Genomic DNA, 57,671 nt, shown 5'->3' with positions numbered 1-57,671 from the left:
ATGCCAATATTTAATGGCCTTCAAACAACCAATACAAGTCGGTTACGCCAAAGCGACTATACGGCAAGCAAGCATGATTTAGAGAATGCACGTAACAATTTAAAATTAAATGTAGCTAATAACTATTTGCGTGTAATGCAGCAAAATGAAACAGTAGCAGCAGCAAAAGAACAAGTTCAGTCAACAGCCAAACAATTAGAGCGTCAGCAAAGACTATATGATTTAGGTGGTCTCAATAGAAGCAGGTTATTACAAATAAAAGCACAATTATCGTCAGAAGAATTATCGTTAATTACCCAACAAAATCTACTAGAGTCTGCGTATTTAGATTTATGGCAATTAATTGATATTGCACCGGACACCGCCAACAAAGTAGCGAGTTTAAATATAGATAAAGTTTTGGTTGAGGATGAAATACGCACACCTGCAGCTATTTATACTGATTTTGAGAAAAAAAGCCCCGATGTTTTAGCCGCTAAGCAACGTTTGCGTAGTGCTAATTTACAGCATTTTGTTGCCCTTGGCGGCAGGAGCCCGCGTATTTCATTAAATGCAAGCTTAAGTTCATTTTATACCACCTTAAATACACAGGGAATAGGCTCCCCAACCTTTATAAATGTTCCGGTTGGTTTTGTAGACGGAACCAATCAGGTGGTAAATACCATTAGACCAGTTTATGGAAGTACAGAAACCGTATCTTTTGGTAGTCAGTTTAGCAAAAACTTTGGTACTAGTATTGGCTTTACCTTATCACTACCTATTTTTAATAATTGGTCTGTTAATACCAACGTGCAAAAAGCCAATATACAAATGGAAACGGCTAAGTTAACAGAAAGGCAAACCCAACAGAATTTATTTAAAAATATCAATACCGCTTATTTGAACTTTAAAAACGCACAACAACGTTATGTTGCAGCTCAAAAAACATTCGAATCAAATAAAGAAGCGTTGGATATAAGTGAGAAACAGTTTGAGTTAGGAGGTTTAAATACTGCTGATTACCTGGCTTCTAAAAATGCTTTTGTAAAAGCAGAAAGCGACTATTTACAAGCTAAATACGAATTGGTTTTTCGTAAAAAAGTATTAGATTTTTATAGTGGCAAGCCGTTGAATTAATAATTGTAAAAGGAATCGAAATGAAAAAGAATAGAACTTTAAAAATATTAGGTATTGCTGTTTTGGCACTTATTATATTGGCTGTAGCTGGTAAAAACGCAGGTTGGTTTGGTGCTAAAGATGAAATAAAAGTGAGTATGGCCAAAGTAGAATTGCGCACTATAGTGGAAACCGTAAGTGCCAATGGAAAAATACAACCTGAAACAGAAGTAAAAATAAGTTCAGATGTAAGTGGAGAGATTCGTGAGCTATATGTAAAAGAAGGTGATTCAGTGCGTGCCGGACAATTATTAGCAAGGATTGACCCTGAATTGTATATGTCAGCCTTGGATAGAACCAACGCTTCTTTAAGTAACGCCAAGGCTAATTTGGCAGGAAGTAAAGCTCGTTTAATGCAAGCTGAAGCTCGTTTTGCGGAAGTAGAAAAGCAATTTTCACGCAATAAAAAAATGTCCGATCAAAAATTAATCAGTGAGGCCGAATTAGAAACCGCTACATCAACCTATAAAAACTCGAAGGCAGAAGTAGAAGCAGCAAAACAAACAGTTACTGGAGCCGATTTTAATGTAAGAAGCTTTGAGGCTTCATTAAAAGAAAGCCAGAAAAACCTAACCCGTACAGAAATATTTGCACCAGTAAACGGAACCGTTTCATCGTTAAAAGTAGAGAAGGGAGAAAGGGTAGTAGGTACATCGCAAATGGCGGGAACTGAAATGATGCGTATAGCCAATTTAAACGAAATGGAAGTAAGTGTGGATGTAAACGAAAACGATATTATAAAAGTTGGTTTAGGCGATACTACCTTAATTCAGGTAGATGCTTATGGAACCAGAAAATTTAAAGGTATTGTATCAGAAATTGCCAATAGTGCAAGCACCACTACCGCTACCACCAGCGATCAGGTAACAAATTTTGTAGTAAAAATTAGAATTTTGCGCAGTAGCTATGCCGATTTAACAGCCAAGTTTGGCAAACGTAAAGCAGTGTTCCGCCCCGGAATGAGTGCCAGTGTAGAAATACAAACTGAAACAGCCACCAATGCATTGGCTATACCTATTGAAGCTGTTACTGTACGTAACATAAATGATTTAGATACAACGGCAAAGGATAAAGAAAAAGAGGAAAACTTTAATACTAGTGTGGCAGAAAGCAAAAAAGACGAAATAGAAGTGGTGTTTTGTAATGTAAATGGCAAAGCCAGCATCAGAAAAATTACTACCGGTATTCAGGATGATAAATACATTGAAATTACAAGCGGTCTAACTAAAATAGACGAAGTGGTAAGTGGGCCTTATGCCACTATTTCAAAAACATTGAAACATGGCGATGCAGTTAAAAAAGTAAGCAAAGAAGCGTTGTTTGAAGTTAAGAAATAAACACTCTTAAATTAGTATCTTGTTTTTTTATATTTAATTTCTGGTAGTATGATGCAAATGCATCTAAAGCCCAGCCAAGATTTTGGGCCTAAATATTTTACATTTTTTGAAATAGAATAACCATTTTCATAAAGAGGCTGTCCTGTTAAATACGTTTGATAATTTAAGCCCATGATTAAGCTATCACTGACCATTTCGGATACGTTGCCTAATATATTGAAATAACCATATTTATTGCGTTTACCAAAAATAACATTTTCAGTTGGAGCTAATATTTTAAAGTAGGTTGAATCTTTAAGTTTTTTGTTTAATTTAGTTAGATTATAGTACTCTTTAGTATTGGCTGCGGGGATATTATTTTTTGTAAATAGACTGACAAATCCCAATGGGTACTCTTTTTCGTCTAATCCTGCTTTAGCAGCATATTCCCATTCCTCTTTTGTAGGTAAACGGTACTCAACATAAATAGGAATATTGTATAAACTATCAAAATCCCATTTGAAGTTTTTATGGTCTCTAATAAAAAACATAAGATTTACCATGTCTGTTCTCCATGCACAATAATTAGCAGCTTGTTCATAACTAATTCCAACTATGGGGTAATCCCTATAAGCAGGATATCTGAAGTAAACATCTGAAAAATTAATATCTGTAGTGTAGTTGTCTTTTAGCCAGCAGCTTGTGTCGGGTAAGGTTTTTAAATATTCTTTATATCCGTTTGTTCTATAAATCCAAAAGCAATATTCTAGGTATTGTAAGTTTGTAACTTCTGTTTCATCTATTAATGAACTATCTTTCATCCAAATTACTCCTGGTGCTGCAATTTTAAATTCTTTGTGTTTTCTCACTTTATCAGTTAGAATTTTGGATTCGGAACAACTAAATATTAGGAGGATTGTAAAAATAAGAAAGGCTTTGCTCATTAGTAAAAAAATATTTGTATCACGATAATAAATTAGAAGGGGGTTATTTCAAATGTAAACTTATTTCCCGTAAGGAATTCTACTCACAATACTGCGGCCTAAAGTAATTTCATCAGCATATTCTAATTCGCCACCAATAGCAATACCACGACTAATGGTTGAAATATGAACGGGTAAATGCGCTAATTTTTTCGATAAATAGAAAGTGGTGGTATCACCTTCGGGAGTGGCGCTTAAGGCTATTATCAATTCTGTCGGTACATCATTGTCCACGCGGGTTATTAATGAGTCAATATGCAAATCGTCAGGGCCAATACCATTAATGGGCGATATAACACCACCTAAAACATGGTATAAACCATTGAATTGCGATGTGTTTTCAATAGCCATTACATCGCGTAAATCCTCCACTACACAAATAATTTGCTTGTTTCTTTTATGATTGGCACATATCGCACATATATCGCCATCGCTTACGTTGTGGCATTGTTTGCAGTATTTTATTTGCGTACGCACTAATTCAATAGCCTGTGCCAGTTTAATAACATCCTGAGGTTGTTGTTTCAGTATATGTAAAACCATACGCAAAGCCGATTTTTTTCCTACACCCGGAAACTTCGATAATTGATTAACGGCTTCTTCTAATAATGCTGACGAAAAATTCATGTGTAAAGGCTGTTTTTATACAGCTACATCTCCTTTAATAGCTGGGTGCGGGTTATAATTTTCTAATTGAAAATCATCGTATGTAAAATCAAAAATAGATTTTACTGCCGGATTAATTTTCATGGTAGGGTAGGGTCTTAAGTCTCTTGTTAATTGTAACGCTACTTGTTCAAAATGGTTATTGTAAATATGGGCATCACCAAAAGTGTGTATAAAATCACCCGGTTCTAAATCACATACTTGCGCTATCATTAAAGTTAACAAAGCATAGCTGGCTATGTTAAAAGGAACACCTAAAAACATATCAGCACTACGTTGGTATAGCTGGCAACTTAACTTACCATTGGCAACGTAAAATTGAAAAAAAGCATGGCAAGGCATTAAAGCCATTTTGGGTAAGTCTGCTACATTCCAGGCACTTACTATAATTCTTCGGCTATCAGGATTTTTTTTAAGTGTTTCAATTACTTCACTTAACTGGTCTATGTGCCCACCGTCAGGTTTAGGCCAGTTACGCCATTGATGTCCATAAACAGGGCCTAAGTTACCATCTTTATCAGCCCATTCGTCCCAAATACGCACACCGTTATCCGTTAAATATTTAGTATTGGTTTCGCCTTTTATAAACCAAAGCAATTCGTGAATGATTGATTTTAAATGTACTTTTTTCGAACTGATTAAAGGAAATCCCTCACTTAAGTTAAAGCGTAACTGAGCACCAAAAATACTGCGTGTGCCCGTGCCTGTTCTGTCGCTTTTATCAGCACCTGTTGTGTACACATGCTTAAGTAAGGTTTCGTATTGGTTCATATACTTAAAATATAATGTACAAATAACAACCAATATTGTATTTTGTTATTAGGTTATTTTCAACAGGCAGCTAAAAGTATTTAACTCAATAAAAAGCATTTTCCAATCTTCAAATCATTCTTATCTTCGTGCCATCAATTATGACAGAAAGAAAAGTAAGAGTAAGATTTGCCCCTAGTCCAACAGGGCCATTACACATTGGTGGTGTACGCACGGCTTTATACAATTATTTATTTGCAAAAAAACATGGCGGAGATTTTATTCTGCGCATAGAAGATACGGACCAAGGCCGTTTTGTACCGGGTGCTGAAAACTATATTATAGAAAGCTTAAAATGGGTGGGAATTGAGCCCAACGAAGGTGTTGGTTTTGGAGAAGGTCCACATGCACCTTACCGCCAAAGCGAGCGTAAAGCCATGTATAAGCAATATGTTGACCAATTAATTAACGATGGTTTTGCTTATTATGCTTTTGATACTGCAGAAGAATTAGACGGAATGCGCGAGCGTTTAAAGGCCAGTAATGTAGATGCGAAATACGATACCATAACACGCAGCACCATGAAAAACAGTTTAACGCTATCAGAAGATGAAACCAAACGTAAATTAGACAATGGTGATGCTTATGTGGTGCGTATTAAATTACCCAGAAAAGAAGAAGTTAAGTTTCATGATGAAATAAGAGGTTGGGTTACTGTAAATACCTCTACCATGGACGATAAAGTTTTATACAAGTCAGATGGAATGCCCACTTATCACATGGCAAATATTGTTGATGATTATACCATGCAGATAACCCATGTAATTAGGGGTGAAGAATGGTTGCCATCAGCACCGCTGCACGTATTGTTATATAAATATTTAGGTTGGGAAAGTGTAATGCCTAAGTTTGCCCACTTACCGCTATTGTTAAAACCAGACGGTAATGGTAAATTAAGCAAGCGCGATGGAGATAAATTAGGTTTTCCTGTTTTTCCAATAGAGTGGCAAGATCCATTTACCAATGAAATTTCAAGCGGATATAAACAAAGTGGTTATTTACCCGAAGCAGTAGTTAATTTATTGGCATTTTTAGGTTGGAATCCTGGTACTACACAAGAGCTTTTTACCATGCAAGAGTTAATAGATGCTTTTACCATTGAACGTATTAGTAAACATGGTGCGAAGTTTGATCAGAATAAAGCCAAATGGTATAACCAACAGTATGTACGTAAAGTTGATAATAAAATATTAGCAGCTGAATTAACTAAACAGTTGGCAGAAAGAAATATAAAGGCATCTGATGAATTTATAGAGCGTGTGTGTGGTTTGGTAAAAGAAAAAATAAGCTTTGTAAAAGAGTTGTGGGATTACAGTAGTTACTTTTTTGTAGAGCCAACAACATACGATGAAACCGTTATAAAAAAACGCTGGAACGAAAAATCTAGCATTGTGTTAAATGATTTATTAGCAGGATTCAATGCTTTAAACGATTTTAATGCAGCAGCCATAGAACAAGTGTACAATGAAGTGCTGGCTAAAAACGAAGTAGCCAGCAAAGACTTTTTACAATTGTTCAGGGTAAGTTTAACAGGTGTGGCGGGTGGACCACCTTTGTTTGAAATGGCTTCCTTATTTGGAAAGCAATCAACCACCAACAGATTACAAAATGCTATAAATAATATTAAATTATGAAACTGATTAAACCAATATTGATAGCTGCTCTTTTTATTATTGTTTCGTGTGGAAGCAATAATACGTTTGATAAGTGGCCCGGACTAAAACTACATTCATTTCCAAAAGAAATGCAAGGCAATTATAAACTGAATACCGGTTTTTTTAATGAGTTGCTGGGTGGTAAAAAAATGGATAGTATTTTATATTTAACCATAGATGGAAACAGTATACATGAAGTAAATAAAACAGCTGAATTAGATAATGTTTTGTCAGATAGTTTAGTGCTTTCAAAGCTGGGTAATTACTATGTGTTAAGCTCAAAAAAGAAAGCGAATAATGGCTATTGGACTTTAGGCTATTTTAAAATATTAAAAGCTGGGTTACATTATATGCCTTATATGGGTGTTGACAAACTCAGCGATGATAAGCTTTCTAAATACTTAAATTTTATTGCCAAGTATAAACAGCATAAAACTACTATCAATACATTACCCACGGCTGAACGCGAAACCTTTTATACATTTAATGGTGATACCTTAAAATATTATGAAATGAACGACACCAAGTTTTTGACATATATAGAAAAAGAAAAGCCACAAATAGTTATTAAGTTCGATAAAATTATTACCAAAAAGAAGAAATAGATATGCAACAACGCCCCATTAGAGTTTTAGTAGCAAAGGTCGGTTTAGATGGTCATGACAGAGGCGCAAAAGTAATTGCAACGGCCTTACGCGATGCTGGTATGGAAGTAATATATACAGGCTTGCGTCAAACACCCGAAATGGTAGTACAGGCAGCTTTACAGGAAGATGTGGATGCAATAGGAGTAAGTATACTTTCAGGTGCACACAATACCGTTTTCCCCAAGCTTTTAACCCTGATGGAAAAAGAAGGCATGAACGATGTGTTGCTAACAGGGGGTGGTATTATTCCCGATGAAGATATTGTGGAACTAACAAAACAAGGAGTAGGCAAATTATTTACTCCGGGCACTAACACTCACGATATAGCCGACTATATAAAAAAGTGGGTGGCTGAAAACAGAAGTTTTTAAAAGTTAATTAGTAGCCAATTTTATTTCTACCCTTTTCTACAATAGCCGCTTTTTTCTCCACTTCCACTTTCATTTTATCCTTATAGTCTTGCAACTGCTTCGCTATATCATCATTGAAAGTGCCAATTATTTGAGCTGCTAAAATACCGGCATTTTTTGCATTGTTAATGGCTACAGTAGCTACAGGCACACCTCCGGGCATTTGCACAATAGATAATAAAGAATCTAAGCCATCCATTGTTTTAAGTTTAACAGGAACGCCTATAACAGGTAATGTGGTAATACTGGCTACCATACCTGGTAAATGCGCTGCTCCGCCTGCCCCTGCTATAATTACTTTAATACCTCTATCTCTGGCCTCTTTTGCATAAGTAAACATGCGTTCAGGGGTTCTGTGAGCCGACACTACAGTTATTTCGTAAGCTATATTAAATTCATCCAAAATATTAGCAGCCTCTTTCATTACCTCTAAGTCGCTATCACTGCCCATTATAATTCCTACCTGTTTCATAAATTATTTATTTTAAACCTACAATTAACTGTATCTTTTTTATTAAACAAACATAAAAAAAGCTGCTTAAAAAGCAGCTTTCTATTTATATTATTTTCCTTTGAAATTAGCAGGACGTCTTTCTAAGAAAGCTTTAGTTCCTTCAATAAAATCTTCGCTACCAAAGAAATTACCAAATTCGTTAATCTCTACATTATTTCCATCTGCACGTTTTTCGTAATAAGCATTTACACAACGTATAACGCTGGCAATAGCCAAAGGCGATTTACCTTTTACTTTTTCTAATATTTCTTCACATTTAGCTATTAACGAATCAGCAGGTACTACATGGTTTACTAAGCCTAATTGCAATGCTGTTTGTGCATCAATCATGTCAGCAGTCATTAAAAATTCCAATGCTCTTCCACGGCCTATTAATTGAGCTAAACGTTGCGTTCCGGCATAACCCGGAGTAATACCTAAGTTAACCTCCGGTTGACCAAATTTAGCATTTTCAGCAGCTATACGAATATGACAACTCATAGCCAATTCATTTCCACCACCTAAAGCAAAACCATTAATGGCAGCAATAACCGGTTTAGGACAGTTTTCAATAGCGCGTAAAACAGCATGCCCTTCAGCGCTCATTTTAGTTCCTTCGTCAATGTTAAATTCAGCAAATTCAGCAATGTCAGCTCCGGCTGCAAATGCTTTTTTGCCACTACCTGTAATAATTACACCCCTAACTTCTGCTTCATCATAAATGCTTAATACCGCATTTTTAATATCAGTTAGTGTTTGAATATTTAAAGCATTTAATTTTGCTTCACGGTTAATGGTTATGTAAAAAATATTGTTTTTTACCTCAGTTAAAATGGTTTGATACATGGTTTGAGTGGTCATTCTATCTTTATATTTTTAAAAATTGCGTGCAACAATAATGTTTTTGATTAAATAGACACTATTTTTTTTAGTAAAATAATGCACACCTTTTATATTTTACTTTTTCCTGCTTAAAAAGTTATTTATTCGGTTTTTTAAATCCTTATCGGTTATACGTTTAAAGCTATTTTATGAAACTTTTATAGGCTACTAAATAGTGTTGATAATTTAAAAGAGGGAGCATTGACAGCACAAATAAAGAGACAAAAAATAATGCACTACCATAACACCCCCTCTTGATAAATTTTAAACGATAAATGAAGTAAAATGTTTTAAAACTATGCGGTATCCAAAGCCACTTTAAACAATAGCAGATTTTATATAGCGTTTGTATCAGTAATATTTCAAAATTGTAAAGTTTAGGTTTTGCCTTTTTAGTGTTTTACCTTACGTTTGCCTATAAGCCAAAGTAAAAGGCAAAAGCCAAAACAAATAATATAAAATGAGTAATAGTCAATATTTTTTTAATGCCAATTGCCTGCACTATAAAGGACATATACCCTGTAAGCCGCACAAACAGTATGGCTACCATTGCGCTGATTGTCCATCAACTACTACTATTTCAAAACGTATATTAATTATAAAATTAGGTGCCATTGGTGATGTTATTCGTACTACACCACTGGTAGTAAAATACAAAACACTTTATCCTAATTGTAAAATTACTTGGCTTACCTGGACACCTGATATTTTACCGGCAAGTCAGGTAGATGAAATATTGAAATGGGATGTAAATTCCATTATGTATGCACAACACAGTACTTGGGACATCGCTATTAACCTTGATAAAGAAAAAGAAGCAGGAGCTTTGTTAAAAGTACTCGATGCCAAAGAAAAATACGGATATGTTTTAAAAGACAATGAAATACAACCGTGTAACGATTTAGCAAATCATAAATTCAGTACCGGTATGTTTGATGATGTGAGCAAGGCCAACACTAAAAGTTACTTACAGGAAATATTTGAAATATGTGGTTTTACCCATAGTGGTGAGCCCTATTTAATGGATAACCATGCCGACAAAGGTTATATCTGGAATTTACCCAAAGGTAAACAAATAATAGGTATGAATACAGGCTGCGGAGGTAGGTGGACAACACGTTTGTGGAGTATAGATAAATGGGTAGAGCTGGTTGGAATACTTAAAAGTAAATACCCTGAAGCCGAAATACTCTTGTTAGGTGGCGAAGCCGAAGATGCACGCAACAAAGAAATACAACAACGTTCAGGAGCTTTGTATTTGGGTTATTTTGGCTTAAACGAGTTTATTAATTTAGTAGATCATTGTCATGCTGTAATTACACAGGTAACAATGGGTATGCATATTACATTGGCTTTGGGCAAACGTATTGTTTTAATGAACAATATATTTAATCCTTATGAGTTTGATTTATTTGGCAAAGGACAAATAGTAATGCCGGATAAAACATGTAAGTGTTTTTATCGAGGCTCTTGTTTAGACGGAGTAAGTTGTATGGAACAATTACCGGCTGCTAAAATAGCGAATGCTTTAGCAGAAATTATTTAAAGTTAAGATTATCCCCAACCATTAATAATTATAAATAGTATGGTGAAGAAAAGACTAAAGCGGGGTTTAAGGCTTACAAAATATATTGTTTATAAAGAAACGCTGATTAATTATAAGGAACAATTTTGGTCCTTTATAGGTTCCTTTATCGGTATAGGCATTATTGCTTTTGTACAAAGCAAAAGTTTAGCAGCCAGCGATAATATTTTTCTAATAGGTTCATTTGGGGCATCAAGTGTTTTAATTTATGGAGCCATACAAAGCCCATTAGCACAACCACGTAATTTAGTCGGTGGGCATTTAATTTCAGCATTTCTTGGCGTTTGTGTTTTTCAATTATTACCTAATGTAATTTGGTTAACAGCACCTTTAGCAGTTTCCTTATCTATTGTGGCTATGCAAATAACAAAAACCCTTCATCCTCCCGGAGGTGCTACTGCTTTAATTGCAGTAATAGGCTCTGATAAAATTAAGCAAATGGGCTTTTTATATGTTGTTTCACCTGTATTAACTGGTGTTATTATTTTGTTGTTGGTTGCCTTTATTTTTAACAACTTAACCAAAGACAGAAAATACCCGACAGACGAAAGATATACGCGTTTTTTAAAAAGAACATTTTTAAAAAAAACACATCACCATTAATTTATTCAACAAGACTTAGTCTGTTATTTTAACTCAACCCAAACAGGGCAATGGTCAGAGTGTATTATTTGGGGTAAAATACCCGCATCCAACAAATTACCTTTTAGTTGTTCGGCCACCATACAATAGTCAATGCGCCAACCCTTATTGTTAGCACGTGCACCCGCTCTGTAAGTCCACCAGCTATATTGATGCGGTGCTTTATTGAATTCCCTGAAAGTATCAATAAAACCGCTGTCAATGAACTTGCTTAACCATTCACGTTCTTCAGGTAAAAAGCCACTACTGTTTTTATTGCTTACGGGGTCATGTATATCAATAGGTTTATGCACTATGTTATAATCACCACAAATAACAAGTTCTTTTTTGGTGGCTTTTAATTCATTGATATAATCTTGAAAAAAATCCAGCCACTTCATTTTAAAAGCTTGTCTCTCCTCTCCACTTGAGCCGGAAGGAATATATACACTGATGATACTTTTTGATCCAAAATCAGCACGGATAATGCGCCCTTCATTATCATATTCAGGATTGTTAAACCCATATTCTACATAATCAGGTTCATTTTTACAAAATAAAGCAACGCCACTGTATCCTTTTTTTTGAGCGCTGAGCCAATAGTTGTTTTTATATCCGGCAGCTTCAAATATAAAGGGTTCATTTATTTGTTCTTTCAACGCTTTTGTTTCCTGCAAACAATATACATCGGCATCATAGCTTTGCATGAAATTAATCAAACCTTTACTCATTGCAGAGCGAATGCCATTTACATTATAAGATACTATTTTCATAAATTTCGATTTCAATAATACTGCATAAAAACAAAAGCCACCAATTTAATAATTGATGGCTTTCCGTTATAATAATATAAGTTTAGATTACGATTCTCTCGTTATATCCCATTGTTCCATATAGTCAGCAACCCTGCGTAAAAAGCTTCCACCTAATGAGCCATCCACTACCCTGTGATCATAACTTAATGAAAGGAACATCATATGACGGATAGCAATTACATCACCATATTCGGTTTCCATAACGGCAGGTTTTTTCTTTACTACACCGGTAGCCATAATTGCTACCTGAGGTTGGTTAATAATAGGAGTACCCATTACATTACCAAATCCACCTACGTTAGTTAAAGTAAAAGTTCCACCTTGAATTTCGTCAGGTTTTAATTGGTTTGCTCTGGCTCTGTTAGCTAAATCATTTACCTGTTTGGTTATACCAATTAGGTTCATGGTATCAGCGTTTTTAATAACCGGAACTATTAAGTTGCCACTCGGTAAAGCAGCAGCCATACCAATATTAATAGCTTTTTTCTTAATAATACTAGTGCCATCTACGCTGCAATTAATCATAGGGTAATCTTTGATAGCACGAGCTACACACTCTATAAATAAAGGAGTAAAAGTAATTTTTTCTCCTTCGCGTTTTTCAAAAGCTTTTTTGTTTTTTTCGCGCCATAAAACCATATTGGTTACATCGGCTTCAACAAAACTTGTTACATGCGGACTTGTATGCTTACTCATTACCATGTGGTCGGCAATTAGTTTACGCATTCGGTCCATTTCAATTATTTCATCACCACCACTAGTGCTTACTGCCGGTTTTGGTGCACTGGCTATCGGTTGTTGAACAGGAGCTTTCACTTCTACTACCGGTGTTGGAGTAGCTGCAGGAGCACTGGTTGTAACTGGTACCGGATTTCCATTACTTCTACCTGCTACGTAATTAAGAATATCGCGTTTAGTTACACGTCCTTCATTACCGCTACCGGGTATGGTTTCTAGTTCAGCCATGCTTACGTTTTCTTCACGGGCAATATTTAGTACCAATGGACTATAAAATCTGTTGGCATTAACACTATTTGTGGTATTTACTGCATGTGTAACCGTTTGTTCAATATGTGTTACAGCTTGCTTAACCGGTTCGGCAACAGGAGCAGCCGGAGTGCTTGGTGCAGCAGTTGCAGTGCCACCTATTTCCATAATAGCTATAGGCATATTTACGGCAACCACATCACCATCATTATATAGTTTTTTTACCAATATACCTGCTTTAGGGCTGGGTACTTCGCTGTCAACTTTATCAGTAGCAATTTCTAATACAGTCTCATCGGCTGCAATAGCATCACCCTCATTTTTAAGCCATTTAATAATAGTTGCTTCAGCAATACTTTCGCCCATTTTAGGCATTATTAGTTGAAATTCGGCCATGTTTTTTGAATGTTTTTGAGTTGTTAATCTAGTAAAATCGAACAAAAATAATTTTTTGTTGCAGTATTGCTAATGTAAATTTATCAGTTTGCCATTAACAAAAATACTAATACTGTTTAATTGCTTGAATAATTGGCTGTAAGGAATAAATGAAAGGTGCTTTTATCAGCTGTAAATTTAGAAAATTAATTATACATTTTAAGGTACAGGATCAATTCCGTGTCCACCCCAAGGGTGGCATCGGCCAATTCTTTTAATAGCTAAGTAAGTTCCTTTAAAAATTCCGTGTTTACGAATAGCTTCTTCAGCATATTGACTGCAAGTAGGAGTATATCTGCAGGCATTAGGCAGGTAAGGCGATACCAAGTGTTTATATATTCTAATTAAAACAATAAACGGAGCTTCAACTATTCTTTTCAATTTCATTGCGTAATTGTTCAAGCATTTTTTGCAAGCTTACCTGTGCTTCGTTAAAAGCCACTTCTTTTTTAGCTACAAAGGTTATTGCAAGGGCTATATTCTTTTGTTTGCTAACCAGCGCACCAATTAAATCATTTTTGTTTAGTCTGTAAACTTCGCGTATCTGGCGTTTAATATTATTACGGCTAACCGCATTTTTGAAATTACGTTTTGGTACGGTTATAAGTACTTGGCAAGGAACGTCTACCTCATTTGTAAAAACAAAAACTAGCTTAAATGGAAAGGTATATAAACTAAAATTGCCCTTTGAGTAAAGGGCATTAATTATTTTCAAAGAAGTTACCTTCTCTTTTTTAGGAAATTTAAAATTCATATAAAAAACAAATCCTGAGTTTTTTAAACATAAAAAACTACGTAAGTAAAAACTCAGGATTTAGGTTCTTTATTTTTTATGACGACCTTCGTCAGATACTGTTAATTTTTTACGGCCTTTAGCTCTGCGTGATGCTAAAACTTTTCTTCCAGAAACTGATTCCATTCTTTTACGGAATCCGTGTTTGTTTCTTCTTTTTCTTACCGATGGTTGATATGTACGTTGTGCCATGAGCTTTACTTTTTTAGGACTGCGAATGTACTCGTTTTTTGCAAAAACAAAAAAGTTATTCGCAAATAATTAACTTTTTATTGTACTGAATTACAGTGCGGTGTAAAATAAAAATGCCATCCGATGAGGGATGGCATTTTTTTAAGTTTCTGTTCTAAAACAAAAGCCTTACTAATTTAAAAATTAGTGAGCAGCTTCAGTTGTAGTTGCAGCAGCTGAAGAATCAGTTGCAGTTGAATCAGCAGGAACCATTTGGTTTTCTAAAGCAGCTAATGAATCAGCAGCGCGAGTAGCAGCAGCGATTGAATCAGCTTGTCTTTGAGCTTCGATTTTTGCTTTTTCTTCAGCAGAAGGACCACAAGCTACGATAGCTAACATAGCAGAAGCGGCAACGATTGATAATACTTTTTTCATTTTGTTTGATTAATTAAATTTTCTAATTCGGGGGCAAATGTATGATTAATTTGTTAATAACAAAATTATTTTTAATTATTTTTTTCTCATGTAAATAACTATAGGTACTCCTTCAAAATCGTATTCATCGCGTAACTTATTTTCGATAAAACGTTTGTATGAGTCACTTACGTATTGTGGGTGATTACAGAAAAACGCAAATTTTGGACTACGTCCCGGTAATTGCGTAGCGTATTTTATTTTAACAAATTTTCCTTTAATTGGAGGAGGAGGATAAGTTTCTATTTTATCCAAAATGTATTCGTTCAGTTTTGAAGTAGAAATTTTTCTATTTCTATTTTCAGCCACATGTAGTGCAACTTCAACCGCTTTAAAAATACGTTGTTTAGTAACTGCCGAAGTAAATATAATAGGTACATCGCTAAAAGGTTTTAACTTTTCTCTGATTACTTTTTCATATTCAATGGCTGTTTTGGTATCCTTTTCTATTAAATCCCATTTGTTAACCAAAATGATTAAGCCTTTGTTGTTTTTTACGGCTAGGGTCACCAAATTCATGTCTTGCGAGTCCAAGCCAACAGTTGCATCAATAACCAATACAGTTACATCACAATCTTCTAAAGCTTTAATACTACGCATTACGGAGTAAAATTCTAAATCCTCTGAAACTCTGTTTTTTCGTCTAATACCAGCGGTGTCAATTAGCACAAACTCTTTTTCAAATAGCTTGTAATGTGAGTTTATAGAATCTCTGGTTGTCCCGGCTATATCAGTTACAATATTTCTTTCTACACCTAATAAAGCATTGATTAAACTTGATTTACCTACGTTTGGCCTGCCAATAATGGCAATTTTAGGTAAATCTTCTGCTTCTGCATCAACATCTTCATCAGTAAAAGTTAAATGCTTCATGGCTTCATCCAGTAAATCACCTGTTCCGGATCCACTGGCAGATGAAATATTATACATGGCATCAAAGCCTAATGACCAGAACTCCGCGGCATCTAATTGACGGTTGTTGTTATCAACCTTATTTACCACCAATAAAACCGGTTTTTTGCTTTTGCGTAAAATCAGTGATAATTCTGTATCTAAATCAGTTATACCTACTGCTACATCCACCATAAATAAAATAACGTCCGCTTCCTGAACGGCTACTTTTACCTGGTTACGAATGGCAGCTTCAAATACGTCAGCACTATTTGGAACATAGCCTCCCGTATCAATTACATTAAATTCTTTATCTAACCATTCTCCTTTTCCGTAGTGTCTATCACGTGTTACACCACTAAAATCGTCAACAATGGCGTGTCTATTGCCTGTTAATCGGTTAAAAAGTGTTGATTTACCTACGTTTGGTCTTCCTACTATTGCTACTATATTTCCCATTAAGGCCGCAAAGGTAGTTTAATTTTAGTGGTTTTGGTTAAAATTTGTTGATAAGTCATTAGTCTATAGAGATTATATGAGTGATAATGGCTCTTGTAAATAGCTAATCAACTTTGCTTATTGCTTAATAAACGTATTTTCGCACCCATTATGACATCGGACCAATTAAAAAATCTACAAGAAAGAGTGCTTGCACTGAGGAGGTATCTTTGACGTTGCTATTAAATTAGAACAAATTAAAGAAGAAGAAAACCTGACGCACGAACCAGGTTTTTGGGATAATCCTAAAAAAGCCGAAATTATATTAAAGGCTATTAAACAAAAAAAAATATGGACTGATGCTTATGCAGCAACTTATTCAGCCGTTGAAGATTTAGTAGTATTGTATGAATTCTACCAAGCGGATGATGTAAGTGAAGAAGAATTGCAATCAGCTTATATGAATACTTTAAGCCAAGTGGAAGAGCTTGAGTTTAAAAATATGCTTAGTGGCGAAGAAGATCAATTCAATTGTATCATAAACATAAATTCAGGGGCAGGGGGTACAGAAAGCCAAGATTGGGCAGAAATGCTTATGCGTATGTATATAATGTATGCAGATAGAAAAGGGTTTAAAGCAGCAGTTGTTGATGAACAGGCGGGAGATGGAGCAGGTATTAAATCGTGTTCAATTGAAGTAACAGGCGATTTTGCTTATGGCTTTTTAAAAGGGGAGAACGGAGTACACCGATTGGTAAGAATTTCACCTTTTGACAGCAATGCCCGCAGGCATACCAGTTTTGCTTCTGTTTATTGTTATCCAATGATAGATGATACCATTGAAATAGAAATTAAGGACGCTGATATAGAAATTCAAACATCTCGTTCAGGTGGAGCGGGTGGTCAAAATGTAAATAAAGTAGAGACAAAAGTACAACTTACCCATAAACCAACAGGTATTGTTATTGTTTGCCAGGTGGAGCGTTCGCAAAGCGCTAATAAAGAAAGAGCCATGAAAATGTTAAAATCGCAACTCTATGAAATAGAATTGCGTAAACGTAATGAGGCTAAAGATAAGGTAGAAGCGGGTAAACGTAAAATAGAGTGGGGTAGCCAAATCAGAAATTATGTAATGCATCCCTATAAATTAGTAAAAGATTTACGTACCGACACGGAGACAAGCAATGTACAGGCTGTAATGGACGGAGATTTGGATGCTTTTGTAAAGGCCTATCTAATGGAATACTCTGGTAATTAGTTGTTTTGTTCTGAAAATAATTTGCTTTAAAGAAAATTAAAATTATTTGTAAAATAATAGAATTGATTTTCAGTTAATTGTGTTTTTATGGCAGGGTGAAAGCATAAAAAACCTATTCGAATGGTTGTTTTTTTGATTTCAGTTTATACATTTGTATCGGCTACTAACTAATAAAATAGTTTTTCATAGGCTTAAATTTTGTTCAATTAAACCGCTCTTTGGCCAAGAGCGGTTTTTTTATTGCTTAAAATTTTAATACTAAATTTCCCATTAGGTTTGTACCCGCTTGTGGGTAATAATAATTGTAATCTGTTCTTACTCCTGTATTACTAATACCTCCGGGGTACGTAGCACCATTTGATTCATACTTTACATCAAAAATATTGTTTACCTGAAGGCCAAGTCCTATTGATTTGCAAATATTTTTCCATTCGAATCCGTAAGTAAAACGTACATCGTTTAGAAAAAAGGCATTCAATTTTCTATCATCACTTTCTGTATTATCTAAATATTGTTTGCCTACATATTTAGAAATAAAATCAACATCGAAATTCTTGATTACATTATAAGTAAAAATAGAAGAACCAATATAATTGGGAGAGAAAGCAATACTTACATCACTATGTTTAACTTGAATTTGTGGAGCGTTGAAATCATCGCTATTACTCAAGTATTCAGTAAATTCTTTTATTTTATTTTGGCTATAAGTAAATGTAGCCTGCCATTTCAACTTTTCTATTAATTGAATACCTGTTGTAATTTCAATACCTGTGCGGTAGCTATTTGGAACATTTACCCTATTGGCTGCGCCAACATCATTTAACTGGCCTGTATTAATTAATTGGTCCTTATAATCCATATAGTATAAATTGATACTGAAAGCAGATCTCTTCCAATTTTTTCTATAACCAAACTCGTAATTAATTAGCTGCTCAGGGTTGGGTATACTTTTATTGCTTGCTTGAATAATATCGTTGCGAACAGGTTCTTTATTGGCAATTCCAACATATGCATAAACGTTGGCGTTGTTTTCTATTTGATAAGTAAGACCGGCTTTTGGGTTAAAAAAGTTGTAGCTAAGGTTAACATCATAAGGTATGTAAACACCGCTGTTTAAATCTTCTCCTTTTGTTTTGTAGTCAATTTTTCGTTGTTGTAAATCAACAAAACCTTCTAATTGAGTAGTTATTTTATAACTGGCTTTTGCATAAATATTAAAATCTGTTTTGGTTGATTTTCCATCATAAAAATGATCGTTAATATTTCCGCCCATTGCATATTGACTCCATATTAATTCACCATAATGACGCCCGTCATATTGATTTAAGCCACCACCAATTGTGAGGTTTAATTTATTTTTTTCGTATATGAACGAGAACACTGTTCCGTAAAAATCATTTTCCAGCCAACGTCTGCGTATAAAATTGCCTTTGGTTACGGTATCAACTACGTTATTGTTAAGTATGAATAAAGTATCTTTTAGCTTGTAGGTTTTAAATTCTTCCTCTTCTTTAAACTCTTCATAATAACCGCGTCCGTATGTATAATGAACGCCTACATTACCTTTTATATTCTTAGTAAATTGATAAGTATAAAATAGCTGGTAATAATCCTGTTGGTAATTATCAGTTTGATTAGGGTATGTAAAATCATTGTGGGTTCTATTACCTGTTTTAAGAATATCTTCGGAGATACCATTCCAAGCCTGATATGTTTTTTCCTTACCCGAAAACACATTTATTTTTAGAACACTTTTTTCGCCATAACGGGCAGCAGAAACAAAAAAAGATTTTAAGTCAGAACTTGCTCTGTCAATAAAACCATCGCTTGTTATTTTTGATAATCGGGCATCAAAAGCCCATTTGTTTTCCAATAAACCGGTACCCGCTTTTATTGTATGTTTCCAAGTGTTAAATGAACCATAACTATTGGCTATTTCTGTATAGGCTTTTTGATTTAATCCATCTGTTTGAATATTGATACTCGCCCCAAATGCACCTGCACCATTACTTGATGTACCAACGCCTCTTTGCACCTGGATGTTTTGAGAAGACGAAGCTAAATCGGGCATATTTACCCAAAAGGTTCCGTGAGATTCTGCATCATTAATAGGTACTCCATTTACAGTAACATTGGTTCTGCTCGGGTCTGTACCTCTGATGCGAATACCTGTGTAACCTACTCCTGCACCCGCATCGGAACTAACCACTGTTGACGGTGTCAGGTTTAATAAGAAAGGTAAATCTTGACCGAAATTTTGTTTGTCGATTTCTTTTTTGTTAAGATTTGAAAAGGTGATGGGGTTGTTGTTTTGTGCTTTTGTTCCTAAAATAACTACTTCCTGTAAGTCAGATTTGGTTTTTAAGCTGTCTGTTTGTGCGTGGGTTAGCTGACTAAAAAAAATCAGACTACCTGCGGCAATAAATTGTTTTAACATTTGTTGTTGTTGAATAAGATTAAACAAAACCAGTAACGGGGCTGCTAAAGGTTATAAAATTGTTTATCTAACTCTGAGTGAAAAACCCAAGATATGTTTTGTGGCTAGCTAAATAATAAAAACATACCGGTGGTCTATTCCCTTCGCGAGCATTACCTCGATCAGGTTCAGAGGGTGTAATCTCAGGCTATCGGTTAAAATAGCCACCCCTAAAGACATTGCAATATTAAATGATTAGTTGATAGTTGTTAATTGATAGTTGTTAGCTTTTGAATTTAACCTGTATGATTTTAAAGACTATCAAGCAAGGCAGCTAATTGTTTATCTTTATTGGTAACAGTATTACCCGCATCATGTGTGCTTAAATTAACATGAACTTTATTGTAAACATTAATCCATTCCGGATGATGGTCCATTTTTTCAATATGATAAGATGCTTTAACCATCCAAGCCATAGCATCGCCAAAAGTTTTAAAAGTAAAAGTTTTACTTAGTTTATTGTTTTCTTCTATCCAGCTATTCATAAAATTTCTATTAAATAAGTTTATACAAAATGGGTTTACTCGGACTTGCATCACTTTCAAATGAAGCTATTTGAATATTGAGTAAATAAATGTCGTCTGCAATGGTATCATCTACATAAATGAATTCGGTAATAGTAGCCTCTGTTCTGGTATTAAACGGATATTGCCAAAATGCATGGTGCGTGGCCAAAGCACCTTCATCTTCTTCTCTATCAACCGAAGGTAAATCAACCAATAAATGTTTAATGTTTTGTTGTGCTAATAATTCACCTAAGCTTACTTCTAAGTAGGTTGGATTATTACCAGAATAATTTGTTTGTTTCTTATTGTCAAGATTAGGCAGGGTGCGTATAATTAAAGCTTCTGCTAAAGGATTTAATTGTGCTTCGATACTGCTTCTGGTAACAATATAATCGCCATTTGTTACTTGTTGTGGAGTAACTGAAATAACCTGTGCTATGGCGAAGAAATGTTTTAAAGTTTGGTTTATAGTTACCCGTTCTTTGCTAATATGTCCAACACATTCTGTATGCGTTCCATTGCCATGCGCATTTAAGTGAAGGTTTTCGCAATTGCAGGCACCCCCTTCTTGCACTGAACCTATAAAACTACCAACTCTTACGGGTTCAAATAAGGGTTGATTGATATGAAATGCATTTGGATTATTTGCCCCGGAAAATAAAGGAATAGAAATATCCAAGGGTTTTGATAAATCAGCTTGGTATTGTTTCTGTTTGTGTTCAAATTGAATAATCATAGCAACGCAATATACTTGTTAGGTCTTGAATACAAATGTATATAAAAGAAAAGCCTGTCAGATAACTCTGACAGGCTTTTTATAATAGGGTAAAGTAAATTTATTCTACTGTTACAGATTTTGCTAAGTTTCTTGGTTGATCAACATTACACTCTCTTAAAACAGCAATATGGTAGCTAAGTAATTGTAATGGAATAGTAGCTATTAAAGGCAACATAGACTCTTCGCAAGCCGGAATATAAATAACATGGTCGGCCATGTCAGCTACATGTTTATCGCCTTCCGTTGCAATGGCTATTACTTTACCTTTACGGGCTTTTACTTCCTGTATATTGCTTATTACTTTTTCGTAATTGGTATTTTGGGTAGCAATTACTACTACCGGCATTTCCTCATCAATTAATGCAATTGGGCCATGCTTCATTTCTGCAGCAGGGTATCCTTCAGCATGTATGTATGAAATTTCTTTTAGTTTCAATGCGCCCTCTAAAGCAACCGGGAATCCATAACCACGGCCCAGGTATAAGAAGTTTCTTGAATCTTTAAATTCTTTAGCCAGCTCTTTTATAAAATCGTTGGTTTTTAAAACCTTTTCAATTTTTGCAGGAACAGTTTCAATTTCGGCAATCATTTCACGCAAACGCTGGGTAGTAATAGTACCTCTTTTTTGTGCAATAGATAAAGCCATTAAAGTTAATGCTGTTACTTGTGCTGTAAATGCTTTGGTTGAAGCTACACCAATTTCAGGTCCTGCATGAGTATATGCTCCGGCATCTGTTAAACGAGGAATAGATGAGCCTACTACATTACATACACCAAATATGGTAGCACCTTTACTTTTTGCCAACTCTAGTGCTGCTAACGTATCGGCTGTTTCACCACTTTGTGAAATGGCTATAACAAAATCATTTTCGTCAATAATGGGATTTCTATACCTGAATTCTGAAGCATATTCTACTTCAACCGGTATACGGGCAAAATCTTCAAATAAATATTCGCCAACTAAACCGGCATGCCATGAAGTACCGCAGCCTATGATAATAATGCGTTTTAAGTTTTTAAACTTATCTTCAAATTTATCAATTCCGGCCATAGTAATAATACCATCGTTCAAGTGGATTCGGCCACGGTATGAATCAAGAATAGAGCGCGGTTGCTCAAAAATTTCTTTCATCATAAAATGTTCGTAGCCGCCTTTTTCAATACTTTCCAAGTTAATTTCTAACTCGTGTATATAAGGTGTTTTTATAGTGTTGTCAATGGTTTTGATGGTTAAGTCCGTCCCTTTGATTATGGCAATTTCACCATCGTTTAAATACACTACATTGCGGGTGTATTCTACAATAGGAGTTGCATCACTTGCTATAAAATGTTCGCCTTCGCCAATTCCTAAAACCATCGGACTTCCTTTACGGGCTCCGATTAAATAGTTAGGATCTTTTTTACTTAAAATAACTATTGCATAAGCACCAATTACTTGGGTTAAACTCATACGAACAGCTTCTTCAAAACTTACCTCATTGTTTTTATATACCTCTTCTATCAGGTGAATTAAAACTTCGGTATCCGTTTCTGATTTAAATTGATGCCCACGTTTTTCGAGCATTTCTTTTAACGAAGCATAGTTTTCAATAATACCATTGTGAATAATGGCAAACTCGCCATTTCCACTTAAATGTGGATGTGCGTTTATATCGTTAGGAACACCATGGGTTGCCCAACGAGTGTGGCCCATACCTGTATGTGCACTGGTATTTTGATCGCCAATGGAGTTTTCTAAATCGGCAACCTTACCTGTTTTTTTATAAACTTTAAATTCTTTGCTATCGTCTAGTAATGCAACACCAGCACTATCGTAACCGCGGTATTCTAATCTTTTTAGCCCTTTTAATATAATAGGACAAGCCTCTCTATGGCCAATGTAAGCAACTATTCCACACATAATTATAACGAATATATTATAAACTTTCTAATTTCAAAAAATTGTTTGTTTCACTAAAGTCAGCAGCTTTATCAATAGCATTTAATAGCGGTTTAGCTGCCGTTAAAAATGATTCAAACTCTGTAAAGTTTAATGCTTGTTCTCCATCACTTAATGCTTTTTCAGGATTGGGGTGTATTTCTATCATTAAACCATTGGCACCGGCTGCAATGGCTGCTAAGCCCATTTTATTTACAAATGCTGCTTTACCTACACCATGACTAGGGTCGGCAAAAACTGGCAGGTGTGAAAGGGATTGCATTAACGGAATAACGCCAAGGTCAAAAACATTCCTGCTTTGTATATCAAAACTTCTGATACCTCGTTCGCATAAAATAATGTTTTCATTACCTCCACAAAGTAAGTAATCGGCTGCTAAAAGCCACTCAGTAGCTTTGGCACTCATACCACGTTTAAGCATTACGGGTTTATTTATTTTCCCCAATTCGGCAAGCAATGAAAAGTTACTCATATTTCTTGCCCCTACCTGAATAATATCTGTATGGTTATATACTTGCTCCAAGTTACTCAAATCCATTAATTCAGTAACTACTCTTAAATCATATTTGTCGGCTGCTGCCCTTATATGTTTTAAGCCCTCGTTTCCTAAACCTCTGAAACTATAAGGCGAGGTACGAGGCTTAAAAGCTCCGCCACGTATAAACTTTATTTTGTTTTTGTTTAAAAATTGGGCAACATCAAAAATCTGTTCTTCACTTTCTACTGAGCAAGGCCCGGCAATCAAATTTAAATTGTCGCCCCCAATTTCAATACCATTTACTAAAAAGCGTGTTTGCTTTTTGTATTGATTAGATGATAACTGGTAGGGTGTAGAAATATTGATTATATTTTCAATAAAAGAAAAATCGTTAAATAATTCGGTTTGGTTTGCTTGGGGAACAATAAACTGGTTTTTGGCCGCTTGAAAAAAGTACTCTAATCCCAGCCTGTTTAAATGTTTTTGTAGGCTATCAATCTGAGCAGTGCTGCTTTGTTTAGTAAGTTGAATAATCACAATTAATAATGACGTTTGCTTATTTTACAACAGTATAGTTAACGTTAAGTTTTAAATTTTTAGTGTTTAAAACGGCTCTTCTAGCTGATGTTTGAAAAACGGAACCACTGGTACTGTTGGGAACTATAATGTTGAATCCAAAGTGTGAGTTGCCTCCTTTTTTACGTGTTGAGATAATTTTATTTAACTCCCGGGCGATATTGAATCTATATTGGTTATTGTAAATATTTCCTCCAAGATATAAACTGCCTTCTGAAAACATATCTTGTATTAAAATGCTATTTCCTGCAGAGTCGGTACCCAGTAATGTAAGCTGATTAGGCAGCTTAAAAGTATTGTTGTCAAGACCGTTATAAGCATCTATAACAAGCTCTGCTTTTTGTATAGCTAATTGTGTACCCAATGTTGAGGCCAACGAGTCTATAATACTCGGTGGTATAAACACACGTATTTTTGTTCCTGCCATTGCTTGCAGATAGCCGGTATCTTTAGGTGTTCCGTTAAACATAGGTTGGTTAAAGCCTGTGCTGTTGGTTTGGTAATGATTGTATTTCGGATTACTTGTGTAAATAGGGAACTCAGCTCTTAAATTGGTCGTATCGTTTTTATAATAAACCACCATATTGGTATAAATAGAGTTTAAGTTTATATAAGCTATACTTCCCTGATTTGTGGCGAAATTACTTTCATCAACCAACGCAAACCCTTTAAAATTATCGTAAAACGTACTTGAGTTTAAAGTACCTGCATTTTGTAATTTATTTTTAAAATCGTCAGACAGTTTTATTCTTATACAAGGCGGAATAACGGCAGTCGTATTTACGTATGTACTATAAATACTGTCTGTTGGTCTGAATCTATCATTGAACTCACCTACTACTATTGTTGAAGCAGCATAAGGCCTGTTTGAATAGTAGATTGAATCACCTATTAAACGCGAACTTAACTCGTATACTTTAATAGTATGGGGGCTATTGATATCGCCAGCATAGGTAGTATCATTTCCAATTCTTAATTGTAATACTACTGAATCAATTTGCAAGCCTACGCTTCCAAAACTAAATGACGCAGCATTATTTGGAATGGAATAAGATGTTAGAATGGTGGCTTTTGATATACCAAAAACAGGATCGTTGATACTTCCTAACATATATAACGATTGGTTATATGTTGGTAAGGAATCCATTTTAGTGGTATACCCAGTTAGCAAAAAACTTTTATAAGAGGTACCAAAAGTACTGTCGGGGTTAATAAAATCAACTCCTAAAGTATTAGTATCTTTTTTACAAGCAGAGAAGGTGGCTATAATAATAAAGCACCCAATGAAAATAAGATTTTTGATAGCGCTGTTTAGTTTAATTTTGCCTTTCAAGTAAATTCTCATATAGTTGGTCATAAGCTTCGCCATAAGCACCTTCAACATGATTTAACATTAATTTACCTTTTTGTTTTTTAATAAATTTAGCTACTTCAGCATTTATTTCGTCACTGGCGGTTACTACTGCATCAGCATGAGTAATACCTGTTATATATAAAGCAGTGCTATCAGAGTTAACTAATGAGGCAACTTGTTTGGTATCAATTTCGTTTAATCCGGCTTTACGGGCAAAATCTTTACCTAAATTTTCTTCAAATTGATTTTCGAAAACAGAATAAACAACTTTAGCATTTCTAAATACAGGTTCGTCTTTGTAAATAGTTTTTAGGTAAAGCGGAATTAAACTGGTCATCCAGCCTTGGCAGTGAATAATGTCGGGCTGCCAGCCTAATTTTTTTACTGTTTCAAGTGCACCTTTACAGAAAAAAATGGTACGCTCGTCATTGTCATCAAAAAATACGTTTTTATCGTTGGTATAAACAAATTTACGGTGGAAATAGTCTTCGTTGTCTAAGAAATAAACTTGCATTTTAGCTTCTTGTAACGAAGCAACTTTAATGGTAAGTGGATTATCGTTATCGTCAATAGTTATATTGATACCTGATAAACGAACAACTTCGTGTAATTTGTTGCGTCTTTCGTTTATGCAGCCAAAACGAGGCATAAGCACGCGGATTTCATTGTTTTTTTCTTGAATTGCTTGTGGCAATCTTCTTGCTAATTCACCAACATTGGTTACTTGCAAGTAAGGGGTCATTTCTGACGAGATAAAAAGAACTTTTTTCTTAGACATACTAAATAACTTTCTTTTTAAAAAAGTAGGCAAATTTACGATAATGTTAATATATTGTTTAATATTGACCACAAAAAAGTTCGTAAAAATAAACAAACGGCTGTAAATCAAACTAAAGTGATTGTATTTAAAACTGTTCAGGCGGTACAAAACTATGTAAATGAGCAAAAAGCGAAGGGATTAAGTATAGGATTTGTACCTACAATGGGTGCTTTGCATGCCGGACATATATCATTAATTAATAAAAGTGTACAAGAAACAGATATATGTATTTGTAGCATTTTTGTAAACCCTACTCAATTTAACAATATTACTGATTTAGAAAAATATCCGAAAACGGCAGATGCGGATATTAAACTATTGCTGGAGGCTGGTTGCCATGTTCTTTTTATGCCTCCTGTAGATGAAATGTATCCTGATGGCTTGCTAAAAAACACAGAAGATTTTGGCCTAATTACTACCGTTTTGGAAGGGGAGAAAAGACCCGGCCATTTTGATGGGGTAAAAACCATTGTGGCTAAGTTGTTTGATATTGTTAAACCTGATAAAACATTTTTCGGACAAAAGGATTACCAGCAGGTAATGGTTGTGGGTGAGCTTATTAAAAGGCATTATTCAACCATTCAGTTATGTATTGAGCCAACTGTTAGGCATGAAGACGGCCTAGCTATGAGTAGTAGAAATGTACGCTTGAATAAAATACAACGGGAAGAAGCAACGGCTATTTCAAAGGCCCTATTTTATATACAGGAAAACTGGGGTTTGCATACCATTGAACAATTGGTGCAAAATGCACTTATTATTATTGGTGCCAATAAAAGCCTTCAAGTAGAGTATTTTAACATTTATAATAGTGAAACACTTGAGTTATTAAGTGGTAATAGTTCAGCCCATTTAAAGGCAGTTATATTGGCTGCTGTGTTTTGTGGAGAAGTAAGGTTAATTGATAATTGGGTAATTAAGCCTTAATTTTGTGAATAAACTGGAAGTCACTTTCCTTATTTTCGTACCTATTATTTTAATGTAAATGAAAAAAATTACCCATTATATTATTGCTTTTGTTGTTACCATTTTTGTTTCGTGTGGAAATGAAGCACCCAAAGAACAAGCAAAAACAGTTGAATCACCTCAAATTTACGGACATTGGTTATTAGAGTCAGTATTAAACCATGTATATAAAACAAAAAACATTCATGGTTTTGATCAGTTTTTATGTAGTGAAATTATTATTGATAAAAATGCGGATAGTATTATACTGGTAAATGGTGATGTAGAGTTTTGGAAATCAGGATTTGATAGTATTTCTTTAACGGAAGTAGCGGTTGAAGGTTTATCACACATGCCTCACAGTAATTTATTTGTAAGCAAGGACGATAAATTATTTTACTATGACTCAGCGGCTAAAAAAACTTTTACTTATGTAAGGGCCATTAATAACCCCATAGTAAAAGTAAATAGTGATTTACCGGCTTTAAAATATGCTATTAATAAACACCTTTTTGAAGGGGAGTTTACCGATTTAGCTAATAATTATGGGGTAAAGTTTACTGCCATGAACGAAATAAATGGTATTGATGGTTATCAAAGTTACCAAACGTTTATCAATAACGATAAGGCTTCTATGAGTGAAAATGATTTGATGGAAATAAGTAATATTACAACCAAAGAATCGAAATTACTGATTTGGGAAGCGAAAGGCGATACCATTCAATTATATGAAGCCATGAATACAGAATGTAAAACATGTAAGCCTTTTTACGAAAAAGGAAAACAATGGAAAACTTTTCTACGTAAAGTAGAGTCGTAAACTATGATTGAGGAAACACACAATCCCTGGCAAACCAAAAGCATTACCACTGCTTATGAAAATAACTGGATAGAGGTGCAGCACCACGAAGTGATCAATCCGAGTGGCAATGATGGTATATACGGAAAAGTACATTTTAAAAATTTAGCCATTGGTGTTATTCCTTTGGATGAAAATAACAATACCTGGATAGTTGGCCAATATAGATACCCTTTAAATATTTACAGTTGGGAAATACCCGAAGGTGGCGGCATTATTGGCGTAGAACCTATTGAAAGTGCCAAGCGTGAGCTGTTGGAAGAATGCGGTTTGGTGGCTGAGCATTGGACAGAGTTATTGCGTATGCATTTAAGTAATTCTGTGAGCGATGAATTGGCAATTATTTATGTAGCAAAGGGTTTGGTGCAAAAAGAGGCGGAACCGGAAGATACGGAGCAATTGCAAATAAAAAAATTACCATTTAAAGAGGTGTATCAAATGGTAATGAATGGCACTATTACGGATAGTATGAGTGTGGCAGCTATTATGAAGCTGGCTTTACTGCAAAAAGAAGAATTGTTATAGTGCTAAATTGAGCATGTAGTCATCGCAGATACGCTCACCTAATGTAAATTTACGGGTATCAAAGGTTACAAAGCCTTCTTTGGCGTAAAACTGCAAAGCTTTTTCGTTTTCCTGCCATACGCCTAAAAACAGGTTTTTATAATTATGCTCTTTGCAAAAATTAATGGTGTGCTGTAATAATTGGTGTGCTATACCTTGTCGTTGAAACGACTGCTTTACATATATTTTTTCTAACTCGGCACAAGAACCATTTAGTTTTGGGTTGAATTGATTGAGTAATAGTTTAACATATCCTGCTTCACCGTCTTGCGTGTAAGCTAAAAAATAAATGACATTGGTATTGTTTAGGTTCTCTTGTATTTTATCAATGGTGTACGTATTTTCAATATACAACTGCATATCGTGTTCCGTGTTCTCATCCTTGTATGATTCGTAAAATGTACTTGCGCCTAATTCAGCTAAAACAGCCCTATGTTTTAAGGTACAGTTTACAATTTTTATATCCATTACGGTCATTCGTTTATTTTTATGCAAATAATCAAATCAAAAACTAATATCAAAATAGGTTATGCTAATGTGTTATTGCCAATAGTCCAATAAAATTGAACAATCAAAAATACCAATGTTTGTGTAAATATTATATAGTCAGGTAAATAGTGTTTATTTTTGGTTTGAATGCCTACTCAATTAATTGCAAAGGGACTTCGTTTTTTAGCGCCCATGGCAATTGCTAATTTATTTGTGAAACATTTGAACTAATATTGCGGGCATGGCATTTTACCCTAAACATCAAAGTAAACCTATAGATAATAGTCAGTTAATATACGGACAACATGCAGTATTGGAGGCATTGGTTGCAGCCAAGGATATTAATAAAATAATTATTCAGCAAGCAACAAAAAGCGATTTATTAAACGAGATTATCAGTAAATGTAAAGAGTTTGATGTTCCTTTCCAATATGCGCCTAAAGAGAAATTCTTTTTTTTACAGCAAAAAAATCATCAGGGCGTAATTGCCTATTTATCGCCTATTACATTTCAAAAAATTGAGGACATTATACCGCAATTGTTTGAAGCGGGAAAAACGCCATTTATTTTGGTGTTGGATAGAATTACCGATGTAAGAAATTTAGGAGCCATAGCCCGTTCTGCTTATTGTGCAGGAGTAAATGCCATAGTAATTCCAACCAATGACAATGCACCTATTAATGAAGATGCAGTTAAAACATCGGCAGGTGCGCTGATGCATATTCCTATTTGCAGGGAAAAAAATTATAAAACGGTTATGGAGTTGCTTAACCAAAGTGGCATTTTAACCATAGCCTGTACTGAAAAGGCAAGCCAAAATTTTCATCAACTTGATTTAACCGGCCCTGTTGCTATTATTATGGGTAACGAGGAAACCGGCATTAGCCCTGAGGTTATAAAAAAATGTACTGAAATGGCCAAAATACCTTTGGAGTTTGGAGTACAATCGTTAAATGTAAGTGTGGCTGCAGGCATTGCTTTGTACGAAACGGTACGCCAACGTATAACCAATTAGTTTTTTATACCGTATTTATTCTGGAACTTTTTGGCTAGAGCTTTTTGTTCATTGTCAATGGTTAATGCTTCGCCATTAATAAATGCCTGAACAATATTGTTTGATTTCATGTCCAATACATCGCCATCGCTGATAATCAGGCTGGCTTTTTTACCTTTTTCTAGGCTTCCATACAAACTATCCAAGCCAACTATTTTTGCTGCGTTTAAGGTAATGGTTTGTAATGCTTGTTCCGGGTTTATACCATAAGCGGCTATTGTACCGGCATTAAACATTACGTTACGGGCTTCCCAACTTCCATTGCGTGCTACGGCAACTGTTATTCCTGCATTGAATAATTGAGCCACCGTTTTATAAGGTTGGTCAACGTCTTTACTGGCATTGCTTGGCAGGCTGTGTATATTACTAATGACTACTTTTATATTGTTCTCTTTGATGATATCAATGCAGTAGTTTGCTTCTGCTGCATCAAAAAGTACCACATCTATTTCAGGAAATTGCTGTTTAAAAAACTGAATACAATTAATAATGCCTTTGGCCGTATTCACATGCACAAATAGTTTGCTTGATTTATTGAAAATGTTGCGCATAGCTTCATAACGAATGTTTGAAACTACAGGCGTGTTAAGGCAATAATGTTTTGCTTCGGTTAAAAAGGTTTTGAGCGATTGGGTATGTTTTTCAATTTGCTCTTTTTGTTTTTCCAGATTACCCCAAGGGTTTTGTTCCGGCCAGTTAATATGTATACCATCATCCTTTTTTATGGTAGCATCTTCCCAGTTCCATGCTTCGGTTTTCATAACACTTGAAGAGCCACTTATTAAACCTCCTTGTGGAGTTACCTGTGTAAATAAAATACCATTAAATTTTAGAGTAGGCAGAATTTTCGAATCGGTATTGTAGGCAATCTGTGCACGTACATTGGGATTTATACTTCCATTTTCATTAAAATCGTGGGTAGCCCTTACAGCATCTATTTCATTTAATCCAACTACATTGTTTAAAGCAAATAAGCCCGGATAAACGTGTTTTCCTTCTGCATTGATAATGGTAGCTGTTTTATAAAAGGTGTTGTTGTCAGTTCCTACATATTCAATAATTCCATTGCTGAATACAAGGGTGCCTTTTTCTATAATTTGTCCGTTACCAATATGAATTTTTGCATTGGTAATAACGGTAGGTGTATTTTGTGATTTTGCTTGTATAAAAATTACCAGAGCAAAAAGTAAAGCAATTGGTTTTTGTATCATTAAAAACAAATGTAGCAGATTACCTTAAAAATAGAAATACCGTTGGTAAATTGCTGCTACAATTTGTATTTTTGGTTTATGTCAAAGTTAAAACAAGGTTTTATTATTGGGTGCTTATTGCTTGCGCAATGGGGTATGGCACAAACGAATATTGCTTTGTGCGATACAAATAGTTTTGTTTTAAACGGAGGCGTTGTATTGCATAAAACTTCGTTTAGGGGTTTAAGTGTAGTGAATGATAGTGTTATTTGGGCTAGTGGAAATAATGGCACCATTGCAAAAAGTACAGATGGGGGAAAAACATTTTACTTTGATAAACTGGCAGGTTACGAAACCTGTGATTTTAGAGATATAGAAGCATTTGATGCTAAGAACGCTATCGTAATGAGTACGAGAGCACCTGCCTATATTTTAAAAACAACTGATGGCGGACAAACATGGAAAGAAGTTTATAAAAATACAGATACCGCTGTTTTTTTAGATGCCATGGATTTTTGGAATGATAAAAAAGGAGTACTGGTTGGCGACCCCATTCAAAAACATTTTTTTATGTTATATACTTTGGATGGCGGCAATACTTGGCAAAACATAGATGAAAAATATACACCCATAGCCAATGATGGAGAGGCTGTGTTTGCAGCCAGTGGAACCAGCTTGCGGTGTTGGGGAAATAAAGAGTTCGGTTTTGTAACGGGTGGTATGAAATCTAGCTTTTATCATTTTAAATCGTTACAAAAGGCTAGCGACAAAACTAATTTATTAATACAACAAGGAGCCAGTGCGAAAGGAGCGTTTTCATTTGCTGTTACCAATAAAGCTAAAATTGCAGTGGGTGGTAATTACCTACAAGACAGTGTGAGGTATAAAAACTTTGATGAAATAGGAGTTAATCTTTACTATGAAGATGCGGGAGAGCAACCTTTTGGCTATAGGTCGTGTATTGAAAAGTTAAGTATCAATAACTTTTTAGCTTGCGGTACCAATGGTGTAGATGCTTTTAACTATCAGGAAAGAACCTGGAAAAGCATTTCTAAAGTATCGTTCAATACAGTGCGCAAAGCAAAAAAAGGAAATGCGGTTTTTCTTGTCGGTAGTAAAGGTAAAATAGCTAAAATGATATATTAATAATCGAGCGGTCTATCTTAAAACAAAGTTTTGTCCTAAGTAAACTTTACGCACCATTTCATCATCTGCCAACTCTTGTCCTGTACCTGATTTCAATATTTTTCCTTCAAACAAAAGATAAGCCCTATCTACTATAGAAAGGGTTTCGTGTACATTGTGGTCGGTAATTAAAATACCAATGTTTCTGTGTTTTAGCTTAGCTACAATTACCTGAATATCTTCAACAGCTATGGGGTCAATACCTGCAAAAGGCTCGTCTAATAAAATAAATTTTGGATTAACAGCTAACGCGCGGGCTATCTCCGTTCTGCGTCTTTCGCCACCACTCAATACATTGCCCGGGCTTTTGCGTACTTTGTGTAAAGTAAATTCATCAATTAACGATTCCAGTCTGTCACGTTGTTCTTCTTTGCTCATGTCCGTTAATTCCATCACCGCTTTTAAGTTGTCTTCCACACTCAGTGTTCTGAAAATACTGGCTTCCTGTGGTAAATAACCCAAGCCTTTTTGGGCTCTTTTGTACATGGGTAAAGCGGTTAAATCTTCTCCATCAAGCGTTACACGACCTTCATCAGGTTTTATTAAGCCAACTGTCATGTAAAAGGTAGTTGTTTTTCCTGCTCCGTTGGGGCCTAATAAACCAACACATTCGCCCTGATTTACCTCAATAGAAACATTGTTTACTACGGTTCTCTTTTTATAACGTTTAACTAAATTATGGCTTTCTAATTTCATGTTTAATGGTATGCTTTGAGCAGACTTGTGTTTGCAATTATAATGCCATTTTAGTAGTATCAATACTCTTTTTTATAGGAAAAATACTCTTTTCAAGGTTTTGGGTATTGTTGCTTTTGTTTTCCGCTTATCTTTTGTTACAGTAGGTAAAAATTATTTTTCATTAAGCAATAAAAAAAATAGCATATTTGCCCACCTGAGATTAAGCAATGAACGGCTACTTAAAATTTTTACGCTTTACTTTTAAATATAAATACTATGCTTTAATGAACATTCTTTGTAATGTTCTATCAAGTATTTTTGGTTTGTTTTCTATTGCTTCTATTATTCCTATGTTAGATGTTTTGTTTAGTGCTAAAGAAGTAAGCACGGTAAAACCAACGGCTGATGTAGGTTTCAGTTTCAAACAAAATTTTGATGTTTTAAAAAACTTTATAGTTGAGTATAAAGCCATGTACGGGGCGGAAGTAGTGCTGTTGTATATATGTGGTTTTGTAGTAGTGATGATTACTTTAAAAAACCTGTTCAGATATCTGGCTTTGTTTTTTATGGTTCCTATGCGCAACTATATTATCAGCGATTTTAGAAAGGCTGCATACCAACGTATATTAATATTACCTCTATCTTATTTCAGTAAAGAAAAAAAGGGTGATTTGTTAAGCCGTATGACGAGTGATATGCACCAGATAGAGGTGGCTATTATGAGTTCGCTGGAGGCATTTACCAAAGAACCTATTACCATTCTTATATTTTTAAGCTCGTTAATTTGGGTGAGTCCTAAGCTTACTTTAATTGTGTTTTGTGCTTTGCCTGTTAGTGCTTTGTTTATGGCCTTAATAGGTAAGCTGCTTAAAAAACAAACATCGCGCGGACAAGCTAAATTTGGTTCATTGGTTTCGCATGTGGAAGAAACTTTAACAGGCGTGCGCGTAATCAAAGCATTTAATGCGCAAGACTTTTTGTTTAAACGCTTTTTGGTGCAAAACCAGGAGTATACGCAATTGAATATTAAGGCCAATAGAACAGCCGATGGTTCATCGCCCATTAGCGAAACCATTAGCGTATCAGTATTTGCTATTATTTTATGGATTGGTGGTAAAATGGTTTTGCATAACGATGATAGTCTGAGTGCCTCTGTTTTCTTGGGTTACTTAGGGGTGTTTTCGCAATTGCTTTCACCTGCCAAAGCTTTTAGTACGGCTTATAATTCTATGAATAAAGGTTTGGCTTCTATTGAAAGAGTAGAAGAAATTATTAATAGCGAAGAAATAATTATTGAAAAACCGAATGCTATTCCTATCAAAGCATTTAACCAAACCATTGAGTTTAAAAATGTAAGTTTTAAATATCAGGATGAGTGGGTATTTGAAAATTTAAACCTGACTATTCAAAAGGGGCAAACCGTTGCTTTGGTGGGCCCTTCGGGCGGAGGGAAGTCAACTTTAACCGATTTAATACCTCGTTTTTATGACCCAACAAAAGGACAAATTTTAATTGATGGTGTAGATATACGCGATTATAAAATTTTAGATTTACGTGGTTTAATGGGTATAGTTACGCAAGAGAGTATTTTGTTTAACGATACGATAGCCAATAATATCAGCTTTGCCAAAGAATCGGTTACCAAAGATCAAGTAGAACAGGCGGCTAAAATTGCCAATGCGCATAGCTTTATTGTTGAAACAGAAAGCGGCTATGAAACCAATATTGGTGATAGAGGCAGCAAATTAAGCGGTGGACAAAAACAACGCTTAAGTATAGCAAGAGCGGTAAATACCAATCCTGATATATTGATTTTAGATGAAGCCACTTCTGCTTTAGATACGGCCAGTGAACGTTTGGTACAGGAAGCATTAAGCAATGTAATGTTGAACAGAACTACCATTATAGTAGCACACCGCTTAAGTACTATCAAAAATGCCGATGTTATTGTTGTATTGGAAAGAGGTAAAATTGTACAGCAAGGTAACCACAATGAGTTAGTACATCAGGAAGGTTTATACAAACAACTGATAGCGCACCAACAAATACCTGAATAAAATGAAAGTAGCAGGTTTTACTTTTATTAAAAATGCCATTATTTACGATTATCCGGTTGTAGAAGCCATACAATCTATTTTACCTATATGCGATGAGGTGTATGTAGCTTTGGGTAAATCTGACGATGATACTGAAGCACTTATTCTATCTATTGACCCCACAAAAATAAAGATTATAAAAACCCTTTGGGATGAAACTCTGAAGCAGGGTGGGCAAGTGTTGGCAGCAGAAACCAATAAAGCTTTTCAAGCTATTCCTACTTATTACGATTGGTGTTTTTATATACAAGGCGATGAAGTAATACACGAAAAATATTTACCTATAGTTAAACAGGCTATGCTAACCTATAAAAGCCATAAACGAGTAGATGGTTTGTTGTTTAAATACCTTCATTTTTACGGCTCGTACGATTATATAGGCAACTCCAGCAAATGGTATAACAATGAAATACGTGTTGTAAAAAACAACAAGAAAATATACTCTTATAAAGATGCGCAAGGCTTTAGAAAAAACGATGATGAAAAGCTACACGTTAAAGCCATTGATGCCTATATTTATCATTATGGTTGGGTAAAAGACCCGCGGGCTATGCAACGTAAACAAGAGGAGTTTCATAAGCTATGGCATAACCAGGAATGGATAGATAAAAATGTAGTGAAAGCAGATGCTTTTGATTACAGTAAAATAGATTCATTAGCCCGGTTTGAAGATATACACCCTAAGGTAATGCAAAAACGTATTGCTGAAAAAAACTGGCAGTTTGAGTTTGATTTAAACTACAATAAAACCAAACTAAAAGACCAATTTAAAAAGTTTGCTGCCAAATATTTGGGCTGGGAAATAGGGTATAAAAACTACAAAAGGATTTAGATAAACGTATCTAGATCCTTTTGTAAGAAATATTAAAGTGAATGTAATTAGGACTTATTTTTCTAATCCTAGAATCACCTGATTAATAATATCGCATGCCTGATGCATTTGGTCCGCATTAATGGTTAATGGTGGTGCAAAACGAATAATATCGCCATGCGTTTGTTTAGCCAATAAACCATGTTCTTTTAAAGTTAAGCAAACATCGTAAGCTGTTTTTCCATTGCCAAAAGGCAAAATAACAATAGCGTTTAATAAACCTTTGCCACGTACTAAACTAATTAAATTGGTTTTTTGCATCAAAGCAGTCATACGCTCTCTGAATATAATACCCATCGCTTCTGCATTGTCGGCTAAATGCTCGTCTTTTAAAACTTGTAAAGCCTCCATAGCTACTGCACAAGCCAAAGGATTACCACCATAGGTACTGCCATGTTCACCCGGTTTAATGGTTAACATTACTTCATCGTTGGCTAATACGGCTGCTACCGGCATAGTTCCACCTGAAAGGGCTTTGCCTAAAATCAATACATCGGGTTTTACATTTTCATGGTCGCAAGCCAACATTTTACCAGTACGGCAAAGGCCAGTTTGTACCTCATCGGCAATCATCAATACATTGTATTTGGTACATAAATTTCTTACACCTTGTAAGTAACCTTCGTGTGGAACAACAACGCCTGCTTCGCCCTGAATAGGCTCAAACATAAAAGCACAAATGTTTGGATTGCTTTTAAAGGTATCTTCTAAAATAACTAAATCGTTGTAAGGAATTAATTTAAAGCCGGGCATAAACGGACCAAAACCTTTAAAGCTGCTTGGGTCGTTGCTAGATGAAATAGCTGCCATGGTTCTACCCCAAAAATTACCTTCAGCAAAAATTACTTCTGCCTGATTTTCGGCTATACCTTTTACATCATATCCCCAACGCCTTGCTAATTTAATGGCCGTTTCGCCACCTTCTACACCTGTGTTCATGGGCAATACTTTATCAAAACCAAAGTAGCTGGTTATATATTTTTCATATTCGCCTAACAGGTTATTGTGAAACGCACGACTGGTTAAAGTTAGTTTTTGTGCTTGCTTGGTTAAAGCATTTATAATACGCGGATGGCAATGGCCTTGGTTTACCGCACTGTATGCTGAAAGAAAATCAAAGTATTGTTTACCTTCTACATCGTACATAAATACACCCGCAGCATGTTCTATTACAACCGGAATGGGATGGTAGTTATGTGCCCCGTAGTGGTGTTCTAAATCTATAAAATAGTCACTTTTAGCCAATTCGCTCGTTTCTTTAATCATAAGTTGCAAATGTAAGGCAAGTTTTTTGGTTTAAAAATACAGCAGTAAAAGAAAATAATTGAAATTGTGCTAACATTGATTGATCAATAACGTAACAAATGGAAAATTTTAACTGGACTTCGTTTACTAAAAAAATTGCAGTAAAAGCCAAGCTGACTGATATGTATGATGCCTGGACTGTAGCATCGAAAATAGAAACGTGGTTTTTAAGCCAAGCTGTTTACTTTGATACTAATAATAATGTTATTGATGTCAATACAAATGTTAAAGACGGATATACTTATGCATGGAATTGGTATGCTCAGGCGCACTTAGAAAAGGGTCATATTATCAAAGCCAATGGCAAAGATTTTATCCAGTTTTCGTTTGCGGGCGAATGTATAGTTGAAGTAACTTTAACAGAGGAAAACGATGTGGTGATAGTGGCACTTACTCAAAAAAATATTCCTATGGATGATCTTTCCAAACAAAATATACGTTTGGGTTGCGCTACGGGTTGGTCATTTTTCCTGGTTAATCTAAAATCGGTATATGAGGGCGGTTTAGACTTAAGAAATAAAAGTATGGATTACATAACGATGGTTAATAATTGAAAAGTCTCGCCATAAAAAAACCTATTACAAAAAGTAATAGGTTTTATAAATGATGATGAAAGACTACTTATTACGCAGTTCTTCAAAAACTTTTTCTGCTTTGAATTTACGGGCCGGTTTTCCTTTACGTATAATTTTTATATGTAAAATAACATCATTTTGTTGAATAGCATTTACTACTTCTTGTCCTGTAATTACATGTCCAAAAACAGTATGCCTGTTATCTAACCAAGCTGTTTTAACATGAGTGATAAAAAACTGACTACCGTTGGTAGCAGGTCCGGCATTGGCCATAGCTAATATACCAGGCCCAGTAAAAGTTAAGCCAGGTAAAAATTCATCTTTAAATGAATAACCCGGGCCACCTTGTCCTGTTCCAGTTGGATCACCACCTTGAATCATAAAATTAGGTATTACCCTGTGAAACTTAATACTGTCAAAGTAAGGAACGCCTTCTTTTTTAGCACTGTTTTTAATTTTACCTTCTGCTAAGCCTACAAAGTTGGCAACTGTAAGCGGTGTTTTTTCAAATTCCAGTTGTACTAAAATAGTTCCTTTGGTGGTGGTAATTTCGGCATAAAGCCCCTTAGCTAATTTTTGTTTGGCAAAAATGCTCAAAGTGCTAAGCATTAAAATACTGAATGCTATTATTATTTTTTTCATGTAGGTAATTATTAAATGTGGGCACCAAATAAATAAAAATAGCTTGTAATAAAAAATGAGTAGCTGCTTTATTGTTTAGGTGCAATGGTATTTTTATCAATTATATTGCACCACCAATTTAATAAGTATGGCAGGTTGCGGTTATGTATGTCCTCAGTGTGAAGGTGTTGGTTTTACAGCCGACTTGTTACCTTGTAATTGGTGTAACCCTCAAACAATGATTACTGTATACCATAATAGCAGATGTAGTAAAAGCAGAAATGCGCTTACTTTATTAGAAGAAAAAAATATTGACTTTAAATTTGTAGAGTATTTAAAAACACCTTTTACGCATAAGGAGTTGGCTGATTTAATTAAGCTCATTGGTATTAAACCATTTGATTTGATTAGAAAAAATGAGGATATTTTTAAAGCAACATACGCTAATAAGCAATTGAGTGATGCGGAATGGATTGATGTGATGCTGGCTCATCCAACTTTAATAGAAAGGCCTATTGTGGTGAATGGTAAAAAAGCAATTATTGCACGTCCGGCAGAGAAAATTCTGGAAATTTTGTAATAGTTTATCTTAATAAAGTAAAATCGCCATGTTGGGTTGTACTTATTGTGTTAGTGCCTACGTACGTTACAGAGTAAAAGTACACATCAGCTTCTGCTAATATGTTGTTTAATTTCCCGTCCCATCCCTTTTCCAGTTCCTGAGTTTCAAATATAAGCTGCCCCCACCTGTTGTATATTTTGAAGTGAAGTGCCTGTACGTTTTTAGTAACGGGTTTGTACTGGTCGTTTAATAAATCAGCATTAGGTGTAAATGCATTCGGCATGGCTAAATGAGCAGGACAAAAATTAAGTACTTCTATTTCGGCATCGTTGGTACAATAGTTAGAGTCGGTAACTGTTAGTTTGTATGTGCCGTAATCTAATACACGGAAATTATTTTTTGTTGAGCCATCCTGCCATAAATAACTGATAAAGTTTTTATCGGGATTTAAGGTAAAGTTTGGTTCACAAATTTTTATAGAACGCTCTAAATTAATAACAGGTTTTGGTTTTTGAGCAAGTATAATAGTATCGCTTGCAGTGCAATTGTTTTCGTTTGTAACAGTAACAGCATATTCGCCTGATTTATTGGTAACAAAAGCAGGTGCAGTGCTACCATCTTGCCATAAGTACGATTTATAATTTACTCCTGTATTTATAGTAAATGATGAACCTTCACATACAAAAGTATCGGTTCCAATATTTACAAAATAAGTAGGAAAAGTATCTAGTTTTATCGTGTCTGATGTAAGGCATCCATTGTTGCTGGTTACAGTAACATAAAACAAGCCGGGTGCTTTTATTTTATGTGTTTGTGTTGTTGAAAGGTCTTCCCATACAAAACTAGCACCTGCATTTAGCGCATCAAGCACTATACTTTCTTCTTTACAAATGCTTTTATCAATACCTAAATTAATAACGGGTAATTGTTTTTGGGTTAAAAATACAGAGTCTCTTACTCTACAAGTATTGCTGTTTAACTCCACCCAATACAATCCAGCTTTGTTTACCTGTAAATAGTTTTTTGTACTTCCATCTTGCCATAAATAAGTATTGGCATTAGGGACACTTGTTTTGAGTGTAATGGCATCGTTAAAACAATAATCAGTATCGTTGCCTAAGTTTACATTGGCTTTATTTAAATAGGAAACTTTTATTGAATCGGTAACATAGCATACTCCTTTTTTAATGGTTAATGCATAAGTACCCGATGTATTTACTCTAAAATAAGGAAGTGTTGAATTGTCTTGCCATAAGTATTCGCTTACTCCTCCATTCACTGTTGGGTTTAAGTCTAAAGTATAGCCGTTGCAAAGCGTTGTATCGTTGCCTAAGCTAAGCACAGGGGCTTTTTCGGTAGTTACTACTATATCATCTGTTGCAGTACAACCATTTTTGGTTACAGCTACGGTATAGTATCCTATTGTATTTACTTTACGTGTTTTGCCTGTACTTAGGTTATCCCATAAGTAGGTGGCAGAGTCAATTTTTGCATTAAGTACTAGTGGGGCGTTGGTACATATTATAGTATCGTTCCCTAAACTGACTATAGGTTTAGGTTTAAATATTACGATAATGCTATCGCGTACTTTACAAATAGAGGCTTTTGCCTCGACCCAATAAATGCCGGATTTTTTTGGTTTGATAGTTTTATCCGTTTCACCGGTGTTCCATAAGTAGGCTTCTGCACTTACGTTATTTATTTTAAGTGCTAATATATCATCTTCACATAATGCGGTATCGTTCCCCAATTCTATTTTATTCAGTACAAATATATTTACATTTACTGTATCGCTTCCCTTACAACCATGGTTGTTTATTTCTACCCAATAAGTGCCTTGCCTAGTATCTGTCATAAATGAATCAGTGCTGTTATTACTCCATAAATAACTAGCTTCGGGATAACTTACTTTATACGTAAATGATTGACCTGAGCATAAAAGCGTATCAGCACCAAGGTTAACAACAGGATTTTCTATGTATGTTATTTTAATACTATCTCTAACCTTACAACTGCCTTTTATTCCGTCAACCCAATAAGTACCGCCTTGGTTAATACTGGTTATATTTTTGGTAGAGCCGTTATACCATTTAAAGGTGCTTACATTATTTGCTTTTGCAGTTAAAGTTAAAACCTGATCGCTGCATACAGCAGTGTCATTCCCTAAACTTATTCTTTGCTCGTTTTCAAAATCAATATTGATAGAATCGGCTACTTCACAAGCATCGTTTCTTACTTTAATCCAATACATTCCTTTTTTTGAAATGAACTGCTGCGGAATAGTATCGCCATTCTGCCAGAGGTATTTAATATTAGGGCTTGCTATAATGCTGTTAAGTGTTATGGAGCTGCCATAACAAAGTAATGTATCGTTGCCAATATTAACCGCTGGTTTGTTTCTGGTTTCCAGTTTTATCGTATCTCTTTTAGTACAAGTATTTCTTTTTACTTCCAGTAAATACAATCCTTGGGTACCGGCAGTGATGGAGTTATTTAGAGAGGTAAGTGCAAAAGAAGGGCTAACTATATTAATACTTTTATACCATTTGTAGCTATTTGATACAGGAGCTGTTAAATTAATAGTATTACCAATACAAACGGTGGTATCATTACCTAACATTACAGCAGGCATGCTTGTGTTTTTAACGAGTATTGTATCTGTTACATTACAAGAGCCTTTGTTTATTTTTACCCAATAAGTACCAGTATCGGCTGCCATTACAAAGGAGTCAGTGGCAGTGGTATTCCATAAATAATTATTGGCTAATGCCTTGCCGGCTGAAAGTTTTATCGGAAATTGAGTTGCATTGCATAAATCAATGTCTTTTCCGAGTACTTCAGGTGCGATAATGAAATTAACGTTAATAGAGTCGGTTGTAGCGCAACCATTGGCTGCCGTTATTTTGGTCCAGTAAATACCGTTATTTTTAACTGATAGTATGGAATCGGTTGAGCTGTTTGACCAAAGGAAATTTACGTTTGGCGCATGCCGAGGTTTAATTACTAAAGGGGCATCACTACAGAGTGTTGTATCTGTCCCTAAGTCTAATATAGGTGGTGCTATATAACGAATGGTAAAAGTATCAACATAAGGGCAATTGGCAGTATATACATAAACCCAATATTGACCAATTGTTTTGGTTTGAAACTGGTTGTTTGTTGAACTATCACTCCAAAGGTAATTGACTCCGGCATGGGTAGGGTTTAATAAACTGGTAAAGCTGCTTAGGTTACTGCAAACATCAATATTTACATGGCTTATGTTATTAAGGGGAATGGAATCACAAGAGGGGTCAATGAGGGCAACATCATCAATATAGTAATAAGCAATATTAGCAAATGCAGTAGAAGCGCCACCTCCACCAATATAATTGGTTATATTCGGGGTGTTGGCTGGAGAAAAACAACCAATAGTAATGTATTTTTCACCTCCTACTGCTTTGTATAACGCTGATACTTTTGTCCACCCGGATTTATTGTAAAAAGGACCTTTAGTGGTAATTTGTGGAACACGGCTAATTATTACACTGTCTGTACGGATGGAATCGTTGGAGAAATAAACACCAAATTGGTCGGAAGCTTGGTTACATGAATCACCTAAACTAATGTACATTTCAAAATAGTACACTTGGTTAGCTACTAATCTTTTACTGAGCTCTCTTTGTATGTATTCTCTGTAAATACTAACATTATTGGCTAAAACAATGCCTGCAAATGCATTACCTGAAAAAGGTGTTTCAGAGCCTATTAAATTACTTAACGGATTTAAGTTAGCTGAACAGGTATGGTAATAATCGGGAGTTCCGTTGGACGGCTGAGCCCAACCATCTGCATAGTGTATTTGTGCGTATTGATTGGGGCAGGTGCTATAACTTTCAAAATCGCCATTGGTAACTAAGTTTTGAGCAAAAACGGAGTAGGGAAAACCATACAAAAGTATAACCCATAAAAGAAGGTATAATTTCTCACATGAAAACCGATTTTGCATACAGCAATTAATAAAATTACTATATAATTACCTAACATTTAGCCGAAAAAGATTTTTTGAAAAACAAAGCATAAACTGATTTAATGACAAAAGTTGTTTTTTAATGAGCCAAGAAGCACAAGTAATAAGGATAAAGTGAGAAAATGGAAACAAGACTTAGAAAATATTTCTAATGCAAAAATGACTATGATTTAAACAAAATGTCTTTGATGTTGAGTTGAAGATTTACGTGTCCATTAAAATGGTTTTCTTCTATATAATAGCAAATATCGAAACTGATACCTTGTGCTACTTTATTGTAATGTTCTCCCAAGCCAAACCCTATTGCTTTATAAATTCTTCCACCTTCTTCGTGGGTTAAACTCAATCGTAAATGGTTGTTTCCAACTATGGTTACATCGCCAACGTCCCATACGTTGCGGGTCATAAATATGGGGCTTGCATTACCCGGCCCAAAAGGTGCAAACTGTTTAAGTACACTAAAAAACTTAGGTGTTATGGCTCTAAAAGCAATTTCCGTATCGTATTCAATTTCTGGTGTAAGACTGCGGGTTTCAATATTTTTAACTACAATGTTTTCAAACTTTTCAATAAAAGAAGGAACATTTTCTACTCTTAGTGTTAGTCCGGCAGCATGGGTGTGTCCACCATATTGCTCTAACAAATCGCTACACTCTTCTATGGCATGGTACAAATCAAATCCTTCAACAGAGCGTGCTGAGCCCGCAGCCATTCCATTACTTTCGGTTAAAACTATAGTAGGTCGGTAATATTTTTCTATTAATCTGGAAGCAACAATACCAATTACACCTTTATGCCATTCTTTATGAAACAGTACAGTTGATTTCTTATTGTGAAAATTTTCATCAGCCAAAATCATGTTAAAGGCTTCTTCGGTAATACTGCTATCAAAGTTTCTGCGCTCATTGTTATGGTGATTAATCATTTCGGCAATTTGCTGTGAGTCCTTGTCTTTGTCCGAAATCATTAATCTAACAGAATCTTTAGCATCGGCAATTCTACCGGCTGCGTTTATTCTTGGCCCAATGAAAAACACAATATCGTTTACAGAGTATTCGGGTCTTGCTGCATAGTTTTCTAACAACGCTTTAATGCCTCTATTGGGGTTTTCTTTTAGTTTTTTTAATCCTTGGTAGGCTAATATTCTATTTTCGTCCATAATGTTTACCAAATCGCTGGCAACACTAATGGCTGATAAATCCATATATTCTTCTACCTGTTTAAAATCTATTTGGTGCTTAATGCAATATGCCTGAACTAATTTTAAACCTATACCACAACCGGAAAGTTCTTTAAAAGGATATGGGCAATCTGCTTGTTTTGGATTTAAAATAGCCACTGCATCGGGTAATTCTTCTCCGGGTAAATGATGATCGCAAATAATGAAATCAACCCCTTTTTTATTGGCGTACTTAACTTTATCATTGGCTTTAATGCCACAATCCAATGCAATTATTAAACTAAAACCATTGTTGCTGGCCCAGTCTATGGCCATAAATGAAATGCCATATCCCTCGGTATATCTGTCGGGTATGTAATATTCAATTTCAGAAAAACGCTTTGAAAAAAAATCGTAAACAGTTGCTACTGCAGTGGTGCCATCCACATCATAATCACCGTAAATTAAAACCTTTTGATTTTTTGATAATGCTTCGTCAATTCTGATAATGGCAGTATCCATTCCCTTCATTAAAAAAGGGTCGTGCATTTGACTGTATTGCGGCCTGAAAAAACGTTTTGCTTTTTCAAAATCATCAATGCCTCTTTGTACCAATATGCCTGATAATACTTTATTTACGTTAATGGCACCAGCCAAAGCCTCAACTTTTAATTTATCGGGTTCTGGTTTTGGTATCCAACGTTTTTGCATAAAGTGTGGCGAATGTAGTTATTTTAGCATACATATTTTTTACAATTTGATAAATTGTTAGCAGCTAGAATAAAAAAAATTGAGTGTCTGTATTTGGGAAAATAATATTTTGCGCCCCAAATGGGACAAGATAAACTTAAACGATTTGCCGAATTTGCTCAAATGGAACATTGCTTTGATTTTCCTTACGATTTAAAAGGCAAATGGAGCAGCGAAGTATTTAAAAATAACAATCCAATTGTATTGGAGCTGGCTTGTGGAAAAGGAGAGTACACCGTTAATTTAGCACAAGCACATCCTCAAAAAAACTTTATTGGAATTGATTTGAAAAGCAACAGGATGTGGAAAGGGGCAACCATTGCGCTGCAAAACAAACAAACCAATGTTGGTTTTATTAGAATGGTGATAGAAAAATTAGCATTGATTTTTGATGAGCATGAAGTAGATGAAATTTGGGTAACATTTCCTGATCCTTTTCCAAAAGACAGACACGACAAACACAGGCTTACCCACCCACGTTTTTTAGAGGTTTATAAAAGGGTTTTAAAACCCAACAGTTTTATTAATTTTAAAACGGATGATGATGCCTTGTTCCAATATACTTTAGAAACATTAGAGCAGGTAAATATAAAACCCAATGAAGTAATTATGAATGTGCATGAAGATGCACATAGTTATGATGAATTGAGAAGCATAAAAACACATTATGAAAAGTTGTTTTCGGCAAAAGGAAGAACGATAAAGTATTGCCAGTTTAAGGTTGATACTTTAAAAATTCCGGCTGATATGGACGTAAATCTAATAAAATAATTACATTGCCCCGAAAATAATCACAATAGAGTGCAATAAAGTGATTGAAAAAACGTTACATTGCAAGTTGCACTTTGAACTATAAAAAAATATTTTAATTTTGTTTATTATGAACTTGTTAAAGGCTGTTGCCATTATTTTATTTACAACAATTGTATCTGTACAAGTAAAAGCTCAACAGATTGAGGTTGGAATGCTTTTTGGAGCTTCACAGTACATGGGAGATTTAAGCGATGAAAAGATAAATTTCGGCAACTCCTATTTTGCTACATCTTTGTTTGGAAGATATAATTTTAACAATAAATGGGCTGTAAAAGGTTATGCCGGATATGGAAGAATAAGTGGTGATGATAAGCAAAGCTCTGAGGCTGCATCGAAATTACGTAACCTTAATTTTTATACTGATCTTTTTGAATTTAGTGTTCACTTTGAATACAATTTGCTTAAAAATAATTTAAGAAATATTTCAGCAAGACCGGTTATTCCTTATGTTTTTGGTGGCATTGGTGTATTTAACTTTAACCCTAAAACTGATTTTGGCGGAAGAACGGTTGAGTTACAACCATTGGCTACTGAAGGGCAAGGTTCAACTACTTATAATAGTTTGCAAAAATATAATTTGACTGAAATATGTATTCCAATGGGTGTAGGTATCAGGGCAAGAATTAGCGATGCTTTTTATTTAGGATTTGAAACAGGTATTAGGTTTACTACTACTAATTATTTGGACGATGTAGGAGGTGTATATGGTAGCCGTGATGTTATTAAAGCTACCACAGGAGCTGAAGCTGCTTTACTAGCTGATAGAAGTTGGGAAATAGACAGAAGCTGGGAAGCCAATGGCACGGTATCTGTTGGTGTATTTAAAGAAGGTGATAAAAGAAGTAATAAAAGTTTTATACAAAACGATATTTATTTTATGTCGGGTATAACTATAACTTATATAATAAGATTGAAAGGACAAAGCTGTCCTACATTTAATTAATACTACTTGAAACGGATTTATTTTATAGTATTTATAGCTTTAATTGGTAAAGCCAATGCGCAAGATATAGATGTGGGTGTTGGATTGGGTTTGGCTAATTATTGGGGGGATTTGGCACCAAGCATTGCTTGGGGAGAAACAAAACCCGCAGGTAATATTTTTGCACGGTATAATTTTAATACAAGTTGGGCGGTAACAGGCCAAATATCAGCTTTACAAGTAAGTGGCAGCGATAAAAACTTTGATTATAACCAAGTAAGGAATTTAAATTTCACTTCTAACATTACTGAGTTTTCAAGTTTATTTGAGTTTAATTTTTTAAAGTACGGTTACGGTGTTTTGGATAGCAAATTTACCGGCTATGTATTTGGCGGAATTTCCATGTTTAGCTTTAATCCTCAAACCCGTTATGCAGGCCAAACTATTAATTTACGCGATGTAAAAACGGAAGGTGTTGCTTATGGTACCTACTCATTTGCTATTCCATTTGGCATAGGTGTTAAATATATTTTCAGAAGAAATTATAGCCTTGAAGCCAATTTAAATTTTAGAAGAACATACACGGATTATTTGGATGATGTAAGTACCAAATATGCTGATTTAAGCGCTTTAAGTATTGCTACACAACAAATAGCGGACAGAAGTTACGAAGTAATAGGTGTTACCTATAATAGAGCAGGATATAAAAGAGGAAACCCGGATTATAACGATTGGTTTATGACTTTAAGTGCCAGCCTTGTGTATAGAATACCGGGTAGAATTAAGTGCAATCGTTTTTATTAAATGCATTTGTTGGCTCATCTATATTTTCTGCCAAATCTTTCAAAAACTGCTTACGAGTAATATTTACGGCACCTAAATTAAGCAGGTGTGGATTGGCTACTTGGCAATCAATCATTTTAAACTGAAATTTTTCGAGGTATTGGCTTAGGTATATCATAGCCATTTTACTGGCATTGCTTACGGTATTAAACATACTTTCGCCCATAAAACATTTGCCTAAAGCCACTCCATAAAGCCCGCCAACCAAGTTGTTGTTTTGCCAAACTTCAATACTGTGTGCAAACCCCTGTAAGTGTAAAATATTGTAAATATCTATAATGTCATCACTTATCCAGGTACCTTCATCTATTCGCGTATTGCGGCATTGGTTTATTACTTCATTAAACGCTTGGTCAATGGTGCATGTAAATGTATTTTGATTGATAAGCTGTTTCATGCTTTTGCTTATTTTGATGTCTTTAGGATAAAGAACCATACGTGGGTTTGGACTATACCAAACGGGTAGTTCTGATTCATTAAACCAATGGAAAATGCCTTTTTTGTATGCTTTTAAAATGAGTTCGGGCGAGAAGTTACCACCAATGGCTAGGATACCATTTTTATCGGCTTTCTCTGGGCTGGGAAAAACATCATCAATGATATAATATAAAGGCATACTTCTATTAAAGCTCTTTTCTAAGACGAGCAACTGGTAGATTTAGTTGCTCTCTATATTTAGCTACTGTTCTGCGGGCTATGTTGTAACCTTTTTCTTTTAGAATTTCCATTAATTTTTCATCGGCAAGCGGTTTATGTTTATCCTCTGCTTCAATGGCATTTTTTAAAATTTTCTTTACTTCATGGCTACTTACTTCTTCCCCTTCATCGTTGGTTATACCTTCGCTAAAAAAGAATTTTAACGGAATAATTCCCCAACTTGTTTGTACGTATTTACTGTTGGCTACCCTGCTTATGGTTGAAATATCATAACCGGTCATGTCGGCTATGTTTTTTAAAATCATGGGACGAAGTTTTGTTTCATCACCATCTTCAAAGTATTTTATCTGGTATTGTAAAATAGCATTCATGGTGCTTAATAAGGTATTCTGACGTTGTTTTATACTATCAATAAACCATTTGGCTCCATCTAACTTTTGCTTAATAAATAATACGGTATCTTTTTGTTCTTTACTGGGTGCTGCACTCGCATCGTATGCTTTTAATGCATCCATATACGTACGGCTAATACGTAAATCAGGTGTGTTTCGCCCATTTAAAGTAATGCTAAGTCTTCCACCATCTTCTATCAATGTAAAATCAGGTGTAATGTATTGGGCGCCTGCGCCACCATAACTATCGCCTGGTTTAGGGTTTAGTTTGGTAATAATGCCAATAACTGATTTTATTTTTTCATCATTTAAGTGAAGTTCTTTTGCTATTTTCTCGTAGTGTTTTTTTATAAACTCATCGAAATATTTCTCCAATACTTCTATGGCTAATTCAATGGCACGGTTATAATAATCTTTGCGTTTTAGCTGGATAATTAAACACTCTTGTAAACTTGTTGCACCTATGCCCGGTGGATCCAGCTTTTGAATTTTAATTAAAACGTGTTTCATTTCATCCAAACTGGCATCCAAGTTTTGGGCAAATGCTAAATCGTTTTGTATAGCATCTAATGATCTGCGTAAATAACCATCGTCATCAATGGTACCAATAATTTGACTGCCGATAATTTCTTCTTTTTCGTTGGCAGCAACAGCGCTAAATTGTTCTAATAAAGCATCGTGAAAGGATGAGGTTTCAACGATGGGCGTTTCCTTACGTTCTTCATCTCCTTCATCGCTTAAGTGAAAACCATCAGGTTCATACTCATCGTTTACATATTCTTTTACATCAAAGCTTTCATCGGCCAGGTAATCCTCCACACTTGCTTCTTTTTCGTACTCTTCATTTTCCTGCGATTCAGTCTTAGGGTCTTCACTTGGCAAGGCATCTTCATCCTTGTTATTAAGCAACGCAGGATTTTCTATCATTTCCTGATCAATGCGTTGCAAAAAATCAACGGTATTAAGTTGCAATAACTTAATAAACTGAATTTGCAAAGGCGATAACTTTTGCTGTAACTTTTGCTGTAGACCTTGTTTTAACATTTTATGTTTCGAAAATAGGAAAACATCCTTTATCTACTAATTTTTTTTACTTACGAGTCAAATAAATTAAGTGTTTTGTTTACAAAGCCTTTAACCAATTTAATTTTTTTATATAATTCTGCTGGATTAAACGGTTTGGTAATAAAATCATTCATACCTACTTCCAGCACTTTTGATTTGACATCGCTAAAGGCATTAGCTGTTAAAGCGTAAATGGGAATTTTTTTGTTAAATTTACGAATAGCTATAGTAGCATCAAAACCATCCATTTCGGGCATTTGAAGGTCCATTAGTATTAAATCGTAAACATTGGCATTGGCTTTTTCAATGGCTTCTATTCCATTTTCTGCCACATCAAATTGAATACCCCACGATTTTAGAAATTTAGTGGCTACAAACACATTTATTTTATTGTCTTCGGCTATTAAAATTTTCATATCAGTAATAGGTTCAAATTTATTACCGGCATTGGCTTCTATTTCTGAAAGTTCTTTTTTGTTATTGTTAAAATCTATAGTAAAATAAAATTTTGAGCCCATGCCGGGTTGACTTTCTACATATATTTTACTTTGGTGCAGGTCGACTAATTTTTTTATAATGGCTAAGCCTAATCCTGTTCCTCCAAATTTGCGTGTGGTATCGCTACTGGCTTGAGTAAACTGGTCAAAAATGGTTTTTAACTGTTCTTCTGAAATGCCAATACCTGTATCTGACACTTCGAAATAAATGCTGGTATTTTCAATATTAGTACTTAGTAGTTTTGCTTTTATACTTACCATTCCTTCATCGGTAAATTTAATGGCGTTGCTTACTAAGTTGAATATAATTTGAGTGAGTCGGGTAGGGTCGCCAATTAAGTAATGGGGAATATTTTTATCTAATTCAACGGCAATTTTTATTCCTTTTTCCTTGGCATTAATTTCAGCCAATTGTTTTACTTCATTTAATAGTTGACTGATGTTTAAATCTGTTTTTTCCAACTCTACTTTACCTGCTTCTATTTTACTAAAATCTAATATATCGTTTAATAAATGCATTAAGTTTTCGGCTGAAAATTTAAGTGTTTTAAGAGAATCAACCTGATCAGGCAAATGTTGCTGGTCAAGCAATATATTAGTAATGCCAATTACGGCATTCATAGGGGTTCTTATTTCATGACTCATGGTAGATAAGAAGGTGCTTTTGGCTTTGGCAGCATCTTCAGCATCATCTTTTGCTTTTATAAGCAGGTCTTCTATTTTCTTAATTTCAGTAATATCACGTACTGCTCCATCAAAAAACTCTTCCCCATTTTCATCAACCAAACGTTTGCTGCTTAGTAAGCCCCAAAAAGTAGAACCATCTTTACGTTTAAAAACGATCTCTTTGTTTTCAATAAAATTGCTTTCCCGGATTAATTCTACAAAATGTTCCCTATCTACTTTGTTATAATAAAACTCTGAAGCATGAATGCTCAATACTTCGTTGAAATTTGCATAGCCAAACATTTCAATAAAAGGGTTGTTGGCATACATTACTTTGTGGTTACTGTTTACCCTATATATACCTTCTTTTATGTTTTGACTTATTGATTCGAGCAGGGTTTCTGTTTCGTTTGCTTTTACTTCTAATTCTTTTCGTGAAGTAATATCGGTTAAGGTACCTATAAACCTAATGGCTTTACCCTGTTCGTTGTATTCAGCTACTTTACCTTTATCTAATACCCAAATAATAGAACCGTTTTTCTTTATTTTTCTGTGTTCGTTTTGGTAGTATGGAGTACGCCCGTAAATATGGTCGGTAAAGCTTTGTATAACATTATTAATGTCATCTGCATGTATGGAGTTTTCCCAGGTTAATGTTGAGTTATCATACTCGTCTGCTGAGTAGCCAAGCATTTCTTTATAAATAGGTGAATAATAAATGGTATCTTTTATTAAATCAAAATCCCATACGCCATCTCTACTACCTGTTAAAGCAAAATTCCACCTTTTCTCTGCTATCTCCAGTTCTTTTTGTGTGTTCTGAAAATCGGTAATGTCTTCAATAATGCCAATAATTAAATCGGGTTCATTGTCTTCATCTAATAAAGGAACTTTAATAGTTTTGGTAATAATGGTTCCATTGGGTGTATTGATACTTAAATTGCTTAACAACAATGCTTCTTTTGATTGTGCTACCATACCATCGGTATCTATGTAGTCGTCTATATTTTCATCAGTGTTAAATATATCAAAATCTGTTTTACCCAATACATCTTGTTGCAAAATACCAAACATGTTTTCAAGCTCTTTATTCCAGAGCACATAAACCATGTCGTTTTTAGCATCTTTAGCAAATATACCAACGGGTAAGGTTTCAATTAGTTTATTTAAAAAATCGCGTTGCCTGATGGTTCTTATTTCTTGTTTTTTACGTTCGTTAATATCCTCAACTACCATTAAAACATGTTTGGGTACTTGGTTTTTAACTACTTTGGTTCTGGCAGAAAACCATTTTTTTACGCCATTTATCTCTTGCTGATAATCTGTTTGGGTGTTTTCGCTGGTATTAAAAGTATGCAATAGGGCACGTTCTAAAGGTGCCGCAAATTGTGGGTTAACGGCTTCGGATATGGTTTTACCGATGTAATATTCTTTTTCATTTTTTAACTTATCAGCATCGTTAATCCAAATGTTTTTATAACGTAAGTTTTCATCAAATTCAAAAACCACATCATCTAATGAATCTATGAGATTTTCTAAATTTTTCTCTTTTTCAATAATCTCTTTTTGATTAATAATTTGCTCGGTAATGTCGGCTCCGTTAATGGTAACGCCTACAATTTCGTTGTTGTTAAATACAGGGCTTAAATACAGGTCTACGTATCTATAGGCATTATTGACAAAAAGCTGCTTTTCTACCTTAAATTTTTCTCCGTTTAATGCTCTTTCATATAAATTTTTCCAATAAGAAATGTCCTCGTGGTTATCGCCTTGGAAAAATTTTTGCCCTTGTGAAATTTTTTGATTGTACAGCAATTCGTAGGTATTGAAAAAAGAAAGATTGCCGTAAATAATGGTAAAGTTTTTATCAATACTCCAAATAGCGTTAGCAGTATTTTCAATTAAACTTTTTATTTGAATATCTTCTGTTTCTTCCTTGCTTTCAATTGGGGTTGGAATATTATCAGCAGCTGTGACAGCAGGTGCTACACTTATTTTTTTGATACTTAAAATACCTATAGCAATTAAACTGCTTAAGTTAATTAAAAAATAAAGAGGTGTATTATTGGTTCTAAATGGTGTGGCAACCAGTTTGGGTGTGTTTGCAAAATTAACCAAAGCAAATACAGCTAAAAACATAGCTATGGGCATTACATAATCCAATATATTTTTATTGGCTTTTTGCTGTATCAATACATAATTGATAAGGAGTAATGTTAAATAGTTTAAATAGTAAGCTGAATTGCCATTGATTCCATCATCAAACAAATAAAAAAATACGGCTGAAAAACCATTGAAAAATAGTAACAGGTTTTGTGTTTTGCTGGTATTAAATAATGCGGCTATAGTGCCATATATAGTTATTTGCAAACTCGACAGAAACAAGAGCACCCACTGGCCGGTAAATAATTGATATACCATACCTAGTGCTGTTGCACATAAATAGTAAAGTATAAATGATTTATTGGTGCTTTTTTCTGTATTCATTTAAGGTAGCAAATTAATAAGTTATCCCTAAATTATATACTCCATTTTTAAACAATTTCACTTAATAGCCAAGGCTTGTTTATATTGTATTTTAAGAAACCATTGGCTACTTCCAATGGGCTAGCTATATTGTTTTTATAAAGGCTTCCGGTTCCTAATCCTTGTGGTAATTGGGTGTTTAAGCTGCTACAATATTGGGCAATAGCATTTAAACCAATATTGCTTTCCAATGCAGAGGTAAACCACCAGTTTATTCCTTGTTGTTGTGCATGGTCAATCCAGATTTTACTTTTGGCTAAACCGCCAATAAGTGTAGGTTTTAAAATTAAGTATTGTGGTTTTATAAAACGCAGAAGCGTAGCAATATATTGTTGTTGTATACCAATCAGCTCTTCGTCTAAGGCAACAGGAATAGGCGATTTGGCACAAACCTCCTGCATAAATGGTGTTTGTTTGGCTTTTACGGGTTGCTCTATACTGTGTATATCAAAACGTTTTAACTCGTTTAATTTTTCAAATACATCAGCATTGGCAAATGCGCCATTGGCATCGGTTCTTATTTCCAATTTAAAGGCATTGTGTTTTTTGCGGATACTTTCCAGTAAACGACATTCTTCATCAAAATCCAATGCACCAATTTTAAATTTTATACAGTTGAAACCGGCTGCTATTTTTTGTTCGGCTTCCTGTAACATTTCGGGTGCCTGGTTCATCCAAACCAAGCCGTTTATGGCTATGGGTTTGTTTTGGATAAATGGATTATCACAAATTTTACGGGTACCTCCAAAATTTAAATCGGCTAGTGCTGTTTCAATACCAAATTCAATAGCAGGCCACCCAGTTAAATCAATGTTTTTTAATAAAACACCGTTATTTAAATTATTTAAAACATTTTGTAATTGTATTTCAAAATTATCTACTGCATCTATACTTAAACCTACTAATGGAGCAGCTTCTCCTATACCATATATGTTTAAATTTTCGTGGTGTTTTATGATGTAATAAACGGTATGGCTTCGCAAACTACCACGGCTTGTAGTAGCCGGTTTGTTAAACAATAGAACATGTTTTTTATAGGTAAACATTGTATTGATGCGTTGTTATTTGCAGTTGTTAATACAGTAAATAGCGGTGTTTTTGTCTTCTATTGAAAGGCCTTCAAAATCTTTAACTTTAGTGAGTAGTTCAGTAGAAGCACTGCATTTACCTTGTTTAAAATAAGCTACGCCTAAATTCCATTCTAAACTAGGATTGTTCGGATTCATTCGGTTTGCTTTTTCGAGGTAATACACCAATTTGCTTAATTGTTTTTGGTTTTTTCCATTGCCAAGCATGGTTTTATAGGTTTCTGCTGCATATAAATATCCGTTTAAAAAATTAGGATTAATAGTACAGCATTGTTCAAATAATAAAGCAGCTTTGGTTAAATTGTTTCTGTTTAATTCAAGTACACCCAATGAAAAATGAGCATCTAAATAATTACTGTTTTGTGCTACTGCTTTACTTAAAATTTGGTATGCACTGTCGTTATAATAAATAGATTGGCTGGTATCTGCTACTGCTTTGTTTAAATAATATTGACCTAAAATATAACTTACCTTTTCGTTTTCTTGTTGGCCTTTTTTACTTACCAGTTCTTTGGCATATTGGTAGTCGCCTAACGATAAATAGTACAAGGCACTTTCTATATCAGCATCAAATTTTTCGTTTACCTGTTTGTAAAAAGGATTGAATGTGTAATTAAATAAGTTAGCCAATGTGCCTGTTTGCAAAGTTGGGTAAGCACTTATGCTAATATGTTTCCTGGTATTTTTTTTCTTTATAAAAACAGAAACCAATGGATCAAAATAAGCGAGTGAATAATTGCTGTCATTGTACAAACCTGTTTGTAGTTTTTTAAACTGACTGTTGAGTACAACAGCTGCTTTAAAATGGTAAATGCTGTCGAAATATTGGTACTCGTTATAGTAGCTGTAAATGGCTGCGTTCCTTTGAAAAAAAGAATCAGGAAAAACATCTAAATCCCTTAAATCAATAAACGATTTAAAGTGTGGTTGTAATTGGTATAATAAATAGGATGAAGAGATGTAGTCGGAAAAAATTATTTCTTTCTCTAAATTATTTTGTTTGATAAAATTAGCCGCTCCAATAGGATTTTTACTGGCCAAAATACTCATTCCGTAGCTATCGTTTGAGTGATTAAATGTATAATAATAGTTACTTGCTACACCTATATAAAACGAAAGTCCTAAAACTATAGCCATGCTTATGCTTATTAAGTTTAAACGAGCAATGGTTATTTTTTTATTTAAAAACGGTGCTAGTTGAATAATAGTTTGTACTACAAAAGGAGCAAGTAGTATATTGATAAAAACCAAATTTCTATAGGCCCCTAAAGCAAGTATGGTTAATGCTACAATGCTTAAACTGTTTCCTAATCCTATTAGTTGTATGGTGTTAAATAATTTTCTTTTTGATTGAAAAAATTGGTAAACAAAACCAATAAACGTTATGATCAATAAAATGAGGGTACTGTAGGTGTTTAATTGCCAATATTCAAATGAAGTATAGTTTGACAACTCAACAGTATATTTATTGGTTTGTAATTGCTGAAAAATTTCGAAAGGTTTTTGGTACATGCTTGTACCGTATGGATTAATAGCAATTACCAGTATGCTTAGTATGGCAGCAATACTTAAATAGACAGGCTTTTCGCTGGTTTTATTTTTAAAATAAATGAACCATTCACTAACTAAATAAATAAAAATAACAATTAAACCGAGTCCAAATGCTTCGTGTAAATTGGTCCATAAAAGCTGAATAAGAGGCAGTATAAAAATAATTTTCTTATTACTTTTAAAACGATTGACATAGTACAAAAACATCAGTGCAAAAAGGTGCGAAAACATTTCAGGTCTGCCAATAATACGGTAACTAATATTGGCTAGTACTAAAAGTGCAATGAATATGACTATGTTTTTTTGCCAATAGTTTTTTTGAACAGAAGGATTAATTATATAGATAAACTGAAGCAGGTAATAAATAAGGCCAACACTTACCAATACTTGTAAAACAGGAATAGATGCAGGCGAAAAAAATTGAGCCAATAATGCAATTATTACTTCAAAGCCCCATTTTATATTAACCCACGAAACGCCAAAAAAGGTAAATGAAAACACATCGGTTGTTGGAATGGTTTTGTGGTCTATTATCCATTGCCCTGTGGCCAACTGCCACCAAATATCGGGTTCTTTAATACTTTTTATACTTAATACAACACCAACTAAAAACAATAAAGTGAGGGCTACTTTATAAGCTAATACATAGTTTTTATTTTCAGTATTATTTTCTGCTGTTGCTCGGTGTGTATTTGTTTTGGTTGCCAATATGATTAAAAGTATAGATTAACGAATAATAACATCTGTAATTAATTGCTGATTGGCTTCTGTGTTTACAATAGCCATTATTTTACCACGCTGATACATCAATTCATTACGTAGTGCATTCGATTCAATTTTTAAATGCATCACTCCTTTTTTGAAGGAAATTTCTTGCGTGTTTTTAGCTATTAAGGCTCCAACCAGCCTTTCCCAGTTATTAATAATATTTACTTCGGCCAGTTTACTATCAAGATGTTGACTATGTAAAAACTCGCTGATAGCACTTTTTAAAGTTTGTTCATTTGATTTTTTGGCTTGCATAATTTTAACAGAAAACAATAATAGGTCAAATTTGGCAAACATTTTTAGCAATCTCAAGGCCTTTTGAACGACTTGTCCATTCAATTTTATTCAGTTGGTTCGTTTTTAGTGCTTTAGTAACTAGCCTGTTAGTATTAATTAAACAAAATGCCTGAGGATGTGTGTTATTGTTAAAAACTATTGGAAAACATGTAAGCTAAAATGCTGCAAATTTGCCGAAGTAATTATTTAACAATTTTGAAATCAGATTTTTATTTTTATAAACGCACCGTAAGTTTTTTATTTTGTGGTATTTTTTTTATCA

The 57,671-nt window shown here is 34.6% G+C and carries 52 protein-coding genes, 1 pseudogene and 1 riboswitch (2 of these 54 cut by a window edge); of the genes and pseudogenes, 21 read left to right on the top strand and 32 right to left on the bottom strand.

Annotated elements, in window-relative coordinates:
* Positions 1-1,116 carry the 3' portion of a TolC family protein gene (locus V4538_06160; GenBank protein ID MES2380603.1) on the top strand. It extends 312 nt beyond the left edge of the window, so the window shows 1,116 of its 1,428 coding nt (coding positions 313-1,428); its start codon lies off the left edge, out of view; it ends in the stop codon at positions 1,114-1,116.
* A gap of 20 nt (positions 1,117-1,136) precedes the next feature.
* Positions 1,137-2,492, top strand: coding sequence for an efflux RND transporter periplasmic adaptor subunit (locus V4538_06155; protein MES2380602.1), 1,356 nt, complete (start codon positions 1,137-1,139; stop codon positions 2,490-2,492).
* An 11-nt stretch (positions 2,493-2,503) separates the two neighbouring features.
* Here V4538_06155 and V4538_06150 read toward each other — a convergent pair whose 3' ends face one another.
* The 3 genes from V4538_06150 to V4538_06140 all read right to left on the bottom strand — a co-directional run bounded on the left by V4538_06150 (position 2,504) and on the right by V4538_06140 (position 4,891).
* Positions 2,504-3,340: an SUMF1/EgtB/PvdO family nonheme iron enzyme gene (locus V4538_06150; GenBank protein MES2380601.1), complete on the bottom strand. Its 837-nt coding sequence runs from the start codon at positions 3,338-3,340 to the stop codon at positions 2,504-2,506.
* A 135-nt stretch (positions 3,341-3,475) separates the two neighbouring features.
* On the bottom strand, positions 3,476-4,081 hold the full coding sequence (recR, locus tag V4538_06145; GenBank protein MES2380600.1) for a recombination mediator RecR: 606 nt from the start codon (positions 4,079-4,081) through the stop codon (positions 3,476-3,478).
* 15 nt (positions 4,082-4,096) lie between these two features.
* Entirely contained in the window at positions 4,097-4,891 is a 795-nt protein-coding gene (locus tag V4538_06140) for a thymidylate synthase (GenBank protein MES2380599.1), read from the bottom strand.
* Positions 4,892-5,031: 140 nt separating this feature from the next.
* Between V4538_06140 and gltX the strand changes: the two genes are divergently transcribed.
* Genes gltX through V4538_06125 form a run of 3 tightly spaced genes read left to right on the top strand, consistent with a single transcriptional unit; the run spans position 5,032 to position 7,603 of the window.
* The gene (gltX, locus tag V4538_06135; protein ID MES2380598.1) at positions 5,032-6,564 is read left to right on the top strand and encodes a glutamate--tRNA ligase; all 1,533 of its coding nucleotides are present in this window, start codon (positions 5,032-5,034) and stop codon (positions 6,562-6,564) included.
* A complete protein-coding gene (locus V4538_06130) occupies positions 6,561-7,190 on the top strand; it encodes a hypothetical protein (protein ID MES2380597.1) in 630 nt (209 codons plus the stop codon). The genes gltX and V4538_06130 overlap by 4 nt, the downstream gene beginning before the upstream one ends.
* A 2-nt stretch (positions 7,191-7,192) precedes the next feature.
* Positions 7,193-7,603: a cobalamin B12-binding domain-containing protein gene (locus V4538_06125; GenBank protein ID MES2380596.1), complete on the top strand. Its 411-nt coding sequence runs from the start codon at positions 7,193-7,195 to the stop codon at positions 7,601-7,603.
* A gap of 7 nt (positions 7,604-7,610) precedes the next feature.
* Here the strand turns inward: V4538_06125 and purE are convergent, their stop codons facing one another.
* Together purE and V4538_06115 are read right to left on the bottom strand one after the other, a co-directional pair.
* Positions 7,611-8,114 (bottom strand): 5-(carboxyamino)imidazole ribonucleotide mutase, encoded by a 504-nt coding sequence (purE, locus tag V4538_06120; protein ID MES2380595.1) that lies wholly within the window; start codon positions 8,112-8,114, stop codon positions 7,611-7,613.
* A 90-nt stretch (positions 8,115-8,204) separates the two neighbouring features.
* A complete protein-coding gene (locus V4538_06115) occupies positions 8,205-8,996 on the bottom strand; it encodes an enoyl-CoA hydratase-related protein (protein ID MES2380594.1) in 792 nt (263 codons plus the stop codon).
* 481 nt (positions 8,997-9,477) lie between these two features.
* Between V4538_06115 and V4538_06110 the strand changes: the two genes are divergently transcribed.
* Together V4538_06110 and V4538_06105 are read left to right on the top strand one after the other, a co-directional pair.
* Positions 9,478-10,563, top strand: coding sequence for a glycosyltransferase family 9 protein (locus V4538_06110; protein ID MES2380593.1), 1,086 nt, complete (start codon positions 9,478-9,480; stop codon positions 10,561-10,563).
* 39 nt (positions 10,564-10,602) lie between these two features.
* Complete coding sequence (locus tag V4538_06105; GenBank protein MES2380592.1) at positions 10,603-11,205, top strand: HPP family protein; 603 nt, start codon at positions 10,603-10,605, stop codon at positions 11,203-11,205.
* Positions 11,206-11,228: 23 nt separating this feature from the next.
* Here V4538_06105 and V4538_06100 read toward each other — a convergent pair whose 3' ends face one another.
* From V4538_06100 to der, 7 genes are all read right to left on the bottom strand, one after another.
* Entirely contained in the window at positions 11,229-11,996 is a 768-nt protein-coding gene (locus tag V4538_06100; protein MES2380591.1) for an exodeoxyribonuclease III, read from the bottom strand.
* Positions 11,997-12,083: 87 nt separating this feature from the next.
* Positions 12,084-13,421, bottom strand: a complete 1,338-nt coding sequence (locus tag V4538_06095) for a dihydrolipoamide acetyltransferase family protein (GenBank protein MES2380590.1) — start codon at positions 13,419-13,421, stop codon at positions 12,084-12,086.
* 198 nt (positions 13,422-13,619) lie between these two features.
* Positions 13,620-13,847, bottom strand: a complete 228-nt coding sequence (gene yidD, locus V4538_06090; protein ID MES2380589.1) for a membrane protein insertion efficiency factor YidD — start codon at positions 13,845-13,847, stop codon at positions 13,620-13,622.
* A complete protein-coding gene (locus V4538_06085; protein MES2380588.1) occupies positions 13,825-14,214 on the bottom strand; it encodes a ribonuclease P protein component in 390 nt (129 codons plus the stop codon). The genes yidD and V4538_06085 overlap by 23 nt, the downstream gene beginning before the upstream one ends.
* A 69-nt stretch (positions 14,215-14,283) precedes the next feature.
* Positions 14,284-14,445, bottom strand: coding sequence for a 50S ribosomal protein L34 (gene rpmH / locus V4538_06080; GenBank protein MES2380587.1), 162 nt, complete (start codon positions 14,443-14,445; stop codon positions 14,284-14,286).
* Positions 14,446-14,628: 183 nt separating this feature from the next.
* Positions 14,629-14,859 carry a hypothetical protein gene (locus V4538_06075; protein MES2380586.1) on the bottom strand — a complete coding sequence of 77 codons (231 nt, stop codon included), beginning with the start codon at positions 14,857-14,859 and terminating at the stop codon, positions 14,629-14,631.
* Between the two features lie 75 nt (positions 14,860-14,934).
* Positions 14,935-16,248, bottom strand: coding sequence for a ribosome biogenesis GTPase Der (gene der, locus V4538_06070; GenBank protein ID MES2380585.1), 1,314 nt, complete (start codon positions 16,246-16,248; stop codon positions 14,935-14,937).
* A 150-nt stretch (positions 16,249-16,398) separates the two neighbouring features.
* Between der and prfB the strand changes: the two genes are divergently transcribed.
* Positions 16,399-17,485 (top strand): peptide chain release factor 2 gene (gene prfB / locus V4538_06065; protein MES2380584.1). Its coding sequence is split into 2 segments (ribosomal slippage): positions 16,399-16,458 and positions 16,460-17,485, totalling 1,086 coding nucleotides; the frame shifts between segments, so codons are not numbered across the junction.
* 244 nt (positions 17,486-17,729) lie between these two features.
* On the opposite strand, the gene V4538_06060 is transcribed toward prfB, so the two are convergent.
* From V4538_06060 to V4538_06030, 7 genes are all read right to left on the bottom strand, one after another.
* A complete protein-coding gene (locus V4538_06060; protein MES2380583.1) occupies positions 17,730-19,922 on the bottom strand; it encodes a TonB-dependent receptor in 2,193 nt (730 codons plus the stop codon).
* Positions 19,923-20,043: 121 nt separating this feature from the next.
* Positions 20,044-20,143, bottom strand: a riboswitch (TPP riboswitch).
* A 69-nt stretch (positions 20,144-20,212) separates the two neighbouring features.
* A complete protein-coding gene (locus V4538_06055; GenBank protein ID MES2380582.1) occupies positions 20,213-20,446 on the bottom strand; it encodes a 4a-hydroxytetrahydrobiopterin dehydratase in 234 nt (77 codons plus the stop codon).
* 10 nt (positions 20,447-20,456) lie between these two features.
* Positions 20,457-21,203, bottom strand: a complete 747-nt coding sequence (locus tag V4538_06050; protein ID MES2380581.1) for a cyclase family protein — start codon at positions 21,201-21,203, stop codon at positions 20,457-20,459.
* Positions 21,204-21,303: 100 nt separating this feature from the next.
* Positions 21,304-23,145, bottom strand: coding sequence for a glutamine--fructose-6-phosphate transaminase (isomerizing) (gene glmS, locus V4538_06045; protein ID MES2380580.1), 1,842 nt, complete (start codon positions 23,143-23,145; stop codon positions 21,304-21,306).
* A gap of 16 nt (positions 23,146-23,161) precedes the next feature.
* Positions 23,162-24,199, bottom strand: coding sequence for a 3-deoxy-7-phosphoheptulonate synthase (gene aroF, locus V4538_06040; GenBank protein ID MES2380579.1), 1,038 nt, complete (start codon positions 24,197-24,199; stop codon positions 23,162-23,164).
* Positions 24,200-24,218: 19 nt separating this feature from the next.
* Positions 24,219-25,583 carry a DUF4270 family protein gene (locus V4538_06035; protein ID MES2380578.1) on the bottom strand — a complete coding sequence of 455 codons (1,365 nt, stop codon included), beginning with the start codon at positions 25,581-25,583 and terminating at the stop codon, positions 24,219-24,221.
* On the bottom strand, positions 25,555-26,370 hold the full coding sequence (locus V4538_06030) for a glycogen/starch synthase (GenBank protein MES2380577.1): 816 nt from the start codon (positions 26,368-26,370) through the stop codon (positions 25,555-25,557). The genes V4538_06035 and V4538_06030 overlap by 29 nt, the downstream gene beginning before the upstream one ends.
* Before the next feature lie 117 nt (positions 26,371-26,487).
* Between V4538_06030 and panC the strand changes: the two genes are divergently transcribed.
* The 3 genes from panC to V4538_06015 are packed head-to-tail and all read left to right on the top strand — an operon-like array spanning position 26,488 to position 28,741.
* Positions 26,488-27,339 carry a pantoate--beta-alanine ligase gene (gene panC, locus V4538_06025; protein ID MES2380576.1) on the top strand — a complete coding sequence of 284 codons (852 nt, stop codon included), beginning with the start codon at positions 26,488-26,490 and terminating at the stop codon, positions 27,337-27,339.
* A gap of 58 nt (positions 27,340-27,397) precedes the next feature.
* Positions 27,398-28,177: a hypothetical protein gene (locus V4538_06020; protein ID MES2380575.1), complete on the top strand. Its 780-nt coding sequence runs from the start codon at positions 27,398-27,400 to the stop codon at positions 28,175-28,177.
* 3 nt (positions 28,178-28,180) lie between these two features.
* Positions 28,181-28,741 carry an NUDIX hydrolase gene (locus V4538_06015; GenBank protein MES2380574.1) on the top strand — a complete coding sequence of 187 codons (561 nt, stop codon included), beginning with the start codon at positions 28,181-28,183 and terminating at the stop codon, positions 28,739-28,741.
* Here V4538_06015 and V4538_06010 read toward each other — a convergent pair.
* Entirely contained in the window at positions 28,736-29,248 is a 513-nt protein-coding gene (locus V4538_06010) for a GNAT family N-acetyltransferase (protein ID MES2380573.1), read from the bottom strand. The two genes, V4538_06015 and V4538_06010, sit on opposite strands and share 6 nt — an antisense overlap.
* 262 nt (positions 29,249-29,510) lie before the next feature.
* Between V4538_06010 and rlmB the strand changes: the two genes are divergently transcribed.
* The gene (rlmB, locus tag V4538_06005; protein MES2380572.1) at positions 29,511-30,284 is read left to right on the top strand and encodes a 23S rRNA (guanosine(2251)-2'-O)-methyltransferase RlmB; all 774 of its coding nucleotides are present in this window, start codon (positions 29,511-29,513) and stop codon (positions 30,282-30,284) included.
* Here rlmB and V4538_06000 read toward each other — a convergent pair.
* Complete coding sequence (locus tag V4538_06000) at positions 30,281-31,534, bottom strand: amidohydrolase family protein (protein MES2380571.1); 1,254 nt, start codon at positions 31,532-31,534, stop codon at positions 30,281-30,283. The two genes, rlmB and V4538_06000, sit on opposite strands and share 4 nt — an antisense overlap.
* Before the next feature lie 78 nt (positions 31,535-31,612).
* Between V4538_06000 and V4538_05995 the strand changes: the two genes are divergently transcribed.
* Entirely contained in the window at positions 31,613-32,659 is a 1,047-nt protein-coding gene (locus V4538_05995) for a YCF48-related protein (GenBank protein MES2380570.1), read from the top strand.
* Between the two features lie 12 nt (positions 32,660-32,671).
* Here the strand turns inward: V4538_05995 and lptB are convergent, their stop codons facing one another.
* Complete coding sequence (gene lptB, locus V4538_05990; GenBank protein MES2380569.1) at positions 32,672-33,394, bottom strand: LPS export ABC transporter ATP-binding protein; 723 nt, start codon at positions 33,392-33,394, stop codon at positions 32,672-32,674.
* A gap of 209 nt (positions 33,395-33,603) precedes the next feature.
* Between lptB and V4538_05985 the strand changes: the two genes are divergently transcribed.
* Positions 33,604-35,433: an ABC transporter ATP-binding protein gene (locus V4538_05985; GenBank protein ID MES2380568.1), complete on the top strand. Its 1,830-nt coding sequence runs from the start codon at positions 33,604-33,606 to the stop codon at positions 35,431-35,433.
* A 1-nt stretch (position 35,434) separates the two neighbouring features.
* On the top strand, positions 35,435-36,304 hold the full coding sequence (locus tag V4538_05980; protein ID MES2380567.1) for a glycosyltransferase family 2 protein: 870 nt from the start codon (positions 35,435-35,437) through the stop codon (positions 36,302-36,304).
* A 54-nt stretch (positions 36,305-36,358) separates the two neighbouring features.
* Here V4538_05980 and rocD read toward each other — a convergent pair whose 3' ends face one another.
* A complete protein-coding gene (rocD, locus tag V4538_05975; GenBank protein MES2380566.1) occupies positions 36,359-37,609 on the bottom strand; it encodes an ornithine--oxo-acid transaminase in 1,251 nt (416 codons plus the stop codon).
* Positions 37,610-37,707: 98 nt separating this feature from the next.
* On the opposite strand from rocD, the gene V4538_05970 reads away from it, so the two are divergent.
* A complete protein-coding gene (locus V4538_05970; protein ID MES2380565.1) occupies positions 37,708-38,202 on the top strand; it encodes an SRPBCC domain-containing protein in 495 nt (164 codons plus the stop codon).
* Between the two features lie 78 nt (positions 38,203-38,280).
* Here the strand turns inward: V4538_05970 and V4538_05965 are convergent.
* A pseudogene (locus V4538_05965) lies at positions 38,281-38,832 on the bottom strand (peptidylprolyl isomerase).
* A gap of 160 nt (positions 38,833-38,992) precedes the next feature.
* Here V4538_05965 and arsC point away from each other — a divergent pair.
* The gene (gene arsC, locus V4538_05960; protein MES2380564.1) at positions 38,993-39,424 is read left to right on the top strand and encodes an arsenate reductase (glutaredoxin); all 432 of its coding nucleotides are present in this window, start codon (positions 38,993-38,995) and stop codon (positions 39,422-39,424) included.
* A gap of 4 nt (positions 39,425-39,428) precedes the next feature.
* Here arsC and V4538_05955 read toward each other — a convergent pair whose 3' ends face one another.
* On the bottom strand, positions 39,429-43,394 hold the full coding sequence (locus V4538_05955) for a gliding motility-associated C-terminal domain-containing protein (GenBank protein MES2380563.1): 3,966 nt from the start codon (positions 43,392-43,394) through the stop codon (positions 39,429-39,431).
* A gap of 184 nt (positions 43,395-43,578) precedes the next feature.
* A complete protein-coding gene (gene recJ / locus V4538_05950; GenBank protein ID MES2380562.1) occupies positions 43,579-45,285 on the bottom strand; it encodes a single-stranded-DNA-specific exonuclease RecJ in 1,707 nt (568 codons plus the stop codon).
* A gap of 120 nt (positions 45,286-45,405) precedes the next feature.
* On the opposite strand from recJ, the gene trmB reads away from it, so the two are divergent.
* From trmB to V4538_05935, 3 genes are all read left to right on the top strand, one after another.
* Positions 45,406-46,095 carry a tRNA (guanosine(46)-N7)-methyltransferase TrmB gene (gene trmB / locus V4538_05945; GenBank protein ID MES2380561.1) on the top strand — a complete coding sequence of 230 codons (690 nt, stop codon included), beginning with the start codon at positions 45,406-45,408 and terminating at the stop codon, positions 46,093-46,095.
* 109 nt (positions 46,096-46,204) lie between these two features.
* On the top strand, positions 46,205-47,080 hold the full coding sequence (locus V4538_05940) for a DUF6089 family protein (protein ID MES2380560.1): 876 nt from the start codon (positions 46,205-46,207) through the stop codon (positions 47,078-47,080).
* 6 nt (positions 47,081-47,086) lie between these two features.
* A complete protein-coding gene (locus V4538_05935) occupies positions 47,087-47,863 on the top strand; it encodes a DUF6089 family protein (protein MES2380559.1) in 777 nt (258 codons plus the stop codon).
* Here the strand turns inward: V4538_05935 and aat are convergent.
* Genes aat through V4538_05905 form a run of 6 tightly spaced genes read right to left on the bottom strand, consistent with a single transcriptional unit; the run spans position 47,841 to position 57,409 of the window.
* Positions 47,841-48,518, bottom strand: coding sequence for a leucyl/phenylalanyl-tRNA--protein transferase (gene aat / locus V4538_05930; protein ID MES2380558.1), 678 nt, complete (start codon positions 48,516-48,518; stop codon positions 47,841-47,843). The two genes, V4538_05935 and aat, sit on opposite strands and share 23 nt — an antisense overlap.
* A 7-nt stretch (positions 48,519-48,525) precedes the next feature.
* Positions 48,526-49,995 (bottom strand): RNA polymerase factor sigma-54, encoded by a 1,470-nt coding sequence (gene rpoN, locus V4538_05925; protein ID MES2380557.1) that lies wholly within the window; start codon positions 49,993-49,995, stop codon positions 48,526-48,528.
* 50 nt (positions 49,996-50,045) lie between these two features.
* Complete coding sequence (locus V4538_05920; GenBank protein ID MES2380556.1) at positions 50,046-53,666, bottom strand: PAS domain S-box protein; 3,621 nt, start codon at positions 53,664-53,666, stop codon at positions 50,046-50,048.
* 47 nt (positions 53,667-53,713) lie between these two features.
* The gene (locus tag V4538_05915; protein MES2380555.1) at positions 53,714-54,751 is read right to left on the bottom strand and encodes an o-succinylbenzoate synthase; all 1,038 of its coding nucleotides are present in this window, start codon (positions 54,749-54,751) and stop codon (positions 53,714-53,716) included.
* 15 nt (positions 54,752-54,766) lie between these two features.
* On the bottom strand, positions 54,767-57,052 hold the full coding sequence (locus tag V4538_05910; protein ID MES2380554.1) for a hypothetical protein: 2,286 nt from the start codon (positions 57,050-57,052) through the stop codon (positions 54,767-54,769).
* Positions 57,053-57,070: 18 nt separating this feature from the next.
* Positions 57,071-57,409: a DUF721 domain-containing protein gene (locus V4538_05905; GenBank protein MES2380553.1), complete on the bottom strand. Its 339-nt coding sequence runs from the start codon at positions 57,407-57,409 to the stop codon at positions 57,071-57,073.
* Between the two features lie 195 nt (positions 57,410-57,604).
* Between V4538_05905 and V4538_05900 the strand changes: the two genes are divergently transcribed.
* Positions 57,605-57,671, top strand: partial view of a glycoside hydrolase family 3 N-terminal domain-containing protein gene (locus V4538_05900; protein MES2380552.1) — the start only. It continues 2,858 nt past the right edge of the window; only the first 67 of its 2,925 coding nucleotides appear in the window; its start codon is at positions 57,605-57,607; its stop codon lies beyond the right edge, outside the window.

It is taken from the genome of Bacteroidota bacterium, from assembly GCA_040388375.1.
GTDB lineage: Bacteria > Bacteroidota > Bacteroidia > UKL13-3 > UKL13-3 > JAAFJM01.
Note: the sequence above shows the minus strand (reverse complement) of the source record. Positions and strands in the feature narration are given on the sequence as shown.

What these genes read in the sequence shown, in the direction of transcription:
- V4538_06155 (MES2380602.1), top strand. Translation starts at nt 1,137, where the DNA reads ATGAAAAAGAATAGAACTTTAAAAATATTAGGTATTGCTGTTTTGGCA.
- recR (MES2380600.1), bottom strand. Translation starts at nt 4,081, where the DNA reads ATGAATTTTTCGTCAGCATTATTAGAAGAAGCCGTTAATCAATTATCG.
- V4538_06140 (MES2380599.1), bottom strand. Translation starts at nt 4,891, where the DNA reads ATGAACCAATACGAAACCTTACTTAAGCATGTGTACACAACAGGTGCT.
- gltX (MES2380598.1), top strand. Translation starts at nt 5,032, where the DNA reads ATGACAGAAAGAAAAGTAAGAGTAAGATTTGCCCCTAGTCCAACAGGG.
- V4538_06130 (MES2380597.1), top strand. Translation starts at nt 6,561, where the DNA reads ATGAAACTGATTAAACCAATATTGATAGCTGCTCTTTTTATTATTGTT.
- V4538_06125 (MES2380596.1), top strand. Translation starts at nt 7,193, where the DNA reads ATGCAACAACGCCCCATTAGAGTTTTAGTAGCAAAGGTCGGTTTAGAT.
- purE (MES2380595.1), bottom strand. Translation starts at nt 8,114, where the DNA reads ATGAAACAGGTAGGAATTATAATGGGCAGTGATAGCGACTTAGAGGTA.
- V4538_06115 (MES2380594.1), bottom strand. Translation starts at nt 8,996, where the DNA reads ATGACCACTCAAACCATGTATCAAACCATTTTAACTGAGGTAAAAAAC.
- V4538_06110 (MES2380593.1), top strand. Translation starts at nt 9,478, where the DNA reads ATGAGTAATAGTCAATATTTTTTTAATGCCAATTGCCTGCACTATAAA.
- V4538_06105 (MES2380592.1), top strand. Translation starts at nt 10,603, where the DNA reads ATGGTGAAGAAAAGACTAAAGCGGGGTTTAAGGCTTACAAAATATATT.
- V4538_06100 (MES2380591.1), bottom strand. Translation starts at nt 11,996, where the DNA reads ATGAAAATAGTATCTTATAATGTAAATGGCATTCGCTCTGCAATGAGT.
- V4538_06095 (MES2380590.1), bottom strand. Translation starts at nt 13,421, where the DNA reads ATGGCCGAATTTCAACTAATAATGCCTAAAATGGGCGAAAGTATTGCT.
- yidD (MES2380589.1), bottom strand. Translation starts at nt 13,847, where the DNA reads ATGAAATTGAAAAGAATAGTTGAAGCTCCGTTTATTGTTTTAATTAGA.
- V4538_06085 (MES2380588.1), bottom strand. Translation starts at nt 14,214, where the DNA reads ATGAATTTTAAATTTCCTAAAAAAGAGAAGGTAACTTCTTTGAAAATA.
- rpmH (MES2380587.1), bottom strand. Translation starts at nt 14,445, where the DNA reads ATGGCACAACGTACATATCAACCATCGGTAAGAAAAAGAAGAAACAAA.
- V4538_06075 (MES2380586.1), bottom strand. Translation starts at nt 14,859, where the DNA reads ATGAAAAAAGTATTATCAATCGTTGCCGCTTCTGCTATGTTAGCTATC.
- der (MES2380585.1), bottom strand. Translation starts at nt 16,248, where the DNA reads ATGGGAAATATAGTAGCAATAGTAGGAAGACCAAACGTAGGTAAATCA.
- V4538_06060 (MES2380583.1), bottom strand. Translation starts at nt 19,922, where the DNA reads ATGTTAAAACAATTTATTGCCGCAGGTAGTCTGATTTTTTTTAGTCAG.
- V4538_06055 (MES2380582.1), bottom strand. Translation starts at nt 20,446, where the DNA reads ATGAATAGCTGGATAGAAGAAAACAATAAACTAAGTAAAACTTTTACT.
- V4538_06050 (MES2380581.1), bottom strand. Translation starts at nt 21,203, where the DNA reads ATGATTATTCAATTTGAACACAAACAGAAACAATACCAAGCTGATTTA.
- glmS (MES2380580.1), bottom strand. Translation starts at nt 23,145, where the DNA reads ATGTGTGGAATAGTTGCTTACATTGGCCATAGAGAGGCTTGTCCTATT.
- V4538_06035 (MES2380578.1), bottom strand. Translation starts at nt 25,583, where the DNA reads ATGAGAATTTACTTGAAAGGCAAAATTAAACTAAACAGCGCTATCAAA.
- V4538_06030 (MES2380577.1), bottom strand. Translation starts at nt 26,370, where the DNA reads ATGTCTAAGAAAAAAGTTCTTTTTATCTCGTCAGAAATGACCCCTTAC.
- V4538_06020 (MES2380575.1), top strand. Translation starts at nt 27,398, where the DNA reads ATGAAAAAAATTACCCATTATATTATTGCTTTTGTTGTTACCATTTTT.
- V4538_06015 (MES2380574.1), top strand. Translation starts at nt 28,181, where the DNA reads ATGATTGAGGAAACACACAATCCCTGGCAAACCAAAAGCATTACCACT.
- V4538_06010 (MES2380573.1), bottom strand. Translation starts at nt 29,248, where the DNA reads ATGGATATAAAAATTGTAAACTGTACCTTAAAACATAGGGCTGTTTTA.
- rlmB (MES2380572.1), top strand. Translation starts at nt 29,511, where the DNA reads ATGGCATTTTACCCTAAACATCAAAGTAAACCTATAGATAATAGTCAG.
- V4538_06000 (MES2380571.1), bottom strand. Translation starts at nt 31,534, where the DNA reads ATGATACAAAAACCAATTGCTTTACTTTTTGCTCTGGTAATTTTTATA.
- V4538_05995 (MES2380570.1), top strand. Translation starts at nt 31,613, where the DNA reads ATGTCAAAGTTAAAACAAGGTTTTATTATTGGGTGCTTATTGCTTGCG.
- lptB (MES2380569.1), bottom strand. Translation starts at nt 33,394, where the DNA reads ATGAAATTAGAAAGCCATAATTTAGTTAAACGTTATAAAAAGAGAACC.
- V4538_05985 (MES2380568.1), top strand. Translation starts at nt 33,604, where the DNA reads ATGAACGGCTACTTAAAATTTTTACGCTTTACTTTTAAATATAAATAC.
- V4538_05980 (MES2380567.1), top strand. Translation starts at nt 35,435, where the DNA reads ATGAAAGTAGCAGGTTTTACTTTTATTAAAAATGCCATTATTTACGAT.
- rocD (MES2380566.1), bottom strand. Translation starts at nt 37,609, where the DNA reads ATGATTAAAGAAACGAGCGAATTGGCTAAAAGTGACTATTTTATAGAT.
- V4538_05970 (MES2380565.1), top strand. Translation starts at nt 37,708, where the DNA reads ATGGAAAATTTTAACTGGACTTCGTTTACTAAAAAAATTGCAGTAAAA.
- arsC (MES2380564.1), top strand. Translation starts at nt 38,993, where the DNA reads ATGGCAGGTTGCGGTTATGTATGTCCTCAGTGTGAAGGTGTTGGTTTT.
- V4538_05955 (MES2380563.1), bottom strand. Translation starts at nt 43,394, where the DNA reads ATGCAAAATCGGTTTTCATGTGAGAAATTATACCTTCTTTTATGGGTT.
- recJ (MES2380562.1), bottom strand. Translation starts at nt 45,285, where the DNA reads ATGCAAAAACGTTGGATACCAAAACCAGAACCCGATAAATTAAAAGTT.
- trmB (MES2380561.1), top strand. Translation starts at nt 45,406, where the DNA reads ATGGGACAAGATAAACTTAAACGATTTGCCGAATTTGCTCAAATGGAA.
- V4538_05940 (MES2380560.1), top strand. Translation starts at nt 46,205, where the DNA reads ATGAACTTGTTAAAGGCTGTTGCCATTATTTTATTTACAACAATTGTA.
- aat (MES2380558.1), bottom strand. Translation starts at nt 48,518, where the DNA reads ATGCCTTTATATTATATCATTGATGATGTTTTTCCCAGCCCAGAGAAA.
- rpoN (MES2380557.1), bottom strand. Translation starts at nt 49,995, where the DNA reads ATGTTAAAACAAGGTCTACAGCAAAAGTTACAGCAAAAGTTATCGCCT.
- V4538_05920 (MES2380556.1), bottom strand. Translation starts at nt 53,666, where the DNA reads ATGAATACAGAAAAAAGCACCAATAAATCATTTATACTTTACTATTTA.
- V4538_05915 (MES2380555.1), bottom strand. Translation starts at nt 54,751, where the DNA reads ATGTTTACCTATAAAAAACATGTTCTATTGTTTAACAAACCGGCTACT.
- V4538_05905 (MES2380553.1), bottom strand. Translation starts at nt 57,409, where the DNA reads ATGTTTGCCAAATTTGACCTATTATTGTTTTCTGTTAAAATTATGCAA.